The sequence below is a fragment of the Pseudomonas sp. NPDC087346 genome (genome assembly GCF_044744235.1).
In the GTDB taxonomy this organism is placed as follows: Bacteria; Pseudomonadota; Gammaproteobacteria; order Pseudomonadales; family Pseudomonadaceae; genus Aquipseudomonas.
Map to the genome: position 1 here is coordinate 1 of NZ_JBIUXX010000044.1, position 45,641 is coordinate 45,641.

Genomic DNA, 45,641 nt, shown 5'->3' on the forward strand with positions numbered 1-45,641 from the left:
AGCGACACCCACAACAACCCACATGTTATCGGTAAAGGCGGCGCGACCATTCGTGCGATCTGTGAAGAGACCAAGGCTTCGATCGACATCGAAGACGACGGTTCGATCAAGATCTTCGGCGAAACCAAGGAAGCTGCTGAAGCTGCACGTCAGCGCGTTCTGGGCATCACCGCTGAAGCTGAGATCGGCAAGATCTACGTTGGCAAGGTTGAGCGCATCGTCGACTTCGGCGCATTCGTCAACATCCTGCCAGGCAAGGACGGTCTGGTTCACATCTCGATGCTGAGCGACGCTCGCGTAGAGAAAGTGACCGACATCCTGAAAGAAGGCCAGGAAGTGGAAGTGCTGGTACTGGACGTGGACAACCGCGGCCGTATCAAGCTGTCCATCAAAGACGTGGCAGCAGCAAAGGCTTCGGGCGTTTAATCACCCCTCAGCTTTAGCGCAATAAAAATGCCCCGCCGTGAAAACGGCGGGGCATTTTTTTGTCTGGTGAAATCTGCGGCCCCCCTCAGTTTGCCGAACCTCGATAGCGCTGCTAGGTTTAGCCCACCGCCCGTGTAGCTCAGTTGGTAGAGCAGCGCACTCGTAACGCGAAGGTCGCAGGTTCGATTCCTGTCTCGGGCACCACTTCTCTTGATTCCTGCGGTTGAGTTGATCCCAGCGACAGGTTTTTGTGGGGGAGATGTAAAGAGGCGTGTAATTCCTCAGGCAAACGTCCTATATTCGGAGTCTGCATGAGCATCGCCCAGCAGTTTTCAGATGATCCCGAATGGTTCTGAAGGCCGGACAATCCGCGTCAGAGAGATCCTTGATGATCCAGATCCATCTTCCATTCCCATGATCAGCGAGAACGCCATGACCGTGAAAGAATTGACCCAAGAGCAACGCCACGAACAAGCGCTGGAAAAGTACAAACTCGACGCGCCTCAACTGTTGGAAGAGATCAAGGACTTGAGTCCTGATGATCAGAAAGACCAGATCCAGTGGGCATTCGAAGACGAAGCCGAAGCTCAGGGCTTGCAGCCGTGGGAACTGACGCTCAAGTACACCAGCACTCCGGAGGAGTTCGAGGCTCAGCGTCTTGTGCTGCATAAGGAAGCGGCCGAAGTTTTGGGCGTCGAGTGGGACGAGTACTGCGAGATGAATAATCTGGTGGTCTGAACTGTGGGAGCGGGTTTGCTCGCGAAAGCGGTGAATCAGGCGACCATTACGTCGACTGACACTCCCTCTTCGCGAGCAGGCTCGCTCCTACATTGATCGATCAGAGGCTCAGTCGCATCGACAGATCCACAGCCCTCACATCCTTGGTCATCGCACCAATCGAGATGTAATCCACGCCGGTCTCGGCGATTGGCAGCAACGTGCTTTCGTTGATCCCGCCGCTGGCTTCCAGTTTGGCCTTGCCGGCGTTCAGGCGCACGGCTTCGCGCATGTCATCCAGGCTCAGTTCATCGAGCATGATGATGTCGGCACCCGCCGCCAGCGCTGCCTTCAGCTCATCCAGACTTTCCACTTCGATCTCCACCGGTTTGCCCGGGGCGATCTTGTGTGCGGCAGCGATTGCCTGCGGGATGCCACCGCTGGCGGCAATGTGGTTTTCCTTGATCAGGAAGGCGTCGTACAGGCCGATGCGGTGGTTATGGCAACCGCCGCAAGTGACCGCATATTTCTGCGCAAGACGCAGGCCCGGCAGAGTCTTGCGGGTATCGAGCAGTTTGACCTGAGTCTGGCCGACGAAGTCCGCCAGATACTGTGCCCGAGTCGCCACGCCCGAGAGCAATTGCAAGAAGTTAAGCGCACTGCGCTCGCCGGTCAGCAGCGAGCGCGCCGGGCCTTCCAGGTGAAACAGCGGCTGATTGGGCTGGACCCGTTCGCCGTCGCGTACCTGCCAGTGCACCGCCACACGCGGATCGAGCTGGCGAAACACCGTATCGACCCACGCGGTGCCGCAGATGACGGCCGCGTCGCGAGTGATGATGGTGGCTTTGGCCAGACGTTCGGCCGGGATCAGTTGCGCGGTGATGTCGCCGCTGCCGATGTCTTCGAGCAACGCACGGCGCACGTTGGCTTCGATTTCGGCGGTCAAATCGGCGAGACGTAGATTCGGCATAACGGGCTCCACAAACTAAGTGCTCCGATTATAGGGCCATGGCGCGAGCCAACCCAAGGCGAGAACTCGCCTGCGTGCCTGCATCCGGTCGATTTCCTTTGAGTACATGCTCGTCAGTCATTGTCACTGGAGTATCACCGCGCCTAGGGGAAACCCTGATGCCTATGGCGTTGGGAGCAGCTTTTGCCAGATAATCCGCCTTGTATTTGACGTCATGCCTTTGACTGTCGTTGAGGCCCCACAAGTGCCTTGTGTTGAAAGTGGCAGAAGAATCACCGTTTCAGGAGGCTTGGATGCACAAAGACGGGAATGTAGTGCCTTTGCACAAGGCTGCTACCGATCAGGCGAATCACTCGCCGCTCGCCCGCCTGCCTGTGATTCTGCTTCAGGTCCGCGACAAGGCCGCGCAGCAACTGCGCCACGCGTTGCAGGAACTGTTCGATAACGCCGACGACACGTTGTTTGAAATGGCCGACCGGGCGCGCAACGACGTCGAGCAAAACATCTTTTTCGAAGCCATGCGCGACCTGCGCCTCAAGCGCAAAAACATCGAGCGTGGCTTTCTTGAGCAATTCTTCGAAGCCTTTACCGGCCTCACGCAACACGACTGCCCGCAAAACACCCTGTCGTGCCCGTTGCTGTTCGAAGAGTCGGCGCCGCGTACCGATGACATGGAACGCAGCGTGGCGGTCGAGACCATGGTCGGCCGCGTGCTCAAGCGTGACGGCTTTGCCCTTGATCAACTGACCGCGCGGCTCAGTGCGTTACTTGGTAAACCTCTCGACGATCAGCACAACCCGCTCGGTCCGGCGCTGCTCTGTGAGTATTTCTTGCAGGCCGGTCGTAATCTTGGCGTGGAGATCAAGGTCAAACTGATCTTACTGAAACTCTTCGAGCGTTATGTGCTGGCCGACACCGAACAGCTTTACAGCGAAGCGAATCAATTGCTGATCGCCACCGGCGTTCTGCCTGAGTTGAAACCGGCGCCTGCGCGTCGGGCGATCGATCGTGCGGCGGCTGCCGTTTCCAGCGAAGAAAGCAGTGATCCGTCACCCGCCGACGAAGGCGTGCAGGAAGTGTTTGCTGCTTTGCAGGAACTGCTACTGCACGTGCGTGGCAGCGTCGCGCCGACCCTCGAACCGAATATTGCGGCGCAGCCGATCACCACCCGTGACCTGCTGCGCCTGCTCTCGCATCTTCAGCAATACGTGCCGGCGCTGGCGGTGCAGGACGATTTCGATCTGCGCAATCAGCTCGAACAGTTGCTGACGCGGGTCAGCGTCAGGAGCGGCAAATCACGGATCGTCGGCGGTGCGGACGAGGACGTGATCAACCTGATCGCAATGGTCTTCGAATGCATTCTGGATGATCGCAATCTGCCGGACTCGCTCAAGGCACTGATCGCCCGGTTGCAGATTCCGATGCTCAAGGTTGCTGTACTCGACAAGAGTTTCTTCAGCCGCAGCAGCCACCCGGCGCGACGCCTGCTCAACGAAATCGCCGATGCCGCGATGGGCTGGGGCGATTGCGACGGTGAGGCACGCAGCAGTTTGTATCTGCGTATCGAACAAGTCGTACAGCGCTTGCTGACGGATTTTGTCGATGACCCTGCGATCTTTTCCGAATTGCTCGCTGACTTCCTCGCTTTTACCAGCGACGAGCGTCGCCGTAGCGAATTGCTCGAACAACGTCTGCGCGACGCGGAAGAGGGCCGGGCGAAAACCGAGCTGGCCCGGCAGCGGGTCGAACAAGTACTGAATCAGGCCTTGCTGGGCAAGTTGCTGCCGCCATCGGTGGTGAGCTTCGTCCAGGATGCCTGGAGCAAAGTCTTGCTGCTGACCTGTCTCAAGCATGGCGACCAGTCCGCCGAGTGGCATGCCGACGTGCAGACCATGGAACAACTGATCTGGAGTGTGCAGCGCCATGACGACGCCGAATCCAGCCTGCGCCTGCTGGCATTGGTGCCGGGGCTGCTCAAGTCGCTGCGCGATGGCCTGAGCAGTTCGGCGTTCGACCCGTTTGCCACCAGCGAGTTTTTCAGTGAGCTGGAAGCGCTGCATGTGCGGGTGCTGGAACGTGGCGCCGAGCTGGATCAGACCGAGGCCGCGGCGATGGTCGAAGTGTCAGAGCAGATCGTCCTGCACACCGCCGACGAGGGCGGTGTGGCGCCGGGTTCGCAGCGCTTGCCGCACGACGATGCCGGTCTGCGCCAGGTCGAACAATTGCGTCTCGGCAGTTGGGTGGCGTTCCAGGAAGATGAAGATCACAGCCTGCGCTGCAAACTCGCGGCGATCATCGAGGCCACCGGCCGCTACGTGTTTGTCGACCGCACCGGGATGAAAGTACTGGAGCGCACCCGCACCGGGCTCGCCCTGGAATTCCGGCGTGGCGCCGTGCGGGCGCTGGACGACACGCTGTTGTTCGACCGGGCACTGGAATCGGTACTCGGCAATCTGCGGCGACTCAATCGCGGCAAGTGATCGCGCGCCGGGGGCCGATCACGGCATACTGGGCGCCAACACAGTCGGCGTTGAAGGAATCGGTATGCAGCTGGACCGCGCTAGCGGGTGGTGTCACGGGGTGCAGGTTTGCCCATCGCCCAACTTCAATGAACGCCCTGAGGGCGAAATCTCCCTGCTGGTGATCCACAACATCAGCCTGCCACCGGCGCAGTTCGCCACCGGCAAGGTGCAGGAATTTTTCCAGAATCGTCTGGATGTCACTGAGCATCCCTACTTTGCAGGGATTGCCGACCTGCGGGTCTCGGCGCACTTTCTGATTGAACGTGACGGCAAGGTCACGCAGTTTGTCTCTTGTCTTGAGCGCGCCTGGCACGCAGGTGTATCGATTTTCGAAGGGCGCGAAACCTGTAACGATTTTTCCGTAGGTATTGAACTTGAAGGCACCGATGATCTGCCATTTACCGATGCGCAGTATCAGGCGTTGACCACGCTGACCCGTCAGTTGCAAAAGGCATTTCCGGCTATAACCGGCACACGCATCTGTGGACACAGCGACATTGCCCCAGGGCGCAAGACTGATCCTGGCCCGGGGTTTGACTGGGCGCGTTACCGCGCAGCCCTGGCACAAGAGGAAGGACAATGAGTTTTCTGGTGTTACTGCTGGCCGTGTGGATCGAGAAGTTCTCGGCCCTGCGCCATCGGGTTCAACGCGACGGCGGATGGACCCGCGAACTGAACAAGCTTGAACACAGCCCACGACTGGCCAACCGGTCATGGCTGGTGCTGACGATCATGGTCCTGCTGCCGGTGGCTCTGTTGGGCCTGTTGCTGCTGGTGCTGGAACCGGTGGCCTACGGCTTGCTGGCCTTGCCCGTGCATTTGCTGGTGGTGATTTACAGTTTGGGGCGCGGCGACCTGCTCGGCGGCCTCGGGCCGTTTCGCGATGCCTGGCGCCGTGAAGACCTGCAAGCCGCGGCGCACGTGGCCAAGCGCGATCTGGATATCTGCGCCGACAGCGGCGAGCAGTTGCTGGAGCAGGTCCAGGGGCATTTGCTCTGGCAGGCCTATCAGAGCTTTTTTGCGGTGATTTTCTGGTACTTCGTGCTCGGCCCAGTGGCGGCGCTGGCCTATCGCTTGCTGGCGCTGGCCGAAGAGCATGGCCAGACTCCGGCGCTGGTTGAGCGTGCTGCGCAACTGCGCCACGCCTTCGACTGGGTGCCAGTGCGTCTGCTGGCGGCGAGTCTGGCGCTGGTCGGCAACTTTGTCGCGGTCAGCCGGGTGATGCTGCATGAGTTGCTGAACTGGAATATCAGCGCTGCGCAACTGATCAATCGGGTCGGGTTGGCGGCGGGGGAAATCCCGGCTCCGGCGGTCGGGCCTGAAGGCATCAACACGCTGGATTGTCTGTGGGAATTGCTGCTACGCGCTGCGGTGCTGTGGTATGCCGGGTTTGCGCTGTGGACCGTTCTGATTCACTGATTTAGCGGGAAGATCAAAAGATCGCAGCCTGCGGCAGCTCCTACAGGGATCACATTCTCCTGTTGGAACTGTTGCAGGATGTGATCTTTTTTTTCGTTAACCTTAAGTTACAAAACCTCCCTTCGATTTGAGCTATACAGAGATGGCGCCGGATAGTGGCTATCTGCTGTCGCCCCGCGCCTGCCAATAAAAACAAGAAAAAACCAAGGGAGACTTCCAGTGAAGAGCTTGCTCTATCCCGCCGTCTCGCTGATGAACCGTCTGAGCTTCGGCATGAAGTTCAGCTTGATCAGCGTGCTGTTTCTGGTGCCAATGCTGGTAACCAATTTCTATCTGGTGCGCGATTCCTATCGTGAGTTCCAGGGCACCCAGGTCGAGTTGCAAAGCCTTGATCTGCTGGGCAACAGCCTGACCCTGCGCCGGGATCTGGAGACGCTCAATAACCTCGTACAAATCAACGTCACCCTTGGCCAGTCCGGCAAGGCCGGCAATGTCGAGGCGAAAATCACCACCCTCGAGCAAGCGGTGCTGGCGCGCCTGCAAGGGCTGAAGGCGATGACCGACGATCCCGAGCAGATCAAGGTATTTGACGGCAAGCGCGATGAAATGATCGCCGCGTTCAAAGCCCAACAGGTGGAAAACTCCCTGCAAAGCAAAAGTGCGTTGATCGGAAAATTGCTCGGCAATGCGCAGATTTTCAGTCAGATCGTCGCCAGTCAGGCCGGTTTGAGCCGTGATAATCAAGGCGATATCCGCCAGCTCAGCGAATTGCTGACCAGCACCACGCCGCTCGTCACGCAAACCCTCGGCGAGGGCCGCGCTGTCGGTTCGTATTCGTTGGGGCAGGGCTTTCTCAACAGCGCGTCGAGCACCCGTTTTGATGAGCTGCTGGCGCAGATCGAAAAACTCCAGGCCGAATACGGCTTGAAACTGCAGGACGCCCTGGGATCAAGCAAAGCCGCGCGTGATTCCCTCAGCGCTCAGGCTGACAGCAGCAAGGCCTCATTGAAACAGGCCAGCGAACTGTTCGAAGAGCAAGTGGTGATGGCCGAAACCCTTGATGCGCCATGGCAGCCGTTCTACGACCAGGTCAGCGCCCTGATGGACAAGACCTACCAGCTCAACGAATCCACCCTGAAATTCCTCGACACCCAATTGCAGCAACGGCTGGCGCAGAACCGCACGCACATGGTGTTGCAGGCGGTGGCGTTGTCGGTGGTGTTCGTGCTGATTTTCTATCTCTACGGAGGCTTCTACGCCTCGACCCGCACCACGCTGAAACGCCTCGGGGCGATGATGGATAAGGTCGCGGCCGGCGACATGACCGTTAACTTCGTGGCCCATAGCCGCGATGAACTGGGCGAGTTGGGCGAAGTGTTCAACGGTACCGTGAAGAAGATCCACGACCTGATCGAACGCGTCGGGCATACCGTGAGTGAAGTAGAACGTCAGGCCGGACAAGTGGAAAACGTCTCGGCGCAAAGCAATCAGGCAGTGGCCGGGCAACGCACGCAGATCGAGCAAGTGGCGACGGCGATGAACCAGATGTCGGCGACCGCGCAGGAAGTGGCGCGCAGTGCAGCGGCGGCGGTGAGCAGCGCCCATAGCGTCAACGATGAAACCATCAGCGGTCGTGGTCTGGTCGAGTCGCAGCAGGGCAGCATCGCCGCGCTGGCCAGTGAGATCGATCAGTCGGTGTTGGTGATCAACCAGTTGGCCAGCGACAGCCAGTCGATCAGCCGTGTTCTGGAAGTGATCAAAAGCATCGCCGAACAAACCAACCTGCTGGCGCTCAACGCGGCAATCGAAGCAGCACGTGCCGGTGAGCAGGGCCGTGGTTTTGCCGTGGTCGCGGATGAAGTGCGCACCCTGGCCAAGCGCACCCAGCAATCGACCGAAGAAATCGAACAGATGATCGCCAAACTCCACGGCGGCGTCGGCGCGGCAGTGAAGGCAATGGGCGTCAGCCATCAGATGGCTAATGGCACGGTCGGGCAGTCGGAAAAAGTCCAGCAGGCGTTGGAAAACATCCTTGGCGCAGTGGGTATGATCGTCGATCAGAATCAGCAGATCGCCGCCGCTGTTGAGCAGCAGACCGCCGTGGCGCACGATATCGATCAGAATATCGTCGAGATCAACCGTGCAGGTGAACGCACCGCCGAGGGCGCGCACCAGACCGAAGACGCCAGCCGGGCGCTGTCAGCTCAGGTGGTCGAACTCAAACAGCTGATCAGCGCCTTCCGTGTCTGAATGCACCGCAACCCTGTAGGAGTGAGCCTGCTCGCGATTGCAATCTGAAATTCAACGCCATTGTTGGAAGTTAAACCGCAATCGCGAGCAGGCTCACTCCTACATTTTCTCGGTGTTGTCTGAATAATTTGTAATCCTTTTTTACTCGCGTCTGTAAGCCATATCCGGTTTTCTTCCTTGCACTGGTTTTTCGGCTTCAATCAACCATGATGCATACCATCTGACCTATAGGAGGAGGCCGCTCATGTCCGTCGCAACGCTGGGAATACGAGGCCACTGTGCCCATTGCCAGATCACGCTGGTGCTCAAACCCTGGCAACTCAACGCGATTGCGATCAATGAACCCTTCACCTGCGTCCACTGCCAAAAAGCCCTTGAGCTGCGCTGTCCGAAACAGATCAGCCGTTTCAAGTCGCTCGATTCGCTGGCGCTGTTGCGCTTTAGCGCATCGGTGACGGTGTGCACCGCGTTATTGGTGGCGTTGGTAATGGAATGGATAGGGCTGCTCTCGGTCACCGAACAACTGAATGCCTCGCTGATCACGATTTTTGTCTACTTCGTGGTGGTGCGTTACGCCCGTCATCGTCAGCAACTGACGCTGAGCCTCGACGCCGCCAAGGTTCACGCCGACTGATTACCAGCCAAACACTTCGCAGCTGTTGGCGGTGCTGGCCTCGGCCAGTGTTTCCGGGGTGATATTCATCAATTGCGCCAGCGCCTCACAGATCGCCGGCAAGTGCGCCGGGCTGTTGCGTTGACCGGGGAACATCGCGGGCGCCATGTCCGGTGAATCGGTTTCCAGCACAATCGAATCCAGCGGCAAGTCCGCCAGTACCCGGTGCATGCGCAAGGCTTGCGGCCAGGTTGGCGCGCCGCCGAGGCCGAGTTTGAAGCCGAGCTTGATGTATTCCCGCGCCTCTTCACGACTGCCAGCGAAGGCGTGGATGATCCCGGCACGTGTCAGGCGATAGCGCTTGAGCGTGGCGATCACCGCCGCATGGCTGCGCCGCACATGGATCAGCGCTGGCAGTTCGAAGTCCACCGCCAGTTGCAACTGCGCGTCGAACAATGCCTGTTGCCGCTCGCGGTCGAGGGTTTCGATGAAGTAATCCAGACCGATCTCACCCACCGCACACAGTTGCCGATGGCCACGCAGGCGCGTCAGCCAGTCGCCGAGTGCCTGCAAGTCTTGCGGTTGGTGCTGATCGAGATACACCGGGTGCAGACCGAACGCCGCATACAGATCAGGATCGCTTTGCACCAGATCCCAGACCCGCTGCCAGTTGTCTTCATAGATGCCCAACACCACCATCCGCCGCACCCCGAGGGCGCGGCTTTCGGCGAGTAACGCCAATCTGTCGGCGTCGAAGTCGGGAAAGTCGAGGTGGGTGTGGCTGTCGATCAGCTCCACGGTTCAGTCCCGGTGAATACGCTGCTTGAACGTACGGGCGATGGCCTGCACGCCGGGCTGGTAGTCGGTTCGCTCGACGGCGGCCAATGCCAGTTCCAGCGCCTTGTCGGCGATCAACTGGTGTTGCTGGGCCATGGCGTTGACCGGCAGCGGCAGGAAGTCCAGCAACTGGGTGTCGCCAAACGTACCGAGACGCAGCGGGCGGGACTTCAGCGGGAAGTCATGCAGCGCATCGAACACGCCCTGCAACAGCACGTAGGAAGTGGTCACCAACGCATCCGGCAAATGCCCGAGGCGTTGCAGGAGTTCTTCCATCAACTGCTTGCCGCATTCGCGACTGAACGCCTCGGCATGTTCGACCAGCACTTCGCCCTTGAAATCGACCAGTGCCTGTTTGAACCCGGCGGCACGTTCCTGGCTGATGCTCAGCTCAGGACGGGCGCCGAGCAGTACAATCTGTTTCGGCTGCGGGTCGAGCAGGCTCTGCGTCAGGTGCAGGCTGGCCTCGCGGTCGTCACTGATCACCGAGCAGAAATGCTCGGGGTCCATGACCCGGTCGATGGCGATGATCGGCATGCCCTTGGCCTGCAACTGCCGGTAGCTGTCATCACTGGCCGGCAGGCAACTGGCGACGATCAGCGCGTCGCAGCGACGGGCGCGGAACAGTTGCAGCAATTGCCGCTCGCTGTCCGGCGCATCGTCGGAGCTGGCGATCAGCAACTGATAGCCGCGCGCCCGCGCCCCTTGCTCCAGCAGTTTGGCTATTCGCGCGTAACTGGGGTTTTCCAGGTCCGGCAAAATAAAGCCCAACGTGCGGGTATGCCGACTGCGCAACCCGGCCGCTTGAGGATTTGGCGTGAAGCCGTGCAATTCGACGACAGCCTGCACCCGCGCGACTGTGGCGCTGCTGATGCGTTGCTGTTCGGCCTTGCCGTTGATGACGTAGCTGGCGGTGGTCACGGACACTCCGGCCAACCGTGCGATATCACTGAGTTTCAACCCGGGATTTCCTTGTTTTTTCGAGCTTGCCCCGACATTTTCGCCAATCCTACCCGATTCGGGCAGGCGACTATTGTCGCAACGCATCCGACAAGTTGGACTTCAAGGATGGAACATTATCGAGTAACGTGCCGAACAATCTAGATTAAACGTTTCAGCAGGCGTATTTTCTACGTTTTAGACGCTTTTGGCCGGTTCTGCCGTGAAACCGCCAAAACAGCCGCCGAAAAGGAAGGCTGACCAGCGCCTAAGCTGAGACCATTCAAAACAATACCTGGCGCGCCCCGCGTCAAAAAGGAGATCGCATGCTCGAACTCACTGTAGAGCAAATATCCATGGGCCAGTCGGCTGTGGATAAACCTGCAGCCCTGCAACTGCTGGCCAGTCATCTGGTCGCCGATGGTCTGGTCGCTGACGGCTACCTCGCCGGATTGCAGGCCCGGGAAGCCCAGGGTTCGACCTTTCTCGGTCAGGGCATTGCGATCCCCCATGGCACCCCACAAACCCGCGATCAGGTGTTCGCCACGGGCGTGCGGCTGATGCAGTTCCCTGATGGCGTGGACTGGGGCGACGGGCAGATCGTTTATCTGGCGATCGGCATTGCCGCCAAATCCGACGAGCATTTGCGCCTGCTGCAACTGCTGACCCGCGCCCTCGGCGAGACTGATCTGGGTCAGGCGCTGCGTCGCGCCAGTTCGCCCGAAGCCTTGCTGAAACTGCTGCAAGGCGCGCCGCAGGAACTGGCGCTGGATGCACAAATGATCGGCCTCGGCGTTTCCGCCGACGATTTCGAAGAACTGGTCTGGCGCGGCGCGCGTCTGTTGCGGCAGGCCGACTGTGTGAGCAACGGTTTCTCTGCGGTGCTGCAACAAGTCGAAGCGTTGCCGCTGGGCGACGGCCTGTGGTGGCTGCACAGCGAGCAGACGGTGAAGCGTCCCGGTCTGGCGTTCGTCACTCCGGACAAGCCGATGCGTTACCTCGGTCAGCCGCTCAGTGGCCTGTTTTGTCTGGCCAGCCTTGGCGAGGCGCATCAGGCGTTGCTCGAACGTTTGTGTGCGTTGCTGATTGAAGGTCGCGGACATGAACTGGGCCGCGCTACCAGCAGTCGCAAAGTTCTGGAAGTGCTCGGCGGCGAACTGCCTGCCGACTGGCCGAGCGCACGCATTGCACTGGCCAACGCTCATGGTCTGCACGCGCGCCCGGCGAAAATCCTCGCGCAATTGGCCAAGAGTTTTGATGGCGAAATTCGTGTGCGTATCGTCGATGGAACGGACAGCGCGGTGTCGGTGAAGAGCTTGAGCAAACTGCTCAGCCTCGGCGCCCGTCGCGGCCAAGTGCTGGAGCTGATCGCCGAGCCGAGCATCGCCGCCGATGCCTTGCCTGCGTTGCTTGCAGCTATCGAACAAGGCCTCGGCGAAGAAGTCGAGCCGCTGCCGGCCGTGAGCCAACAGCGCGAAGTCATCGCCGACATTGCCGAAGTGTTGCTGGCGCCGGCCTCGGGCAGTCAGCTGCAAGCAATTCCCGCCGCACCCGGTATCGCCATCGGCCCGGCGCATATTCAAGTGCAGCAAGTCATCGAATATCCGTTGCGCGGCGAATCCGCCGCCATCGAACGCGAGCGTCTGAAACAGGCGCTGGCCGAGGTGCGTAACGACATCCAGGGTTTGATCGAACGCAGCAAAGCCAAAGCGATTCGCGAGATCTTCATCACCCATCAGGAAATGCTCGACGACCCGGAACTCACCGATGAAGTCGACACCCGCCTCAAGCAGGGCGAAAGCGCCGAAGCGGCGTGGATGGCGGTGATCGAAGCGGCGGCCAAACAACAGGAGTCGCTGCAGGATGCCTTGCTCGCCGAGCGCGCTGCGGATCTGCGCGATATCGGCCGTCGAGTGCTGGCGCAACTGTGCGGCGTGCAAACCCCGAGCGAACCTGAGCAACCGTACATTCTGGTGATGGATGAAGTCGGCCCGTCGGACGTGGCGCGGCTTGATCCGGCGCGAGTCGCGGGGATTCTCACTGCTCGTGGCGGCGCCACTGCGCACAGTGCCATCGTCGCCCGTGCCTTGGGAATTCCGGCGCTGGTCGGTGCCGGTGCGGCGGTGTTGCTGTTGAAGTCGGGCACGCCGTTGTTGCTCGATGGTCAGCGCGGTCGCCTGCATGTCGATGCCGACGCGGCGACCCTGCAACGCGCCACGGAAGAACGCGACACTCGCGAACAAAGCCTCAAGGCTGCCGCCGAACAACGCCATCAACCGGCGCACACCACCGACGGTCATGCCGTGGAAGTGTTCGCCAATATTGGTGAAAGCGCTGGCGTGATCAGCGCAGTGGAGCAGGGCGCCGAAGGCATCGGTCTGTTGCGCACCGAACTGATTTTCATGGCCCACCCGCAAGCGCCGGACGAGGCGACTCAGGAAGCCGAATACCGTCGCGTCCTCGATGGTCTCGGCGGACGGCCACTGGTGGTGCGTACCCTCGATGTCGGCGGCGACAAACCGCTGCCGTATTGGCCGATTGCCAAGGAAGAAAACCCGTTCCTCGGCGTGCGCGGCATCCGCCTGACCTTGCAGCGTCCGCAAATCATGGAAGCGCAATTGCGTGCCTTGCTGCGCGCCGCCGACAACCGTCCATTGCGCATCATGTTCCCCATGGTCGGCAGCGTTGACGAGTGGCGTCAGGCCCGCGACATGACCGAACGCTTGCGTCTGGAAATCCCGGTCGCCGACCTGCAACTGGGGATCATGATCGAAGTACCGTCCGCCGCATTGCTGGCGCCGGTACTCGCCAGGGAAGTCGATTTCTTCAGTGTCGGCACCAATGACCTGACCCAATACACCCTGGCCATCGACCGTGGTCATCCAACGCTTTCCGCGCAGGCCGATGGCTTGCACCCGGCGGTGTTGCAACTGATCGACATCACCGTGCGTGCGGCCCATGCCCACGGCAAATGGGTCGGCGTCTGCGGTGAGCTGGCGGCAGATCCGCTGGCGGTGCCAGTGCTGGTCGGCCTCGGCGTCGATGAGTTGAGCGTGTCCGGGCGCAGCATCGCCGAGGTCAAGGCGCGCATTCGTGAACTCAGCCTGACTCAGGCGCAAACCCTTGCTCAACAAGCCCTGGCCGTGGGCAGCGCCAACGAAGTGCGCGCATTAGTGGAGGCCCTGTAATGGCCAAGATTCTTACCCTGACCCTCAACCCGGCGCTGGATCTCACCGTCGAGCTGGCGCAATTGGCGCCCGGGCAGGTCAACCGCAGTGACGAGATGCACACCCATGCCGCCGGCAAAGGCGTCAACGTCGCGCAAGTGCTCGCCGACCTCGGGCATCAACTGACGGTCAGCGGTTTTCTCGGTGAAGACAATCTGCAAGCGTTCGAAAACCTGTTCGCCAGGCGTGGTTTTGTCGACGCCTTCGTCCGTGTTCCGGGCGAGACTCGCAGCAACATCAAGGTCGCTGAGCAGAACGGGCGCATCACCGACATCAACGGCCCCGGGCCGGTGGTGGATGCACTCGCGCAGCAGACTTTGCTGGAGCGTCTGCTGCAGATTGCTCCGGGGCATGACGCGGTGGTGGTCGCCGGCAGTTTGCCGCGTGGCGTCACGGCGCAGTGGTTGCGCGAACTGATCGAGAAGTTGAAACAGCTCGGTCTGAAAGTCGCCCTCGACACCAGTGGTGAAGCACTGCGCGCCGCCCTCCAGGCCGGCCCGTGGCTGATCAAACCGAACACCGAAGAGCTGACGGATGCGCTTGGTTGCGATGTGGTTTCCCACGCTGCCGAGGCACAAGCGGCGGCGCGCTTGCACGCTCAAGGCATCGAACATGTGGTGATTTCCCATGGTGCTGACGGCGTGAATTGGTTCAGCGTCGGTTCGGCATTGCATGCCTCGCCGCCGAAGGTCAGCGTCGCCAGCACCGTGGGCGCCGGAGACTCGCTGCTGGCCGGCATGCTCCACGGTTTGCTGAGTGCCGATACGCCTGAGCAGACCTTGCGCACAGCCACCGCGATTGCCGCGATGGCGGTGACGCAGATCGGTTTTGGCATTAACGACGCCGCGCAACTGGCGCAGCTCGAACAGGGTGTGCGCGTGCGCCCCCTGACAGAACAATAAGAGGGTTTGTCATGAAGTTAGCCATTGTCACGGCCTGCCCCAACGGCATGGTCACCAGTGTGCTGTGCGCCCGGCTGCTCGATGCAGCGGCCCAGCGTCAGGGCTGGAGCACCAGCGTCGAAGTGGTCGATGCGGTGCATCCCGAGCGCGAGTTGTCGGCAGCCACCATCGAGGCGGCAGAGTGGGTGCTTTTGGTCAGCACCGGCTCGGTCGACATGCGCCGCTTTGTCGGCAAACGCGTGTTCCAGATCGCCCCGGCGCAAGCGTTGCAGGATGTCGAAGCGGTATTGCGGCGTGGCGCTGAAGAGGCACAGGTTTACGTCGCCGATGCGATTGCGCCTGTAGCTGTTTCGCACAGCGTGCCGCGTATCGTCGCGGTCACTGCATGCCCGACTGGCGTTGCCCACACCTTCATGGCGGCCGAGGCTTTGCAGCAAGCGGCCAAGCGTCTTGGCTATGAGCTGCAAGTCGAAACTCAAGGCTCGGTCGGCGCGCGCAATCCGTTGAGCGCGGCAGCGATTGCCGAGGCTGACGTGGTGCTGCTGGCGGCAGATATCGAAGTCGCCACCGAGCGTTTCGCTGGCAAGAAGATCTACCGCTGCGGCACCGGCATTGCGTTGAAGCAATCGGAAGCCACGCTGAAAAAAGCCTTGGCCGAAGGTCAGCAGGAAAGTGCTGCCAGCGATGGCAAGGCACCAGCCAAGCAAGAGAAAACCGGCGTCTACAAACACCTGTTGACCGGTGTGTCGTTCATGTTGCCGATGGTGGTGGCGGGCGGTTTGATGATCGCGTTGTCGTTCGTGTTCGGCATCACCGCGTTCAAGGAAGAAGGCACGCTGGCGGCCGCGCTGATGCAGATCGGCGGCGAGACTGCGTTCAAACTGATGGTGCCTTTGCTGGCCGGTTACATCGCGTACTCGATTGCCGACCGCCCGGGCCTCGCGCCGGGGATGATCGGCGGCTTGCTGGCGAGCACGCTGGGCGCCGGGTTTATCGGCGGCATCGTGGCCGGTTTCATCGCCGGTTACGCGGCCAAGCTGATCAGTCGCTACGTCGCGTTGCCGCAAAGTCTTGAGGCGCTGAAACCGATTCTGATTATCCCGTTGTTCGCCAGCCTGATCACCGGGCTGGTGATGATCTACGTGGTCGGCAAACCGGTGGCGGGCATGCTCGCCGCGCTCACGCACTTCCTCGACAGCATGGGCACCACCAACGCGATTCTGCTCGGCGTGTTGCTCGGCGGCATGATGTGCGTTGACCTCGGTGGGCCGATCAACAAAGCAGCCTATGCGTTCTCGGTGGGACTGCTGGCCTCGCAGAGTTATGCACCGATGGCGGCGACCATGGCCGCCGGTATGGTGCCGCCGATTGGTCTCGGTATCGCCACGTTCATCGCCCGGCGCAAGTTCGCCCAGACCGAGCGCGAGGCCGGTAAAGCGGCGCTGGTGCTGGGGCTGTGTTTTATCTCCGAAGGGGCGATCCCGTTTGCCGCTAAAGATCCATTGCGGGTGATTCCGGCGAGCATTGCCGGTGGTGCGCTGACCGGTGCGCTGTCGATGTATTTCGGCTGCAAACTGATGGCGCCGCACGGTGGCTTGTTTGTGCTGGCGATCCCGAATGCGATCAACCATGCGCTGTTGTATCTGCTGGCGATTGTTGCGGGGAGTTTGTTGACGGCGGTGGTTTACGCGACGGTGAAACGGCCGGAAGCGGTTGAGCTGGCGCTGGAACCCGCCAAAGCCTGACTCCGCAGTACCCCTGTGGGAGCTAGCCTGCTAGCGATAGCTATCTGTCTGCGACGTTGAAGGTGCCTGACATACCACCATCGCCAGCAGGCTGGCTCCCACATTGATCAGTGGTGTCATGGCGGGTTCATAAACCCGTGCTTTAGTTTTCCTTTTTCAGGGAGAACACCATGAGCGATTTCAATCCCGGTCGGCGTCGGGTCATGCAAGTGGTCGGCGCAGGCCTGCTGATGCCGGGCCTGGCACCTGCGGTAATTGCGTCGGTCAAGGATCGGCCGCAGCTCACCGACGGTGTGCAGTCCGGCGATCTGCAAGGCGATCGCGCGATGATCTGGAGCCGCAGCGACCGTCCGGCGCGGATGGTCGTTGAGTGGGACACGCGGAGCCAGTTTCGCAATCCGCGTCGCCTCGTCTCAGCGCTGGCCGATGCGCGCAGCGATTTTACCGCTCGCGTCGAACTCACTGGGCTGCCCACCGATCAGGCGATTTTCTATCGCGTGTATTTCAAGGATGCCCGCACCGGTGTCGCCAGTGAACCTTGGCTCGGTCACTTGCGCAGCGCACCGACAGCTCGACGCAATATCCGCTTCGTCTGGAGCGGTGACACCGTCGGCCAGGGCTTCGGTATCAACCCGGATATCGGCGGCATGCGCATTTACGAGTCCATGCGCCTGCGTCTGCCGGACTTCTTTATCCACAGCGGCGACACCATCTACGCCGACGGTCCGGTACCGGCGCAGCTGACCACTGAAAGCGGTCGGGTCTGGCGCAACATCACCACCGAGGCCAAGAGCAAAGTCGCGCAGACCCTCGATGATTATCGCGGCAATTACCGCTATAACCTGATGGATGAAAATATCCGCCGCTTCAACGCCGAAGTGCCGCAGATCTGGCAGTGGGACGATCACGAAGTGGTCAACAACTGGTCACCGGGCAAGCAACTCGACGAGCGTTATCAGGAAAAAAATATCCAGACCCTGGTAGGACGCGCGCGGCAGGCGTGGCTGGAATATTCGCCGATGCGATTGCAGGCCGCTGACAATGGCGGGCGGATTTATCGCAAGCTCAGCTACGGGCCGATGCTCGATGTGTTCGTGCTCGACATGCGCAGTTATCGCGGGGCCAACGACGACAATCTCGGTGCCGCCAAACCGTTCCTCGGGCGCGAGCAACTGGACTGGCTCAAGCACGGCCTGAAGACCTCACGGGCGCAGTGGAAGATCATCGCCGCCGACATGCCGATCGGCCTTGGCGTGCCCGATGGCGAGGTTAGTCCGGGGGTTGCTCGTTGGGAGGCAGTGGCCAACGGTGATCCGGGACCTGCGCAGGGACGGGAGCTGGAAGTCGCCGAGTTGCTGGGGTTTCTGCGGGCGCAACAGGTGCGCAATTTCGTGTTCCTGACGGCGGATGTGCACTACTGCGCGGCGCATCACTACCATCCGGACCGGGCGGCGTTTCAGGATTTCGAGCCGTTCTGGGAGTTTGTCGCCGGGCCGTTGAATGCCGGGAGTTTCGGGCCTAATCCGTTGGATAAGACCTTCGGTCCAGAAGTGGTTTTCGAGAAGGCACCGCCGGTACAGAACAGCTCACCGTTTGCCGGGTTTCAGTTTTTTGGCGAGGTGAATATTGAAGGGCAGAGCGGCGAGATGAGCGTGGTGTTGCGGGATCTGGATGGGGTGGCGGTGTTTGAGCAGAAGTTGCAGCCGATTTGAGACCAGCCTCATGTAGGAGCTGCCGAAGGCTGCGATCTTTTGATCTGAAAAACAAAGTCAAAAGATCGCAGCCTGCGGCAGCTCCTACAGGGATGTGTGTGATCAGTAGACGTCGCGGCGATAGCGGCCCTGTTCGATCAGGCGTTCGACCTCGGCGGCACCCAACACGTCGTTGAGTACCTGATCCACGCCGGATGCCATGCCCTGCAAGCTGCCGCAGATGTAAATCACCGCGCCATCCGCCAGCCATTTGTTCAGTTCCCCAGCCGATTCACGCAAGCGATCCTGCACGTAAATCTTCTCTGCCTGATCCCGCGAAAACGCCAGGTCAAGTCGCGCCAGATCGCCATTGATCAACCACTCTTCCAGCTCTGCCCGGCACAGGTAATCGTGCTCACGGTTACGCTCGCCAAACAGCAGCCACTGGCGCTGCTGACCGTCGGCAATCCGCGCCTTGAGCAAACTGCGCAACCCGGCAAGTCCGGTGCCGTTGCCCAGCAGAATCATCGGCACCGGCTCGTTCGGTAGATGGAAACCGCTATTGCGACGTACCCGTAAACTGATGCTGCCGCCCACCGGAGCATGTTCGGTCAACCATCCGGAGCCTATGCCGAGACTGCCGTCCGTGTGTTGTTCCTGACGCACGATCAACTCCAGCACGCCGTCGGCGGCAATTGAAGCGATCGAGTATTCGCGCAGGGCCAGCGGCACCATTGCATCGACCAATGCCTGAGCATGCAGGCCGACCAGATGTGCGCGATGTTCAGGCAACTGACGTGAGGCGAGGGCGACGTCCAGTGGCTCTTCGAGGTCGTTGATTTTCACCAGCGTTTCGCCACGAATACCGAGGCCGTCGAGGAAGTGCTCGATGATCCACGGGCAATTGCGTGGCAGCACTTCCACCAGATCGCCGGCCAGCCAGCTACTGGTGTTCGGCGCCGTCAGGCCCAGTAGATAAACCGGCGAGCCACTGCTGTCGGGGTTCATCAGTTCGCGGCGGGTCAGCGTCCAGTTGTCGTAGCTCGGTGCCTGCCAGGTGTCGACCGGCGCTTGTCCGGTGAGCTGGCCGAGTTGCGTCTGCCAGTGGCGCAATGCGTACGGATCGCCACTGTCGACTCCGACCGGTGCAAATAGGGTTTTGCCACCGTGCTCGCCCAGCCATTGATGCAGGCGTCGGGCGAAACCACAGAAGTGCTGATACTGACGATCACCGAGGCCGAGTACCGCGTAATTGAGGCTATCGAACGCCGATGCTTTCGCCAGCACTTTGCGCTCGAAACCTCTGGCGCTGTCCGGCGCTTCACCGTCGCCGAAAGTGCTGACCACAAACAGTGCGTTGGTCGACTCACGCAGATCCTGCTCGCTGACGTTGGCCAGTGGTTGCACGTTCACCGGCAACCCGGCGGCTTGCAATTGGCCGGCGGTCTGCCATGCCAGTTGCTCGGCAAAACCGCTCTGACTGGCGAAACCGATCAGCCACGCCGGGGTATCGCTGGCCGGTTGTTCGAGGCCTTTGCGGGCATCTTTGATTTGCTTTTTCTTGCGTCGACGGTCGAGGTAAAGCAACCAGCCGGTGATGAAAAACAGCGGCATACACACGGCGGCAAGGGTAATGATGATCCGCCCGACCAGGCCGAAATAGCTGCCGACGTGCAGTGCATAAATGCTGGTCAGCAGTTGTGCCTTGAAGCTCTTGTCGGCGTAGCGATCGACACGTTTGACGATGCCGGTGACCGGGTCAAGGGTGATCTGGTTCAGCGCGCGATCATGCGGCGAGCTTTCCAGCAGATAGAACACGGTCGCCGGTTGGCCGGCCACGGGTGGCATGCGGATGTTGTAGGCGGACAGGCCCGGGCCGGCAGCGCTGTAGATGCTGCTCCACATGGCCGCGTAATCGGCGGTCGGCGCCGGACCTTCCGGGGCAGGCCCGCGACCGCCACGCACGCGCTCGTTTTGCGGCGCGTCGGAAAGCAGTCTGGTCAGGCCCTTGTTGTACCACTCGTACGACCAGGACAACCCGGTCAATGCCAGCAGCAGATACACCAGCAGGCACCAGGTGCCGGCCACCGAGTGCAGATCCCAATTGAAGCTACGACCCTTTTTCTTCCAGTCCAGCGTCAGCCACACACGCCAGCTATTCCACTGGCGCGGCCAGCGCAGATAGAGGCCGGACAGGCAGAAGAACAGCAGAATCAAGGTGCAGGCGCCGGTGATGTTGCGACCGGTATCGCCTATGGCGAGGAAGCGATGCAGTTGCAGCATCAGGCCGAAAAAATCCTGGCCAGTGGCATCACCCATTAACTCGCCGGAGTACGGATCGAAGTAGCGCATTTCGCCGCGACGTTCGCCCTTGGGTGGCGTGAAGTAGACGCGGGCTGCGTTGCCGCTGTCGGTCTCGACCCAGAGCATTGAGACTTTCTTGCCCGACGTGGCTTCGATGCGCTCCACCAGTTCGACGGGCGGCAAGACACCGGCGACCTGTTTTTCCACCTGCAACACCGATGGATTCAGTGCCCGCAGAATTTCGTCCTGAAACGAATAGGCGGCACCGGTAATGCCCATCAGGGCCAGCACCAGTCCGGCAGTGATGCCAAAAAACCAGTGCAACTGGAACAGGGTTTTCTTCAACACGTCGCTTGCCTTGTCCGTTCGGGAAATGTCATCACGGCGTGCATTATGCCGTGGGTTATCGAGAAACGTTCTTTATTACGCACAAAAGCCCCGTTCAACTGAATGAACGGGGCCGAGCCTTGCGGTGCAATCCTTGTAGGAGTGAGCCTGCTCGCGATTGCGGTGTATCAGCCAGCATCAATTCCTCTGACAGATCGCCATCGCGAGCAGGCTCACTCCTACAGTTTTACTGTGTTTAGAAGTGGAAGTTGGTGCTCAACAGTGCCGTACGGCCCGCCGCCTGGTTGGCGAAGTGGGTCGAGAAGGCTTTGTCGTAGTAGGTCTCGTTGGTCAGGTTCTGCACGTTGAGTTGCAGGTCGACGTTCTTGGTCAGCTTGTAGGCTGCCATCGCGTCGTAACGTACGTACGAATCGACCATGGTGGTGTTGGCAACGCTGCCGAATACGTCATCGACATAGAACGCACCGCCACCGATGGTCAGCTTCGGCGTGACCTGGTAAGTGGTCCACAGGCTGGCGCTGTTTTTCGGCGTGTTAGGCAGTTCGTTGCCGTCGGTGGCGCGGTTCAGCGGGCCGCCATCAACTTGCTCGCTGTCCATGTAGGCGTAACCGGCGAACACTTGCCATTTGTCGGTGAGCTTGCCGCTGGCCGACAGTTCGAGACCTTGCACACGGGTCTTGCCGGCGTTTTCGTACGACGTGGTGTCGACTTGAACGCGAGCGTTTTCTTTCTCGGTGCGGAAGATATCGGCCGTCAGCGACAGGCGATCATTCAGCAGATCCCACTTGGTGCCGATCTCGTAGTTCTTGGTGGTTTCCGGCTCCATGTCGCTGCTCAGCAAGTTGCCGCTGCGATCAGTCGCGCCGCCCAACGGGTTGCCGTCCATGCCTTCACCCAGGGTGTTGCCCGGTGGTGTGGCCGAGGTGGCGTAGGAAGCATAAATGCTGCCGTTTTCCGCTGGTTTGTAGACGACACCGAACTGACCGGTGACGAACTCGCTGGTGTCAGCACCTTTGGCGGTGGTGGCGCCGGCTGCGGTGTAGGTCTTGTAGTCGGTGTCGAAGTGGTCGTAACGCAGGCCCATGTTTACCAGCCACTGCGGAGACAATTCCAAGGTATCGAACACATACAGTGCGTAGGTGTTGGCCTTGGTGTCGGTGCCGGCGTAGTTGCGCGAGATCGCGCCGTTCCACGGATCGTTCGGGTTCGGGTTCGACAGCGAGGTGCAGTTGTAGCCGCTCGACGCGCCGATCATCGACGGGGTGCAGTTGGTGCTCGAAGGCACGTTAGTCGTGCGCGGCGTGGTGTCGGTGTTGACGTTGTACGAGGACTTCTGGCTTTCCTCACGGGTGTATTCGACACCGGTGGAGAAGCTGTTCTTGAAGCCGGCGACGTAGAAGTTGCCGAACAGGTCAGTCTGGTTGGTGGTGGTCTCGGTGTTGCTCACCCGAGTATTCGCACGACGCCAGACGCTGCCGTTGTTGACGTTGCCCTTGCTGTCGTCCGGCTGGGTCAGGATGTAATCCTGCATGCTGGTGCCGTGACGCAGGGTGTTCTTGATCGTCAGCGAGTCGCTCAGATCGTGCTCGATGGCGAAGGTCGCGGTGTCGGTGCGGCCCTTGCGGAAGTCGCGATCAAGACCGTAGAAGTTGCTGTGATCACCGCCTGAATTTGGTTTGTCCGGGTTGGATTTGGTCCGTGCAGCCGAGCCACCGGTCGGGATGGTGTAAGGGATGCCCGAGTCCGGAGTGTCGTTGCTTTCGAGATGGTAGTAGTCGAGGTTGACGCGGGTGTCGGTGCCCAAGCCAAACGCCAGCGACGGTGCAATACCCCAGCGGTCGTAATCGACGCTGTCGCGACCGGCGACGTTGCTTTCGTGGCTCATCAGGTTCAGACGGCCGGCAGCGGTGTCGCTGAACTGGTAGTTGCCATCGAGGGTGTAGCGCTGGGTCTGGTCGGAGCCCCAGGTGAAACCACCGTCGAACGAGTTACCCAAATGCGCTTTCTTGCTCACCAGGTTGATGCTGCCGCCAGCCGCGCCGCGACCACCGATAGCGGAGTTCGGGCCCTTGCTGACTTCGATGTTTTCCACGGCGAAGATTTCGCGGCTCTGCGAACCGGTGTCGCGTACGCCGTCGAGGTAGGTGTCACCCTGGGCGTCGAAGCCACGGATGAACGGACGGTCGCCCTGCGGGTTGCCGCCTTCACCGGCACCAAAAGTGATGCCCGGCACGGTACGCAGCGCGTCCTGCATATTCAGGGCGCCAGTGTCCTTGAGGACTTGTTGCGGAATCACGGTGACCGAGCGCGGTGTATCGATCAGCGGTGCGGTGTACTTGGGCGAGGAGGCTTTCTCGACCTGATAGGACGTCGAGTCCTGAGCCTGGCCGGTGATGGAGGTTGCGTCCAGCGCGATGGCGTTGCCGGAGGCTTTGCTGTCGGTCTTTTCTGCGGCGAACACCATGTGGCCAGCGGAGCCGGCGGTGATTGCCACGCCAATTGCAGAGGCGAGCAAACGTGGTGAACTGACCGGTAATTGTGCTTGTTGACGTGACATTTCTATTCCCCTCCCCAAGGATTTGAGGTCGCGGAATATAGGGTAAACAGGTATTCGTATCAATTGCGAAACATTGCTAACTGCACTGAATTTACATTCTTTACAATTTAACCTTACGGTTTTTGCCGATTCGTTCGTCGTGTGGGTTGTACACAGCCAATAAGAATCAATACCATTGGCATCCCTTTGCCATCAGGTAGCTTTGCCATGTTGCTGCACATCCCAGGCTTGTTCGCGAAAGAAGAAGTGCAGCGCATTCGCGAGGCTCTGGAGCAAGCGGATTGGGCCGATGGCAAAATCACCGCCGGCTATCAATCGGCCAAGGCCAAGCACAATCTGCAACTGCCTGAAGGCCATCCGCTGGCCAAGGAGATCGGCGCAGCGACGCTTGAGCGCCTGTGGAAAAATCCACAGTTCATGTCCGCCGCGCTGCCGCACAAAGTGTTTCCTCCGTTAGTGAACTGTTACAAGGCGGGTGGCAGCTTCGATTTCCACATCGACAACGCCGTGCGCCAGCCCAAGGGCAGCATCGAACGGGTGCGCACCGATCTGTCGGCCACGCTGTTTTTCAGCGAGCCCGAGGACTACGACGGTGGCGAACTGGAAATCCAGGATACCTTCGGTACTCAACGGGTGAAGTTGCCTGCCGGCGACATGGTTCTGTATCCCGGCACCAGCCTGCACAAGGTCAATGCGGTCACCCGTGGCGCGCGTTATGCGTCGTTCTTCTGGACGCAAAGTCTGGTGCGCGAAGACAGTCAGCGAGCGCTGCTGTTCGAGATGGATGGGGCGATCCAGCAACTGACCCAGGACATGCCTGATCATCCGTCGTTGATCCGCCTCACCGGCACTTATCACAATCTGTTGCGTCGCTGGGTCGAGGTGTAGGTGACGGACTTTCGATTGCGCCGCGAGGAAGTCCTCGACGGCGATCAACTGCGCGCCATGCTCGAAGAAAGCCCGGCTCGTGCCGCGCAGGCGATCCTGCTGGCGGCGGGCGAGGGCGTCGTCGAGGCGCAGGCATTGCTTGGGCAGATCTTGCTCGATGGCCAAGGCATCGCGCAGGATCAAGTGTTGGCATTGCGCTGGTTCAGCATTGCGGCCGGCCATGGCCACCTGATGGCGCGCAACATGCTCGGGCGTTGCCATGAGCATGGCTGGGGAGCGGCCGCAGACGCTTCGATTGCCGCGCAACATTATCGAATCGCCGCAGAAGCAGGGCTGGACTGGGCGATGTACAACCTGGCCAATCTGCTGGCGACCGGGCGCGGTGTGGTCGTGGATCACTCTCAGGCGCTGAGGTTGTATCGCCACGCTGCCGAGGTGGGTCATGCGAAATCGATGAATCTGCTCGGACGCTATTACGAGGATGGTTGCCACTGCCCACAGAACTTGCCTGCGGCTCGGGAGTGCTATCAGCGCTCGGCCGAGGCTGGGGATTTCCGTGGGCAATTCAGTCATGCAGCGGTACTGGCGGGCGAAGGGCGGATTGACGATGCACTGGGCTGGTTGCGCAAGGCTCTGGCCGGCGGCAATGTGAACTTTCTGCGGGTGAGCAGTGAGTCATTACTTGGATCGCATCATCCACAAATTCGTGAGATGGCTGTGCAATACCGACTGCGCCTTTCCCGATTGACTGCGGCATAACGACGTAGTTAGAAGGCTTGTCTGATTGGCAAGTTGTTATCTATACCTCCCGTAGAAAGTTCAGGGCTGCTCGCGGTTGTGCGTGATTTATGTGTTGAGTATTAAGGCGTGCAGTGTTCGATAGTTGGGCTCAAGTGTTTAAGTTGTGATGTGGGTGTATATGTGTGTTGTCTCGTTTTCTAACATATGACGGGTTGCCGGGTTGTGTTCGGGTGGACTAATGTCCGGTTGCTCGCTTGATTGGCCTTGATGTAATTGGCATGAAAATATCAGGAGGAGTCGCATTTATATTGATGTCCGGCCAGGACAATGAAATGGAATTCAAAAAATGGATAATAGTGTATTTGAGGTTGCTGCCAAAGCGCCCAAGGTGTTTGTCGAGGCATCGCTTGGCGAGGGTGAAGGATATAATCGTGAACCCGGAATGCAACTGACTAAAGAGCAGATAATCAATCTTCGGAAGTATGAAGTTCTCGGGCTGTCTCTTCCAGTTCGCATTGAAGATGTCGTTGCCTATTTGAACTATGGCGCTGGTGATGCCGGCGGTACGGGGCTGGCAGCCAAAGACTTCCTGCGTACATTCAGCATGACGTATGACCATGCACGGCGCTGGTCGCCCTTGCGTGAGCAAATCATGCTGACAGGCACCGATCTGAAGATTTTCGCTGGCAGCATCATCCGCATTGGTAGCGCAATCGTAGAGGTGTACGACGATCTCAAAGCTTCGCGGTACCTGGAAGAACACGACATCAACACGCCGCAAGAGTATCAGCAACTGAAACTCCGGATTCCAAACCTTCCCGATCTTGCTCTGCCCGACGGCGACGTGCCTGAGATCAGGACTTACCTCAATGACATGCTGACGAAAGTCCGCCAGTGCCATGCCAAGGCAGAGAAGGTAAGAGCAGAACTGGATGCCTTCGGCACCGACATGCGCGTGTCGGTGCTCCCTGAAATCAAATTGCGACTGGAATTTGTTTCGAAAAATACTTACCAGGGTGATATCAAGCTTCTACAAGCTGAGATAGACCTGCGTGCGAAAGAGATTGACGAACTCAACAAGCAATACGACCAACTGGTGATGGAGGCAATCAAGTCGGCTGCGGAGATGAATATAGGTGGATTGATTCTTGGTATCTATCAGGGTGTTAAAGCTGAAAAAATTCGCAGCCAGAGAAATAATTTAAAAGTAGAGCAGCAAGCCGCCAACCTCAAAATGGCCAGTAAGAATCAGACGCTGAGCTCTTTGAATAAAGTGCGTGATGATCTGCAAAATCTTAGTTATGTGGCCATTGAGGCGGAAGTTGCTACGCAGAATCTGATGCTGGTGTGGAATGCGCTGAGCGCCTACATCACCGCTTCCGCAAAAGAAGTTGATGTGCTTGAAGAAGCCACTTCTCTGCGGCGCTTCAAAAATCAAATACTCAGCGTCATTGAGCCATGGGAGCAAATTAAATCGAGCTCCGACCAACTGCTTGCTGTGTTCGCAGCAGCTGACAAGGATTATGAAAACAATCGCTCGACTTCCGGAGTAGAGACCGTCATGCGTTCACTTTTTAATAACTCGGCAAGTTCGGTATTCAATGTGGCTAATTTGCGCGACTTGAATGCCGAAGTGCAAGCGACTAATACCACCGCGCAAATGCTTGTTGAGCAATACGCTTATCTACCCGGCACTGTCGGCAGCCTGAATAATCTGGCGCTTGCCATCAATAAAACCACGTCTGATTTACGCAATCAGGCCCAGGCGAACAGCATATATCTGGAGCGTGCTCAGAAAAAACTCAAGGGTTACCAGGCCGAGCTCGCCTATCCAGAGGATGCGGACGAGGTTCGTGAGGATATGGAGGCCGAACTGAAAGACGTATTCAACAAGATAAGTGCCCAATCTGAAGACCTGAAAAGTGTCCATAAAAGCATCAGTGCCCCTTACGACCGGGATGCCTCTCAGGGTTGGGTCATTACGCTGCAGCAGGATCGTGTCTGCGCAGTAGAACTCCAGACCGGCTCGGAGCAAAAGCTGGTAGATCTGAGCGAGCAAATGAAGTCGGTGTCGGCAACTATCGACACTATCGTCAAGGCCGGGGTCGAAAAAATCGGCATGGAAACAAAGTTGTCGCTGGACAGCTTCAAGGCGCTGGGGCTTGCACCGCCGCAGGTTCAAGTGGCATTGGTGGCTATCGATACCATCAAGAAAATGATCGCGGGTATTGGTGAGTCGATCTCTTATCTCAACATGCTGGCGGCGCATAACAAGCTCAAGGACAGGGCTGCTGATTTGCGAGCGCAGTCGCAGAAGTACGCGAGGGATATCGCTCAGATCGATGGCAAGATCGAGTTGGTGAGGACCCTTGATCAGTTGAGTGATGGCCGCTGGAAATTCGTCAATGAATTTTTCAGCCTGGTTGCGGAGGTTGAAAAGGTTTCCCTCGAGCTGAAGCAGGACAAGGCTTTGCCTGTTGAAGTGAGAGCGCAAACCATGATTGACCGGATTGTCGACATCGTTAAATACCTGAAGACCATTCAGTAACAACAAGGAGTCGAGAGGGTGGGGGAACCCCGCCCTTTCTCAATGGAATATGGACGCGCTCGCCAACGGCTTTACCGAGGTGCAACGACGTACCTTGGATCGTTACAGTTATTTTCTCGGCACTCTGCCGCAAACGTTCAAAAACATATCGGTTGTATTTGAGAGTCGTCGAAACAGCGGTCATCAGCTTGCCGTGCTCGGCAAGGATTCGCGTCTGAACAACGCGCCGTTCAATAAGCGATACCTGCAGGCTTTTTTGGAGAGTGCTCAAGAGATCGCACGTCAGTACGAGGGCTATAAGGGTGACCTGGCCACGTTTACTCGCGAATCTTTGGAGATCGCCAGGCAGACGTCACGCAATGAGTCTCTGGATCAGGTGGATTTCAAACTCTACAGCCTGTCCAGGTCTTCGGCCTGGCAGTTGTTTCCACCAGTCGACGTGCAGGATCTGGTGCACGAATTATCGCTTCGGTTTTTTGTATTGAAGGTATCCATACGACAGTTGAAGTACACCGTGATGGAGGTTCATGACGAGTCGTTAGGATTGAAGTCGGTCTTCACCAAGGCAATGGAATATCGATCCTGTCATTGCCATCCAACGCCGACCGTGGCGCAAGAGCTGTTTCGCGAAACCCGTACCGCGCCGGCCTGGGACATTGCTTACTCTTCGAGGGAGGCTTCAGTTCGGGCGCAGGAGTACAGAGCAGACATCGCAACGTTGTTCGATGAGTTCAGCGCCGTGAGTTCGAAGATGTCCTTGTTTGTCGAAGAGCTTTATCAGCGCACGGATAATGTAATCAATGAGCTTCTTGATGCAAAAAGTGCATCCAGGCTTGGCGAGCTGAACTTCAAGCTAGGCGGGACGATGGAGGGGATGGACGACTGTACGGTGATGGTGCATCACCTTGAATCCTGGCTGCAAAAGTAAAAAAAGGTCCATGTTTCCATGGACCTTTTTATATTACCCAAGCACTTAAACGTAGAACGATTTCAGCGGCGGGAAACCATTGAATTCAACGGCGCTGTAACTGGTGGTGTACGCACCGGTCGACAGCCAGTACAGACGATCACCGATCGCCAGGTTCAGCGGCAGGCCGTACTTGTAGTTCTCATACATGATGTCGGCGCTGTCGCAGGTTGGGCCAGCGATCACCACTTCTTCCATCTCGCCTTTCTTCTCGGTCCAGATCGGGAACTTGATCGCTTCGTCCATGGTTTCGATCAGGCCGGAGAACTTGCCCACATCGGTGTAAACCCAACGCTCGACGGCGGTGCGCGATTTACGTGCAACCAGCACCACTTCGCTGACCAGAATGCCGGCGTTGGCGATCAGCGAACGGCCCGGTTCCAGAATGATTTCCGGCAAGTCATCACCGAAGTCTTCTTTGAGGAAGCGGATGATTTCTTCGGCGTAGGTTTCCAGGCTGTTGGTACGGGTGATGTAGTTGGCCGGGAAGCCACCGCCCATGTTGATCAGCTTCAGATGGATGCCGTCTTCTTCTTTCAAACGCTCGAAGATCACTTTGACCTTGGCGATGGCCGCGTCCCAAACGCTGATGTCGCGCTGCTGCGAGCCAACGTGGAACGAGATGCCGTACGGCACCAGACCCAGGTCGCGAGCGAGGATCAGCAGATCCATGGCCATGTCGGTCTGGCAACCGAATTTGCGCGACAGTGGCCAGTCAGCCGTGGTCGAGCCTTCAGTGAGGATACGCACGTAGATTTTCGAGCCCGGAGCAGCCTTGGCGATGTTGCGCAGGTCGGCTTCGGAGTCGGTGGAGAACAGACGCACGCCCTTCTCGTAGAAGTAGCGGATGTCCTTGGATTTCTTGATTGTATTGCCGTAGCTGATGCGATCGGCGCTGACGCCGCGATCCATCACCTTGTCCAGCTCATAGATAGAGGCGATGTCGAAACTCGAACCTTTATCCTTGAGCAGGTCGATGATCTCGACGGCCGGGTTGGCCTTGACTGCGTAGTAGACCTTGGCGAATTCGAAACCGGCGCGCAGGTCATCGTAGGCCTGGCTGATCATCGCGGTGTCGATCACCACGAACGGGGTTTCCTGTTTGTCGGCGAACGCCTTCATTTTGTCAAAAGTGGCGCGCGCGAAATAGTCTTCGACATTGATCGACATGCTGGAGTGCTCCTATGGGCAAACGGGTAAAAACAATGGGTGCAAATGAACGTCCTCCGTATCCCCACTTTGGTTCGCCTACTTCCCAAGGCATGTCGCCGAAAGCAAAAAGGCCATGGGAGCTTGCCCTTGGCCTTGCTGTCTCGTCGTCAGTACTTGAGCCGGATGGATCGTTTCCAGCATGGACGTTCGGCGCGAACTTTAGGGCGTGAGGGGCCTGAGATCAACTAAAAATGTCGCGTTTTTGCACATCTCTGACGTGCGTCACCTGCATCACTCTTTGTAGCCGACCGAGATGACGGACAGATGTTCCCGAAGAATTTCGAAGTGTTAAAAATACCTGCACGTTCGACGCAGTTGTGCGCTTTATCGTAGGTAAGTGCGATAACTGCAACATCGGCGACGATGGCTGCGAGAAGGGAGTCAGAGAGGGGTTTTGCTTGTTTGGAAGGGGATTCTTCAAGTGTCGTGTGATCGGCACGTGTTGAGATTCTTTGCCGCCTTGCCAATGACTTTAAATCTCCACGGAACCTGTGGGAGCCAGCCTGCTGGCGATGACAATTTCATCATCAAAACAGTATTGACTGACATTGCCCAATCGCTAGCAGGCTAGCTCCCACAGGTTTTCGTGTTTTTACCGGTTAATCAGGCGACTACCGCCTCAGCCGGGGAGACGATGTTGGTCTTCATCCCGCGCGAACGACCCGAACTCAAGTAAGCCGCAATCGACTCCTGTGTCACCTCGCCAAGGAACACCCGCTCGGCATCCATCACCGGCAGCCACGCCCGATTGAACTCATACATGCGCGACAGCAGGATGCGCAGATGCTCGTCATACGCAGCCGTAGCGTTGAACTCACGCAGATACTGCGCGCAGGTACCGGTCTGACGGTGCAGATCGCGGCGTCGGACATAGCCCAGCGCTTTGTTTTCACCATCAGTGACCACCACATAACGACGGTCATGCTCGTCCATCAACTCCAGTGCATCGGCTACCGGGGTTTCCGGGCTCACCGATGGCGCGTTGTCCGCTGCATCTTCAGCCTTCACCAACAGCAGGCGCTTGAGTGTGCTGTCCTGGCCGACGAAGTTGCTGACAAAGTCGTCCGCCGGGTGCGCCAGCAGGGTGTCCGGGTGATCGATCTGCAACAGCTTGCCAGCGCGGAAGATTGCGATCTTGTCACCAAGCTTGATCGCTTCGTCGATGTCGTGGCTGACCATGATCACGGTCTTGTTCAGCGCCCGTTGCATCTCGAAGAACTCGTTCTGAATCATCTCGCGGTTGATCGGGTCGACCGCGCCGAACGGCTCATCCATTAATAGCAGCGGCGCATCTGCCGCCAGTGCGCGGATTACGCCGATACGCTGTTGCTGGCCACCGGACAGTTCTCGTGGATAACGATGCAGATACTGCTTGGGTTCAAGCTTGATCATGCTCATCAGTTCGCGAGCACGGTCATGGCATTTCTGTTTGTCCCAGCCGAGCAGTTTCGGCACGACGACGATGTTCTCTTCGATGGTCATGTTGGGGAACAGACCGATCTGCTGGATCACGTAGCCGATGTTGCGGCGCAGGGTCACTTCGTCGAGGTCGGTGGTGTCTTCGCCGTTGATCAGGATCTTGCCCGAGGTCGGTTTGATCAGGCGGTTGATCATCTTCAGCGTGGTGCTTTTGCCGCAGCCCGATGGCCCGAGGAACACGCAGATTTCGCCTTCATTGACGGTCAGGCTTACCGAGTCCACGGCTTTGACATCTTTGCCGTTGCTTTGGAAGGTCTTGCTGAGGTTTTGAAGTTCGATCATTTCAGGAGTCCTTTTGGAGTCAACGAGCGTTGCAGCCACTGCAAAAACAAGTCGGCGAAAATCGCCAGAAGACTGACCAGCAGCGCGCCGACGATGAGCATCGACATGTCACTGCGGCTGATGGAAGCGAGGATCAACACGCCGAGACCACCGGCGCCGATGGTTGCTGCAATGGTCATCACACCGATATTCATCACCACGGCGGTGCGCACGCCAGCGAGGATCACCGGTACCGCAATCGGCAACTCGACCATGCGCAGGCGCTGGCCGAAGGTCATGCCGATGCCGCGTGCGGCTTCACGGATACCCGGTTCGACGCCGGTCAGCGCCAGATAGGTGTTACGCATGATCGGCAGCAGCGAATAGAGAAACACCGCCGTGATCGCCGGCATCGGGCCGAGGCCCTGGCCGAATTTCGAATAGAACGGCAGCAGCAGGCCGAACAGCGCAATCGACGGCACGGTGAGCAGCACCGTGGCGCTGGCCTGCAACGGGCCGGCGAGGCTCGGGAAGCGCGTCATCAGAATGCCCAGCGGCACACCGAAGAGGATCGCCAGACTGACGGCGATGCCGACCAGCGTGATGTGCTGCCAGGTCAGGTGCATCACCTGCTGCCAGTCGAGATGGGAAAAGGCGTTCAAGAATTCCATGACTTCTCCTCTCTTAATTCAGCGGATGCTGACGCAGGAAATCAGCGGCAACCGACGATGGACTTTCGTGATCGACATCGACCCGCGCGTTCAGTTGGCGCATGGTTTCGTCGTCGAACAGTTCGGCCAGTGGCTTGAGTTGCTCAGCCAGTTTCGGGTGAGCGTCGAGGTAGGCCTGACGCACCACGGGCGCGGCGGTGTAGTCGGGGAAGTAGTGTTTGTCGTCTTCCAGCAGCTTCAGGCCGAAAGCGTTCAAGCGACCATCGGTGGTGTAGACCAGACCGGCAAACACCTGACCATTACGCAGTGCGGTGTAGACCAGCCCCGCGTCCATCTGCCGGATGTTTTCGCGGCCGAGGTTCATGTCATACAGCTTGACCATGCCGAGCAGGCCGTCGGAGCGATTGGCGAACTCGGTGTCCAGCGCGACCAGATGATTAGTCTTGGCTTCGTCGCGCAGCACCTTGTTCAGATCGCTGATGCTGTTGATCTGCGGGTATTCCTCGGCGACGTTTTTCGGCAGGGCGAGGGCGTAGGTGTTGCTGAATTTTGACGGGGTCAGCCAGATCAGGCCTTTTTTCGCGTCGAGTTCTTTCACTCGGGCGTAGGACTGTTCGCTGTCGAGTTTTTCAGTGACATGGTTGTAGGCCACCAGCGATACGCCGGTGTACTCCCAGAGCATGTCGAGTTGCCCGCTTTCGTGGGCGCTGCGCGCCAGATTGCTGCCCAGACCACCGGTAACCTGCGCGTCGTAGCCTTTGCTGCGCAGGTATTGCGAAGTGATTTCCGCGAGCAGGGTCTGTTCGGTGAACACCCGGGCGCCGATGCGGATAACCGGTTTTTCTGCGGCTTGTGCGATTCCTGCGAACAGCAGGACGCAGCCTAAGATCAAGCTAAGTCGTTTCATGAAAATTCCTTTGCCGAGGCTTAAGACGGGCGCAAGCCGCGTTCGAGCCAGAGACGGCTGGCGAGTGTCACCAGAGCGTCGAGCAACAAGGCCAGCAGCGCGGTGCACGCGGCGCCGAGCAGCAGTTGCGGCTGATTGTTCAGGGCAATCCCGGGGAAGATCAGGCTGCCAAGGCTGTTGGCGCCGATCAGGAACGCCAGCGGCGCTGTCCCGACGTTGATCGCCAGTGCCACACGCACGCCACCGACAATGATCGGCACTGCGTTGGGCAATTCGACTTTCCACAGCACCTGACGCGGCGTCATGCCGATCCCGACCGCTGCTTCTTTCAGCGAGCCTTGAACGTTTTTCAGACCTTCGTAGGTGTTGCGCACAATCGGCAGCAGGGAGGCGAGGAACAACGCGAAGATCGCAGGGCCACTGCCGATCCCGAGGATGCCGAGGGCGATGGCCAGTACGGCGAGGGGCGGCACAGTGTTGCCGATGTTGAAGATCTGCATGAAGCGTTCTGCGCGGCCGACCATGGTCGGGCGGCTGAGGAAGATGCCGGCGGGGATGCCCACGACAAGGGCAGCGAGCATTGAAGCAAGAACGAGAATCAGATGAGCTTGCAGGTAAAACAACAAATCGTCGCGGTAGTGTTCGATCGTGTTGATGCCGATCCAGTGGACCAGCAGGGCCAGGAGCGCGATCACCACCGCACCTCCAATCAGCCCTTTGCCATAGCGGATAGCCACAGGCGGACTCCTTTTTTATAGTCGGCGAACGCCGTCCCGTGTGGCATGCCATGCCTGGCTGCCGGGAAAGTCGTTCGCGAGAAGCAGCTGCTTTTCAGTCCGGCAAAAGCGGTCTGAAAGCGAGCCATGAGCGCAGCCTCGTCAGGCTAACTTGCTGATTTTTCAGCCCCTGACGAAATGTCGTAACAGGGGATGGACGTCTCCATGCTTTAAAAGGTTCCCATCTGAGGCAGCATTTGGCCACCCTTAATGTGCTCAACGGTTCGGTTATTGCACTGAGTTGGGCTATAATCGCGGCCCTTTTTTGAATCACCGCCAGGCGATTTCCCATGACCAGACAGGCCGCCGAAGTCGCGAAACGCCGCACTTTCGCCATTATTTCCCACCCCGATGCCGGTAAAACCACCATCACCGAAAAGCTCCTGTTGATGGGCAAGGCGATTGCAGTGGCCGGCACGGTGAAATCGCGTAAATCCGACCGCCATGCGACATCCGACTGGATGGAGATGGAGAAACAGCGTGGTATTTCCATTACCACGTCGGTCATGCAGTTCCCGTATCGCGACCACATGATCAACCTGCTCGACACCCCGGGCCACGAAGACTTCTCCGAAGATACCTACCGCACCCTGACGGCGGTCGACTCGGCATTGATGGTTCTCGACGGCGGTAAGGGTGTAGAGCCACGTACCATTGCGCTGATGGACGTCTGCCGTCTGCGTGACACGCCGATTGTCAGCTTCATCAACAAACTCGACCGTGACATTCGCGACCCGATCGAACTGCTCGACGAAATCGAAGCCGTTCTGAAGATCAAGGCCGCGCCGATCACCTGGCCGATCGGTTGCTACCGCGACTTCAAAGGCGTGTACCACCTCGCCGACGACTACATCATTGTCTACACCGCCGGTCACGGTCACGAACGCACCGAAACCAAGATCATCGAGAAACTCGATTCCGACGAAGCCCGCGCCCACCTCGGTGACGAGTACGACCGCTTCGTCGATCAGCTGGAACTGGTGCAGGGCGCCTGCCACGAGTTCAACCAGCAGGAGTTCCTCGACGGCCAACTGACCCCGGTGTTCTTCGGTACTGCACTGGGCAACTTCGGTGTCGATCACGTGCTCGATGCCGTGGTTGACTGGGCCCCACGTCCGCTGGCCCGTGTGGCCAACGAGCGCACCGTCGAGCCGATTGAAGAGAAGTTTTCGGGCTTCATCTTCAAGATCCAGGCGAACATGGACCCGAAACACCGCGACCGCATCGCCTTCATGCGTATCTGCTCCGGCAAGTACGAGAAAGGCATGAAGATGCGCCATGTGCGCACCGGCAAGGATGTGCGCATCGGCGACGCCCTGACGTTCTTCTCCTCCGAGCGTGAGCAGTTGGAAGAAGCGTTTGCCGGCGACATCATCGGTCTGCACAACCACGGCACGATCCAGATCGGCGACACCTTCACCGAAGGCGAAGCCCTGGGTTTTACCGGTATCCCGCACTTCGCCCCGGAACTGTTCCGCCGCGTACGTCTGCGCGATCCGCTGAAATCCAAGCAACTGCGTCAGGGCCTGCAACAGCTGGCCGAAGAAGGCGCGACGCAGGTGTTCTTCCCGGAGCGCAGCAACGACATCATCCTCGGCGCCGTCGGTGTACTGCAGTTCGATGTGGTCGCCAGTCGCTTGAAAGAGGAATACAAGGTCGAGTGCTCTTACGAGCCGATCACTGTTTACTCGGCACGCTGGATCGAATGCGGCGACAAGAAGAAGCTCGAAGAATTCTCCAACAAGGCTGTGGAAAACCTCGCGATTGACGGCGGCGGTCACCTGACCTACCTCGCCCCGACGCGGGTCAACCTGGCACTGATGGAAGAGCGCTGGCCGGACGTGAAATTCCGTGCGACGCGTGAGCATCACTAAGCGCTGAACTGCTCCGCCAAAAGCCCTCGATGCGAAAGCCTCGGGGGCTTTTTGTTGCACGCGATCCCGTAGGAGCTGCCGAAGGCTGCGATCTTTTGATCCTCTGCGCTTAGGTTTTTTGCTAACGACAACCTCAGCGCCGACGGTTAGTGTTCAGAAGGCGGATTTCATCCGCAGCGATTGTCCACAGGGAAAAGGATCAAAGGGAATGCTGAGTCGACTGACTCACCTGCTGCGATACGACGGCTACTTCAGCCCGATGGCCTGGGTGCTCGCCGCGCTGCTGTTCATCAATCGCCAGACATACTCCGTCTCTGCTTGAGGCAATTGGGCGCTTGTGGAAGATCGCTGGGCGAACATAAATTTCCGTGTTTCGCGTGAGCATCCGTAGAGGACAGATAATAATCTGCTCATATTAGAACTTAAGTGAATTAAAAAACCCGTAAGCGTGTGCTTGGCGGGTTTTTTTATGAATAAATTATTTTTCAATTGTGACCGTTTATCAGAAAGACCTGACGACCTGTCAGAAATGACAGGTGTGTTTTTTGGATAAGTAACCTATATCTATTGCACACAAGTTTTTTGTTTTTAATGTTAATAGGGGATTGTTCCATGAGCGAAAATAATGTGGCGTTGTTTGTGACTAGGTCAGAGTCTGAAGAGACTGTTGAACTGATGAAAAAACTACGTAAGTTCCCGAAGAGTGAAAGCGAAATAAAGTCGGTCTATGGGGAGAACTCTCTAAATGGTCTCGAACGAAGTACAACGCAAGATGTCGTTAAATTGTTCGCTGAAGTAAGAGATTTTGCTGGTACGTGGTCGTTTGTCGATAGACGGAACTATGATCTTGTGTTGCATATCCCTGAGTTTGCTGATGCGCTAAAAGTTTGGGGAGATTCCGTAATTGCAGTGATTAAGACATTGAAGGGCGCTGATGGTTACCAGCGCATTGATAATCTGACTGAGGCGGAAATATCTCGATTTGATACAGAGTTATTTACTGCGGAGAATCGTGAACAATTTATTTCCGTATCAGGTACTGTCGAATACTTGAAGGCTAGCATTGCATCCGCGAAATATATGGTGGGTAGTTTGAATACTCAGCTCGCAATGCATAAAGAAATTATGAGTGGTCGCATTAAGCCTATGCTGGAACGATTGTTAGGTGGGCAGGGCGGGACGGCGGTAAGTCGATTTGATGAGTTGGAGAAAGCTAAAGCACGTTATCTTGAGGAAACAGGCCCGTTCCTAAGGAAAAGGTCTGGGGAGTTATACGATGAATATATAGCTGGGTTGCCTGACGCAGCACATTTCGGGGTAGTGGAACGTGTTAATCGTGCGATGGTCAGCGTAAAAAGTGACAGAGTTGCTGGGTTGAATAACTATTTAATAGAGCTGAATTTGATCAGTCCTGAACTTGAGGTGGTCTGGCGAAATTGCTATGACCTGTATTCCGGAGTTAATCTTCTGAGTTCTTTTTCCGAGAGAATGATTAGCAATGCAAAGAAACTTGAAGCGGTATGGATTGATGCGCTTGCTTTTATCGAGTCTTCAGAGACGAAGATTTCGTCTATCACTGATAATCGAAGTCTAAGGGTTTTTGTAGTCGATGTGAAAGGCGTGGTTAATGATTGGCAAAAGATCAAAGAAGACGCGAACGTCGCTAAAGATTATTTGCCGAAATAATTTTTATTATTGTTCATGATTGCATCTTCGTTAATTGTAGCGAAAAACCGGCTTTTTCAGTTGTCCAGGACGTGTGGCAATGTGGTTGTTCATGATTAATAAAAAGTGTTTCGGTACGAAAATCAAGCTAGTAAACTTTGCTTTCTGAGAAAAGCAGAGGTGGAGGCTTGGTGCTTTTAACTTGCATGAAGGATATTCATCATGGCAGATTTTATCGGATATGGCCCTCTCCATTCAAAAATAACTAGCGATGATATAAAGAAAGTTAAGGCTTATGTGCAAGAGGGGCGCGGATTGCCGCGCACTACTGCACAAGTCAATGCGAGATTCAAATGCGCCGAATTCACTGAGGCCAGAGAAGGTGTAACCACGCAGTTAATTGAATATACGTTCAATATGATTTACGCGAACGCTTCGAAGTGGGGAGGGATTGAAACGAATATGCTAGAAGTAGCAAGTCGACTCAGTGCTTTTTCTGATGACCTCGATCTATATGCTGGGGCAGCAGTAAACTCTATTAAAGAAATGTCTGGTTATGATGACTATACCCTTAAGGTCAAGGACCTTACTGAGGTGCAACGTGACACCTTTATCATGAGGGTGGAAGGAGAAAATGTTACTCAGAGCTATAAAGAACTTGATGAGTACGTTAAATCAATCGTCAGATCCATCGAAGAAAAACGTAAAAAGGCGTCGGAGGTGAAGCATGCGCTAGAGCTCTTTGGGGAAGAGTTACAGGGCATTGAAAAGGACCTCGGTGTTCGGGTGAATGGCGTTATAAAGGCGAACTCCAGCACAAGGCTCAGGGAGATTTCAGAGGCGCTGATTAAAGTTAATGATCGAATTCACGAACTTAGAAAAAAAATAACCTTTACTTGGTGGGAGTGGACGTTGTGCGGTATTTTCACGGGTGTCGGTTTAGCAGTTGGTACAGCTATAAAACTGGCAAGGGATGCTGAGGTCAATGCAGACATTGAAAAAGCAAGAGCAGAGGAGCGCGAACTTCTGAAGGAGCAAGAAAAGATTAATAAGATCATGGGGGATTTAAAGGAATTGCACTCTAATCTTTACAGTATGCTGGTTTATACAAAGGGAGCAATTGAAGGTGTGACGCAAATTGAAACTCTTTGGTCTGCAACATTGAAAGAAATAAATGAATCGAAAAATACTCTTGTGCAACCTAGAGAGTGGAAGTTTCTTAATTCGTTCGTGATTAAAATGGAAAGTGTTCTTGAGCGTTGGGTGAAGATCAAGGCAAATGTTGATGCTCTGAAAGCTGCAGTTATGGATTGACAAGGTGGGAGAAGGAAATGGCTATTGAATTGGTTGAAATATATGTGCCTGCAGTCCTTAAGTTTAGGATGATGGCTGGGAACTATGCAAATGTTCTATTTTCTGATTTGTATATTCCAGCTCTGCAGAAAGAGCTTGATCGTTTGGCGGGAGCGCTGACTAAAACGGACAAGTTGATAAATTCGTCATTGGCGGCTGTTGAGGTCATTCTAAATACAGATGAGATCAGTGGCTACCTGAAAGCTCTCAAGAAAGCCAGTGTCGCGAAGAATGAGGAGGCCGTAGCAGAGTTCTCGGCAGAACTAAAGAGAAGTATAGAACATGTCAATAAAGAACTGGTTGTTATAATGAAGGCATTGTCGGCGCAAATTGATAACCTGGAGACAGTGAAAATCAGTGAGAACGATGTGGAATACCGAGCTCTTGATAAGCGTCGCAGTGATTTCATGAAGAAGCTGCCTGAGGATAAAGAAGCTATGACTTTAATTAAAGAAAAGCGTGATCAGCTTGCGGCGGCGATGCTTGAATATGAATCAAAAACGTTCATTGATAGAGCGATGCCCATTATAGATGTGCTTAAAGAGAACGTGGGTACTGCGCTCGATGATGGAGGGGCTTTAATAAGCAAGTCAGGAGGTGCGACGCCGTTGGCTGCGAAACAAGCCATCAAAGCCGGAATGGATGTTGCCAGTAAAGTTTTGAATGTTATCAATGAAGAGATAAAATATCAGCAACTAGTGATTGCCAAGGACAGGTTGGATGGAGAGATCAATATCCGCCAGAAACAAATGTCAGTGCAGGAGCAGGAAATAGATGAGATTGATGATAAACGTGCCCAGTTGATGGCAATTAGGGAACTCGTCGCGCCTCGTAAGGCTTATGTCGCGGAGGCTAGAAAAATCCCCCATATGCTTATCACTTACGTTAACGAAGTTTTTGGTAGGGACTTGAGTGTGGTGGATGAACTAATGCAGGTCGGAGAAGACTTTATCAAGGTCAGCCCCGGTCTTTCAAAATATGTTAATAACTTGCAGTTTTACTGGCTACGCACCGGCTAATAGTGCCCTCAAACCGTCTGTTTTCTAACTCACGGCCACTTATTGGATTGGAAGCATGTTCAGCTATATAAGGCCCCACGGCGAAAGCATGGGGCTTTTTGTTGCCCATCAAAAGATCGCCGCACTTGGAGTTTTTGCTAACGACAACCTCGGCGCTGACGGTTAGCCTTCAGAAGGCGGATTTCATCCACAGCGATTGTCCACAGGGAAAAGGATCAAAGGGAATGCTGAGTCGACTGACTCACCTGCTGCGATACGACGGCTACTTCAGCCCGATGGCCTGGGTGCTTGCTGCTTTGCTGTTCATCAATCGCCTGAGCAGCATGGTCAAGCTGTTCATGGCGCTGTATCTGCGCCAGGAGCTGGGGCTGGCGATTGAGACGGTGGGCTGGTTGCTCTCCGCTTATGGTGCGGGGCTGTTGATCGGCTCGATGGCCGGGGGGCTGCTCAGTGATCATGTGCCCACGGCACGACTCACCGCTGCGCTGTTTTTTCTTTCGGTGTGGACACTGATTGCGCTGGGACTGGTCACGCAAGTGCCGTTGCTGGCCGGGTTGCTGTTGTTCAGCGGCACGCTCGATGGCGCCATTCGCACACTGCATCAGCGGTTGATCATGGAATATTGCCAGCCTGCACAGCGCGCCCGTGCGCAGTCGCTGAGTCGGGTTGCGCGCAACCTCGGCATGGCGGTCGCCGGGGTGGCCGGTGGCGTGCTGGCGCAGACGGATTTTCGCTGGGTGTTTTTTGTCAGCGCGGCAATGACAGCGCTGGCGTTGCTCTGGTTTGTCCGTTCGACGTGGCATCGCCCGGTGCTGATTGCCGACCCCGTGCCCGAAAATGCGGCTGGCCCCGGCGTACCTTATCGCGACAAACCATTTCTCTGGTTGCTGGCGGCGGCGGTGCTGCTCGGCATCGCCTTCGACACGGTCTACAGCACCCTCGGCAACTATCTGCGTGAGTATTACCACTTGAGTACCGAGGCCATCGGCTGGCAATTCGGGCTCAACGCGCTGTTGGTAGTGTTGCTGCAAATTCCGCTGTCACATTGGGGCGAGCGCTGGGGCCTGCGTCGGCAATTGATCGCGGGCAGCGTATTGCTGGCTTGCGGGCTGGGGATGTTGCCGTTTGGTTCCGGGCTGTTTTATGCCTGCCTGTCGACGGTGATCTGGACCCTGGGTGAAGCTTTCTTCATGCCACCGATGAACGTGCTGGTCATGCAACACGCGCAGGCCGGCAAGAGTGGTCAGTATTTCGGCCTGTTTTTCATGAGCTGGAGCGCCAGTGCGTTGCTGTCGCCAGTGCTTGGCGGTCAGCTCTACGGCCACTTCGGCGGGCACAGTGTGTGGCTGGTCAGTGCCGCACTGGCGTTGCTGGCGATACCGTTGATGTACAGGGCGACGCGCAGTGCTTAGCTGTTCTGGTTATAGGTGTTATTCGAAAGCGATCTGCCGTGGCGGGGCATTTCCGAGGGTTGATTAGCGTCCTATCTGGTGAACCCGGCTGATCGGAACTAGATTTCACTCAGCGCCAGATCGGCACCCAGGCTTCAACCCAGAAAGGATGGAATCAGCTATGAACATTTTTCAACGCATTGTGCTGTTGCTTAAGGTTTTGGTGATGTTGACGCTTGGCACCACGGCGGCCTGGGCGAGTACCGCCACGCTACCACAGGGATTCAATGCGGCTCACGGGCACGCAGGGGTGATCATGCTGGCCAAGTCCGAGTCCGAACCTGGCGATCAGGATCAGGGCGGCAGCAAGGACGATGACGATTCGACCACTGACGAACCAGACACCGACGACGATGATGACGGCGACAGCCAGTCGTAAATCGCAGACAAAAGAAAACCCCTTCTTCCTCGACTGATGCGCAATCGGGGCAGAAGGGGTTTGGTTAACACTTGAATCACAAACAACTCAATCCCTGTAGGCGCTGCGGCACGCTGCGATCTTTTGATCTTGATTCTGAAAATCAAAAGATCGCAGCGTGCCGCAGCTCCTACAGGGTTTTGTTTTATGCCGCGCCGTCGAGGAATTGCTCGGCGTAGTGGCACGCCACCTGGCGGCTGTCGAGATGGCGCAGGGCCGGCTCTTCAGTGCTGCAACGCTCGGTCGCGTATGGGCAGCGCTTGTGGAAAGCGCAGCCTGACGGCGGGTTCAGCGGGTTGGGCAGTTCGCCGACGATCTTGATTTTCGGCTTGTCCGGGTCCGGGTGAATGGTCGGCGTCGCCGACAGCAGTGCCTGGGTGTACGGGTGCAGAGGACGGGTGTAGATGTCCTCTTTCGGGCCCATTTCCACTGGACGACCGAGGTACATCACCATCACATGGTCGGCAACGTGACGCACTACCGCGAGGTTGTGCGAGATGAACACGTAGGCAGTGTTGAATTCCTGCTGCAGATCCATGAACAGGTTCAGCACCTGAGCCTGAATCGACACGTCCAGCGCCGAGGTCGGTTCATCCGCCACCAGCACTTTCGGTTGCAACATCATCGCCCGGGCCAGAGCGATCCGCTGGCGCTGACCGCCGGAGAACATGTGCGGATAACGCTGGTAGTGCTCGGGACGCAAGCCGACCTGCTTCATCATCGCCTGAACTTTCTCGCGACGTTCGGCGGCACTCAGGTTGGTGTTGATCAGCAGCGGCTCGGCCAGTTGGTCACCGATTTTCTGCCGTGGGTTCAACGATGCGTACGGGCTCTGGAACACCATCTGCACGTCTTTGCGCAGTTGTTTGCGCTGGGCCTTGTCGGCGCCGGTAACTTCCTGGCCGGCGATTTTCAGCGAGCCCGAAGACGGGTCTTCGATCAGGGTCAGGGCGCGGGCGAGGGTGGATTTGCCGCAGCCCGATTCACCAACAACGGCGAGGGTCTTGCCGGCTTCCAGTTCGAACGACACACCGTTGAGGGCGCGTACAGTCGCGTGGCCCTTGAACAGGCCACGGGAGACTTCGTAGTGACGGGTCAGGTCGCGGGCGGTAAGTACGACGGCCATTACGCCACCTCCTGATTCAGCGGGTAGAAGCAGCGGGCGAGGCTGTTGCTTTTCGGGTCAAGCGCCGGGCGCTGGGTACGGCAGTTGTCCTGCACGTACGGGCAGCGCGGCGACAGCAGGCAACCCTGCGGACGGTCGTAACGGCCGGGGACGATGCCGGGCAAAGTCGCCAGACGTTCGGCACCGAGGCTGTGTTCCGGAATCGCCTTGAGCAGCGCTTCGCTGTACGGGTGCGCCGGGATGTCGAACAGTTGCGGCACCTGACCGACTTCAACGGCTTGGCCCGCATACATCACGCACACGCGCTGGGCAGTTTCAGCCACGACCGCGAGGTCGTGAGTGATCAGCACCAGGCCCATGTTCTGTTCTTTCTGCAACGCCAGCAGCAGATCCATGATCTGTGCCTGAATCGTCACGTCGAGTGCCGTGGTCGGTTCGTCGGCGATCAGCAGTTTCGGTTCGCCGGCAATCGCCATGGCAATTGCCACGCGCTGGCTCATACCGCCGGACAGTTGATGCGGGTAAGCATCCATACGGCTGGCGGCGCCCGGGATTTCAACTTTTTCCAGCAGTTCGATGGCGCGTTTGCGCGCTTGCTTGCCGGACATTTTCAGGTGCAGGCGCAGCACTTCTTCGATCTGGAAACCGACTGTGTAGCTCGGGTTCAGTGCGGTCATCGGGTCCTGAAATACCATCGCCAGGTCTTTGCCGACGATCTGCCGACGCTGGCGGTTGCTCAGCTTCAGCATGTTCTTGCCATCGAAGCTCAGGGAGTCAGCGGTGACGATCCCCGGGTGCTCGATCAGACCCATCAGCGCCATCATGGTCACGGACTTGCCGGACCCGGATTCGCCAACAATGGCCAGTACTTCGCCCTTGTCCACTTTGAGGTCGAGGCCATCGACCACCGGCACGGCGTTCTTGTCGCCGAAGCGAACGTTGAGATTCTTGATTTCTAGCAGTGACATGGGAATCTCCTCAGGCGGCGTTCTTGAGTTTCGGGTCCAGCGCATCGCGCAGACCGTCGCCCATCAAGTTGATTGCCAGCACGCTGAGCAAAATGGTCAAACCAGGCAGACTGACTACCCACCAGGCGCGTTCGATGTAGTCGCGGGCCGAGGCCAGCATGGTGCCCCACTCAGGGGTTGGCGGTTGTACGCCAAGGCCGAGGAAGCCCAGAGCAGCAGCATCGAGAATCGCCGAAGAGAAGCTGAGCGTTGCCTGAACAATCAGCGGCGCCATGCAGTTCGGCAGCACGGTGATGAACATCAGACGTGGCAGACCGGCACCGGCGAGGCGGGCGGCGGTCACGTAGTCGCGGTTCAGTTCGCCCATCACCGCAGCGCGGGTCAGACGGACATAGGACGGCAGGGACACCACGGCAATCGCGATCACGGTGTTGATCAGGCCAGGGCCGAGGATGGCGACAATCGCCACAGCCAGCAGCAGCGACGGCAGGGCCAGCATGATGTCCATCAGACGCATGATGGTCGGGCCAAGCGCTTTCGGGAAGAAACCGGCGAACAGGCCCAGCAGAATCCCCGGGATCAGCGACATCACCACCGACGACAAGCCGATCAGCAACGACAGACGCGAACCCTGGATCAGACGCGACAGCAGGTCACGACCCAGTTCATCGGTGCCGAGCAGGAATTGCATCTGCCCGCCTTCAAGCCACGCCGGAGGCGTCAGCAGGAAGTCACGGTATTGCTCGCTCGGGTTGTGCGGGGCGACCCACGGCGCGAACAGCGCGCAGAAAACCACCAGCAACATGAACAGCAGGCCGGCAACGGCACCTTTGTTCTTCGAGAAGGCTTGCCAGAACTCTTTGTACGGCGACGGGTACAGCAGGCTTTGATCCACGGCGGACGCGGAAGTGGCTACTGAGGAAGTTGGAGTGCTCATGGATATTGACCTCAGCGCTGATGACGGATGCGTGGGTTGGCAAAGCCGTAGAGGATGTCCACTACGAAGTTGACCAGAATCACCAGGCAAGCAATTAACAGGATGCCGTTTTGTACTACTGGATAGTCCCGGGCGCCGATGGCTTCGATCAGCCATTTGCCGATGCCGGGCCAGGAGAAGATGGTTTCGGTCAGAACCGCACCGGCCAGCAGGGTGCCGACTTGCAGGCCGACCACTGTCAGTACCGGAATCAGCGCATTACGCAGACCGTGCACGAACACCACGCGCGATGGCGACAGGCCTTTGGCCCGGGCGGTGCGGATGTAGTCTTCACGCAATACTTCGAGCATCGACGAACGGGTCATCCGCGCGATCACCGCCAGCGGGATCGTACCGAGCACGATGGCCGGCAGGATCAGGTGATGCAATGCATCGAAAAACGCGCCGACGTCATCGGCCAGCAGCGTGTCGATCAGCATGAAACCGGTGCGCGGCTCGATGTCGTAAAGCAGGTCGATGCGCCCGGAAACCGGGGTCCAGCCCAGGCTCACCGAGAAGAACATGATCAGGATCAGGCCCCACCAGAAGATCGGCATCGAGTATCCCGCCAGGGAGATACCCATCACCCCATGGTCGAACAGGGACCCTCGCTTGAGGGCCGCGATCACCCCGGCCAACAGGCCAAGGACACCGGCGAACAGCAGCGCGGCCATGGACAGTTCCAGGGTCGCGGGGAAGAGGGAGGTGAACTCGGTCCATACGCTGGTGCGCGTGCGCAGGGATTCGCCGAGATCGCCGTGGGCCAGTTTGCCGATGTAGTCCAGATACTGGGCGTACAGCGGTTTGTTCAGACCTAGGCGTTCCATTGCCTGAGCGTGCATTTCGGGGTCGACCCGACGTTCGCCCATCATGA

Annotated in this window: 35 protein-coding genes, 1 tRNA gene and 1 pseudogene; 23 read left to right on the forward strand and 14 right to left on the reverse strand. The window is 57.7% G+C overall.

The window, feature by feature from the left end; all coding sequences use genetic code 11:
• The 3 genes from ACIOZM_RS22520 to ACIOZM_RS22530 all read left to right on the forward strand — a co-directional run.
• A partial coding sequence (locus ACIOZM_RS22520) for a S1 RNA-binding domain-containing protein (protein ID WP_401217397.1) occupies positions 1–426 on the forward strand: 426 nt, incomplete at its 5' end.
• 128 nt (positions 427–554) lie between these two features.
• Positions 555–630 (forward strand) — tRNA-Thr (locus ACIOZM_RS22525).
• A gap of 228 nt (positions 631–858) precedes the next feature.
• Positions 859–1,164 carry a DUF6388 family protein gene (locus ACIOZM_RS22530; protein WP_401217400.1) on the forward strand — a complete coding sequence of 102 codons (306 nt, stop codon included), beginning with the start codon at positions 859–861 and terminating at the stop codon, positions 1,162–1,164.
• Between the two features lie 100 nt (positions 1,165–1,264).
• On the opposite strand, the gene nadC is transcribed toward ACIOZM_RS22530, so the two are convergent.
• Positions 1,265–2,113 (reverse strand): carboxylating nicotinate-nucleotide diphosphorylase, encoded by an 849-nt coding sequence (gene nadC, locus ACIOZM_RS22535; protein WP_401217403.1) that lies wholly within the window; start codon positions 2,111–2,113, stop codon positions 1,265–1,267.
• Positions 2,114–2,406: 293 nt separating this feature from the next.
• Between nadC and ACIOZM_RS22540 the strand changes: the two genes are divergently transcribed.
• The 6 genes and pseudogenes from ACIOZM_RS22540 (at position 2,407) to ACIOZM_RS22565 (ending at position 8,938) form a co-directional block, all read left to right on the forward strand.
• A complete protein-coding gene (locus tag ACIOZM_RS22540) occupies positions 2,407–4,593 on the forward strand; it encodes a DUF1631 domain-containing protein (protein WP_401217405.1) in 2,187 nt (728 codons plus the stop codon).
• 64 nt (positions 4,594–4,657) lie between these two features.
• Positions 4,658–5,218, forward strand: a complete 561-nt coding sequence (gene ampD, locus ACIOZM_RS22545; protein ID WP_401217408.1) for a 1,6-anhydro-N-acetylmuramyl-L-alanine amidase AmpD — start codon at positions 4,658–4,660, stop codon at positions 5,216–5,218.
• Positions 5,215–6,054, forward strand: coding sequence for a regulatory signaling modulator protein AmpE (gene ampE / locus ACIOZM_RS22550; protein WP_401217411.1), 840 nt, complete (start codon positions 5,215–5,217; stop codon positions 6,052–6,054). The genes ampD and ampE overlap by 4 nt, the downstream gene beginning before the upstream one ends.
• A gap of 1,188 nt (positions 6,055–7,242) precedes the next feature.
• Positions 7,243–7,446 (forward strand): annotated as a pseudogene (locus tag ACIOZM_RS22555) (HAMP domain-containing protein); the annotation flags it as partial.
• A gap of 153 nt (positions 7,447–7,599) precedes the next feature.
• Positions 7,600–8,304 (forward strand): methyl-accepting chemotaxis protein, encoded by a 705-nt coding sequence (locus tag ACIOZM_RS22560; protein WP_401217501.1) that lies wholly within the window; start codon positions 7,600–7,602, stop codon positions 8,302–8,304.
• A 244-nt stretch (positions 8,305–8,548) separates the two neighbouring features.
• A complete protein-coding gene (locus tag ACIOZM_RS22565; RefSeq protein WP_401217413.1) occupies positions 8,549–8,938 on the forward strand; it encodes a hypothetical protein in 390 nt (129 codons plus the stop codon).
• Here the strand turns inward: ACIOZM_RS22565 and ACIOZM_RS22570 are convergent, their stop codons facing one another.
• Positions 8,939–9,715 (reverse strand): TatD family hydrolase, encoded by a 777-nt coding sequence (locus ACIOZM_RS22570; protein WP_401217416.1) that lies wholly within the window; start codon positions 9,713–9,715, stop codon positions 8,939–8,941. It abuts the gene before it with no gap.
• A 3-nt stretch (positions 9,716–9,718) separates the two neighbouring features.
• Positions 9,719–10,714 carry a catabolite repressor/activator gene (gene cra / locus ACIOZM_RS22575; RefSeq protein ID WP_401217419.1) on the reverse strand — a complete coding sequence of 332 codons (996 nt, stop codon included), beginning with the start codon at positions 10,712–10,714 and terminating at the stop codon, positions 9,719–9,721.
• 305 nt (positions 10,715–11,019) lie between these two features.
• On the opposite strand from cra, the gene ptsP reads away from it, so the two are divergent.
• From ptsP to ACIOZM_RS22595, 4 genes are all read left to right on the forward strand, one after another.
• Complete coding sequence (gene ptsP, locus ACIOZM_RS22580; RefSeq protein WP_401217422.1) at positions 11,020–13,881, forward strand: phosphoenolpyruvate--protein phosphotransferase; 2,862 nt, start codon at positions 11,020–11,022, stop codon at positions 13,879–13,881.
• Positions 13,881–14,822: a 1-phosphofructokinase gene (gene pfkB / locus ACIOZM_RS22585; RefSeq protein WP_401217425.1), complete on the forward strand. Its 942-nt coding sequence runs from the start codon at positions 13,881–13,883 to the stop codon at positions 14,820–14,822. The genes ptsP and pfkB overlap by 1 nt, the downstream gene beginning before the upstream one ends.
• 11 nt (positions 14,823–14,833) lie before the next feature.
• Positions 14,834–16,567: a PTS fructose-like transporter subunit IIB gene (locus ACIOZM_RS22590; RefSeq protein ID WP_401217428.1), complete on the forward strand. Its 1,734-nt coding sequence runs from the start codon at positions 14,834–14,836 to the stop codon at positions 16,565–16,567.
• A gap of 170 nt (positions 16,568–16,737) precedes the next feature.
• Entirely contained in the window at positions 16,738–18,279 is a 1,542-nt protein-coding gene (locus tag ACIOZM_RS22595; protein WP_401217431.1) for an alkaline phosphatase D family protein, read from the forward strand.
• Positions 18,280–18,381: 102 nt separating this feature from the next.
• On the opposite strand, the gene ACIOZM_RS22600 is transcribed toward ACIOZM_RS22595, so the two are convergent.
• Both ACIOZM_RS22600 and ACIOZM_RS22605 read right to left on the reverse strand, forming a co-directional pair.
• Positions 18,382–20,910, reverse strand: coding sequence for a PepSY domain-containing protein (locus ACIOZM_RS22600; protein ID WP_401217433.1), 2,529 nt, complete (start codon positions 20,908–20,910; stop codon positions 18,382–18,384).
• Between the two features lie 235 nt (positions 20,911–21,145).
• Positions 21,146–23,467 carry a TonB-dependent receptor gene (locus tag ACIOZM_RS22605; RefSeq protein ID WP_401217436.1) on the reverse strand — a complete coding sequence of 774 codons (2,322 nt, stop codon included), beginning with the start codon at positions 23,465–23,467 and terminating at the stop codon, positions 21,146–21,148.
• A gap of 207 nt (positions 23,468–23,674) precedes the next feature.
• Here ACIOZM_RS22605 and ACIOZM_RS22610 point away from each other — a divergent pair, with 207 nt between their 5' ends.
• From ACIOZM_RS22610 to ACIOZM_RS22625, 4 genes are all read left to right on the forward strand, one after another.
• Positions 23,675–24,355, forward strand: coding sequence for a Fe2+-dependent dioxygenase (locus ACIOZM_RS22610; protein WP_401217438.1), 681 nt, complete (start codon positions 23,675–23,677; stop codon positions 24,353–24,355).
• The gene (locus ACIOZM_RS22615) at positions 24,356–25,114 is read left to right on the forward strand and encodes a tetratricopeptide repeat protein (RefSeq protein ID WP_401217441.1); all 759 of its coding nucleotides are present in this window, start codon (positions 24,356–24,358) and stop codon (positions 25,112–25,114) included.
• Positions 25,115–25,442: 328 nt separating this feature from the next.
• Entirely contained in the window at positions 25,443–27,644 is a 2,202-nt protein-coding gene (locus ACIOZM_RS22620; protein ID WP_401217443.1) for an alpha-xenorhabdolysin family binary toxin subunit A, read from the forward strand.
• Positions 27,645–27,693: 49 nt separating this feature from the next.
• On the forward strand, positions 27,694–28,572 hold the full coding sequence (locus ACIOZM_RS22625) for a hypothetical protein (RefSeq protein ID WP_401217446.1): 879 nt from the start codon (positions 27,694–27,696) through the stop codon (positions 28,570–28,572).
• Positions 28,573–28,617: 45 nt separating this feature from the next.
• Here ACIOZM_RS22625 and ACIOZM_RS22630 read toward each other — a convergent pair whose 3' ends face one another.
• The 5 genes from ACIOZM_RS22630 to ACIOZM_RS22650 form a co-directional block, all read right to left on the reverse strand.
• On the reverse strand, positions 28,618–29,781 hold the full coding sequence (locus tag ACIOZM_RS22630) for a type III PLP-dependent enzyme (protein ID WP_078731537.1): 1,164 nt from the start codon (positions 29,779–29,781) through the stop codon (positions 28,618–28,620).
• A gap of 645 nt (positions 29,782–30,426) precedes the next feature.
• A complete protein-coding gene (locus tag ACIOZM_RS22635; protein WP_401217449.1) occupies positions 30,427–31,584 on the reverse strand; it encodes a betaine/proline/choline family ABC transporter ATP-binding protein in 1,158 nt (385 codons plus the stop codon).
• Positions 31,581–32,234, reverse strand: coding sequence for an ABC transporter permease (locus ACIOZM_RS22640; RefSeq protein WP_401217451.1), 654 nt, complete (start codon positions 32,232–32,234; stop codon positions 31,581–31,583). Before ACIOZM_RS22640 ends, ACIOZM_RS22635 begins: the two co-directional genes overlap by 4 nt.
• A gap of 13 nt (positions 32,235–32,247) precedes the next feature.
• Positions 32,248–33,141 carry a glycine betaine ABC transporter substrate-binding protein gene (locus ACIOZM_RS22645; protein ID WP_401217453.1) on the reverse strand — a complete coding sequence of 298 codons (894 nt, stop codon included), beginning with the start codon at positions 33,139–33,141 and terminating at the stop codon, positions 32,248–32,250.
• A gap of 20 nt (positions 33,142–33,161) precedes the next feature.
• Positions 33,162–33,878, reverse strand: coding sequence for an ABC transporter permease (locus ACIOZM_RS22650; protein WP_401217456.1), 717 nt, complete (start codon positions 33,876–33,878; stop codon positions 33,162–33,164).
• Between the two features lie 329 nt (positions 33,879–34,207).
• Between ACIOZM_RS22650 and ACIOZM_RS22655 the strand changes: the two genes are divergently transcribed.
• From ACIOZM_RS22655 to ACIOZM_RS22680, 6 genes are all read left to right on the forward strand, one after another.
• Complete coding sequence (locus ACIOZM_RS22655) at positions 34,208–35,791, forward strand: peptide chain release factor 3 (protein WP_401217459.1); 1,584 nt, start codon at positions 34,208–34,210, stop codon at positions 35,789–35,791.
• A 612-nt stretch (positions 35,792–36,403) separates the two neighbouring features.
• Complete coding sequence (locus ACIOZM_RS22660; protein ID WP_401217462.1) at positions 36,404–37,477, forward strand: hypothetical protein; 1,074 nt, start codon at positions 36,404–36,406, stop codon at positions 37,475–37,477.
• A gap of 201 nt (positions 37,478–37,678) precedes the next feature.
• Positions 37,679–38,770, forward strand: coding sequence for an alpha-xenorhabdolysin family binary toxin subunit A (locus ACIOZM_RS22665; RefSeq protein ID WP_401217465.1), 1,092 nt, complete (start codon positions 37,679–37,681; stop codon positions 38,768–38,770).
• Between the two features lie 17 nt (positions 38,771–38,787).
• Positions 38,788–39,828, forward strand: coding sequence for an alpha-xenorhabdolysin family binary toxin subunit B (locus ACIOZM_RS22670; protein WP_401217468.1), 1,041 nt, complete (start codon positions 38,788–38,790; stop codon positions 39,826–39,828).
• Between the two features lie 224 nt (positions 39,829–40,052).
• Entirely contained in the window at positions 40,053–41,240 is a 1,188-nt protein-coding gene (locus ACIOZM_RS22675) for an MFS transporter (RefSeq protein ID WP_401217471.1), read from the forward strand.
• A gap of 160 nt (positions 41,241–41,400) precedes the next feature.
• Entirely contained in the window at positions 41,401–41,658 is a 258-nt protein-coding gene (locus ACIOZM_RS22680; RefSeq protein ID WP_401217474.1) for a hypothetical protein, read from the forward strand.
• A gap of 184 nt (positions 41,659–41,842) precedes the next feature.
• Here ACIOZM_RS22680 and ACIOZM_RS22685 read toward each other — a convergent pair whose 3' ends face one another.
• From ACIOZM_RS22685 to ACIOZM_RS22700, 4 genes are all read right to left on the reverse strand, one after another.
• On the reverse strand, positions 41,843–42,823 hold the full coding sequence (locus ACIOZM_RS22685) for a peptide ABC transporter ATP-binding protein (RefSeq protein WP_401217476.1): 981 nt from the start codon (positions 42,821–42,823) through the stop codon (positions 41,843–41,845).
• The gene (locus ACIOZM_RS22690; RefSeq protein ID WP_401217479.1) at positions 42,823–43,791 is read right to left on the reverse strand and encodes an ABC transporter ATP-binding protein; all 969 of its coding nucleotides are present in this window, start codon (positions 43,789–43,791) and stop codon (positions 42,823–42,825) included. The genes ACIOZM_RS22685 and ACIOZM_RS22690 overlap by 1 nt, the downstream gene beginning before the upstream one ends.
• 10 nt (positions 43,792–43,801) lie before the next feature.
• Positions 43,802–44,728, reverse strand: coding sequence for an ABC transporter permease subunit (locus tag ACIOZM_RS22695; protein ID WP_401217482.1), 927 nt, complete (start codon positions 44,726–44,728; stop codon positions 43,802–43,804).
• Positions 44,729–44,739: 11 nt separating this feature from the next.
• The coding region (locus ACIOZM_RS22700; RefSeq protein ID WP_401217484.1) for an ABC transporter permease subunit at positions 44,740–45,641 on the reverse strand (902 nt) is incomplete at its 5' end.

Bases quoted from the DNA above. Each gene is read 5' to 3' on its own strand.
- ACIOZM_RS22530 (WP_401217400.1), top strand. From the start codon at position 859: ATGACCGTGAAAGAATTGACCCAAGAGCAACGCCACGAACAAGCGCTG.
- nadC (WP_401217403.1), bottom strand. From the start codon at position 2,113: ATGCCGAATCTACGTCTCGCCGATTTGACCGCCGAAATCGAAGCCAAC.
- ACIOZM_RS22540 (WP_401217405.1), top strand. From the start codon at position 2,407: ATGCACAAAGACGGGAATGTAGTGCCTTTGCACAAGGCTGCTACCGAT.
- ampD (WP_401217408.1), top strand. From the start codon at position 4,658: ATGCAGCTGGACCGCGCTAGCGGGTGGTGTCACGGGGTGCAGGTTTGC.
- ampE (WP_401217411.1), top strand. From the start codon at position 5,215: ATGAGTTTTCTGGTGTTACTGCTGGCCGTGTGGATCGAGAAGTTCTCG.
- ACIOZM_RS22560 (WP_401217501.1), top strand. From the start codon at position 7,600: ATGTCGGCGACCGCGCAGGAAGTGGCGCGCAGTGCAGCGGCGGCGGTG.
- ACIOZM_RS22565 (WP_401217413.1), top strand. From the start codon at position 8,549: ATGTCCGTCGCAACGCTGGGAATACGAGGCCACTGTGCCCATTGCCAG.
- ptsP (WP_401217422.1), top strand. From the start codon at position 11,020: ATGCTCGAACTCACTGTAGAGCAAATATCCATGGGCCAGTCGGCTGTG.
- pfkB (WP_401217425.1), top strand. From the start codon at position 13,881: ATGGCCAAGATTCTTACCCTGACCCTCAACCCGGCGCTGGATCTCACC.
- ACIOZM_RS22590 (WP_401217428.1), top strand. From the start codon at position 14,834: ATGAAGTTAGCCATTGTCACGGCCTGCCCCAACGGCATGGTCACCAGT.
- ACIOZM_RS22595 (WP_401217431.1), top strand. From the start codon at position 16,738: ATGAGCGATTTCAATCCCGGTCGGCGTCGGGTCATGCAAGTGGTCGGC.
- ACIOZM_RS22605 (WP_401217436.1), bottom strand. From the start codon at position 23,467: ATGTCACGTCAACAAGCACAATTACCGGTCAGTTCACCACGTTTGCTC.
- ACIOZM_RS22610 (WP_401217438.1), top strand. From the start codon at position 23,675: ATGTTGCTGCACATCCCAGGCTTGTTCGCGAAAGAAGAAGTGCAGCGC.
- ACIOZM_RS22620 (WP_401217443.1), top strand. From the start codon at position 25,443: ATGGATAATAGTGTATTTGAGGTTGCTGCCAAAGCGCCCAAGGTGTTT.
- ACIOZM_RS22625 (WP_401217446.1), top strand. From the start codon at position 27,694: ATGGACGCGCTCGCCAACGGCTTTACCGAGGTGCAACGACGTACCTTG.
- ACIOZM_RS22630 (WP_078731537.1), bottom strand. From the start codon at position 29,781: ATGTCGATCAATGTCGAAGACTATTTCGCGCGCGCCACTTTTGACAAA.
- ACIOZM_RS22635 (WP_401217449.1), bottom strand. From the start codon at position 31,584: ATGATCGAACTTCAAAACCTCAGCAAGACCTTCCAAAGCAACGGCAAA.
- ACIOZM_RS22640 (WP_401217451.1), bottom strand. From the start codon at position 32,234: ATGGAATTCTTGAACGCCTTTTCCCATCTCGACTGGCAGCAGGTGATG.
- ACIOZM_RS22645 (WP_401217453.1), bottom strand. From the start codon at position 33,141: ATGAAACGACTTAGCTTGATCTTAGGCTGCGTCCTGCTGTTCGCAGGA.
- ACIOZM_RS22655 (WP_401217459.1), top strand. From the start codon at position 34,208: ATGACCAGACAGGCCGCCGAAGTCGCGAAACGCCGCACTTTCGCCATT.
- ACIOZM_RS22660 (WP_401217462.1), top strand. From the start codon at position 36,404: ATGAGCGAAAATAATGTGGCGTTGTTTGTGACTAGGTCAGAGTCTGAA.
- ACIOZM_RS22665 (WP_401217465.1), top strand. From the start codon at position 37,679: ATGGCAGATTTTATCGGATATGGCCCTCTCCATTCAAAAATAACTAGC.
- ACIOZM_RS22670 (WP_401217468.1), top strand. From the start codon at position 38,788: ATGGCTATTGAATTGGTTGAAATATATGTGCCTGCAGTCCTTAAGTTT.
- ACIOZM_RS22675 (WP_401217471.1), top strand. From the start codon at position 40,053: ATGCTGAGTCGACTGACTCACCTGCTGCGATACGACGGCTACTTCAGC.
- ACIOZM_RS22680 (WP_401217474.1), top strand. From the start codon at position 41,401: ATGAACATTTTTCAACGCATTGTGCTGTTGCTTAAGGTTTTGGTGATG.
- ACIOZM_RS22685 (WP_401217476.1), bottom strand. From the start codon at position 42,823: ATGGCCGTCGTACTTACCGCCCGCGACCTGACCCGTCACTACGAAGTC.
- ACIOZM_RS22690 (WP_401217479.1), bottom strand. From the start codon at position 43,791: ATGTCACTGCTAGAAATCAAGAATCTCAACGTTCGCTTCGGCGACAAG.
- ACIOZM_RS22695 (WP_401217482.1), bottom strand. From the start codon at position 44,728: ATGAGCACTCCAACTTCCTCAGTAGCCACTTCCGCGTCCGCCGTGGAT.